At 68.4% G+C, this 52138-nt stretch carries 61 protein-coding genes and 2 tRNA genes (1 of these 63 cut by a window edge); 28 read left to right on the forward strand and 35 right to left on the reverse strand.

From position 1 onward, the window contains the following. Nucleotides 1-139 carry the final stretch of a PRC-barrel domain-containing protein gene (locus ACU5AX_RS12215; RefSeq protein WP_446691137.1) on the forward strand. The gene continues 248 nt to the left of window position 1, outside the view, so 139 of the gene's 387 nt are visible here — the last part of the coding sequence; its start codon lies off the left edge, out of view; it ends in the stop codon at nucleotides 137-139. On the opposite strand, the gene ACU5AX_RS12220 is transcribed toward ACU5AX_RS12215, so the two are convergent. From ACU5AX_RS12220 to uvrB, 3 genes are all read right to left on the reverse strand, one after another. Then, nucleotides 136-456 (reverse strand): HigA family addiction module antitoxin, encoded by a 321-nt coding sequence (locus ACU5AX_RS12220; protein WP_446691138.1) that lies wholly within the window; start codon nucleotides 454-456, stop codon nucleotides 136-138. The genes ACU5AX_RS12215 and ACU5AX_RS12220 overlap by 4 nt on opposite strands. Beyond that, nucleotides 428-709, reverse strand: a complete 282-nt coding sequence (locus ACU5AX_RS12225; protein WP_446691139.1) for a type II toxin-antitoxin system RelE/ParE family toxin — start codon at nucleotides 707-709, stop codon at nucleotides 428-430. Before ACU5AX_RS12225 ends, ACU5AX_RS12220 begins: the two co-directional genes overlap by 29 nt. Before the next feature lie 61 nt (nucleotides 710-770). Then, complete coding sequence (gene uvrB, locus ACU5AX_RS12230; protein WP_446691140.1) at nucleotides 771-2966, reverse strand: excinuclease ABC subunit UvrB; 2196 nt, start codon at nucleotides 2964-2966, stop codon at nucleotides 771-773. 170 nt (nucleotides 2967-3136) lie between these two features. Between uvrB and ACU5AX_RS12235 the strand changes: the two genes are divergently transcribed. Together ACU5AX_RS12235 and ACU5AX_RS12240 are read left to right on the forward strand one after the other, a co-directional pair. Continuing rightward, nucleotides 3137-3958 (forward strand): ferredoxin--NADP reductase, encoded by an 822-nt coding sequence (locus ACU5AX_RS12235; RefSeq protein ID WP_446691141.1) that lies wholly within the window; start codon nucleotides 3137-3139, stop codon nucleotides 3956-3958. 74 nt (nucleotides 3959-4032) lie between these two features. Continuing rightward, complete coding sequence (locus ACU5AX_RS12240; RefSeq protein ID WP_198355153.1) at nucleotides 4033-5346, forward strand: chloride channel protein; 1314 nt, start codon at nucleotides 4033-4035, stop codon at nucleotides 5344-5346. Nucleotides 5347-5471: 125 nt separating this feature from the next. On the opposite strand, the gene ACU5AX_RS12245 is transcribed toward ACU5AX_RS12240, so the two are convergent. Further along, complete coding sequence (locus ACU5AX_RS12245) at nucleotides 5472-6710, reverse strand: MBL fold metallo-hydrolase (protein ID WP_446691142.1); 1239 nt, start codon at nucleotides 6708-6710, stop codon at nucleotides 5472-5474. Between the two features lie 122 nt (nucleotides 6711-6832). Between ACU5AX_RS12245 and ACU5AX_RS12250 the strand changes: the two genes are divergently transcribed. After that, nucleotides 6833-8413, forward strand: coding sequence for an amidase (locus tag ACU5AX_RS12250; protein ID WP_446691143.1), 1581 nt, complete (start codon nucleotides 6833-6835; stop codon nucleotides 8411-8413). A gap of 36 nt (nucleotides 8414-8449) precedes the next feature. Here the strand turns inward: ACU5AX_RS12250 and ACU5AX_RS12255 are convergent, their stop codons facing one another. Then, nucleotides 8450-8851, reverse strand: a complete 402-nt coding sequence (locus ACU5AX_RS12255) for a DUF4345 domain-containing protein (protein ID WP_446691144.1) — start codon at nucleotides 8849-8851, stop codon at nucleotides 8450-8452. Beyond that, nucleotides 8848-9297, reverse strand: a complete 450-nt coding sequence (locus ACU5AX_RS12260; protein WP_446691145.1) for a DUF2721 domain-containing protein — start codon at nucleotides 9295-9297, stop codon at nucleotides 8848-8850. The genes ACU5AX_RS12255 and ACU5AX_RS12260 overlap by 4 nt, the downstream gene beginning before the upstream one ends. A 92-nt stretch (nucleotides 9298-9389) precedes the next feature. On the opposite strand from ACU5AX_RS12260, the gene ACU5AX_RS12265 reads away from it, so the two are divergent. From ACU5AX_RS12265 to ACU5AX_RS12280, 4 genes are all read left to right on the forward strand, one after another. After that, a complete protein-coding gene (locus tag ACU5AX_RS12265; RefSeq protein ID WP_446691146.1) occupies nucleotides 9390-10487 on the forward strand; it encodes a GNAT family N-acetyltransferase in 1098 nt (365 codons plus the stop codon). Nucleotides 10488-10519: 32 nt separating this feature from the next. Then, nucleotides 10520-11065: a 3'-5' exonuclease gene (locus ACU5AX_RS12270; protein WP_446691147.1), complete on the forward strand. Its 546-nt coding sequence runs from the start codon at nucleotides 10520-10522 to the stop codon at nucleotides 11063-11065. Between the two features lie 9 nt (nucleotides 11066-11074). After that, the gene (locus tag ACU5AX_RS12275) at nucleotides 11075-11251 is read left to right on the forward strand and encodes a DUF4169 family protein (RefSeq protein WP_446691148.1); all 177 of its coding nucleotides are present in this window, start codon (nucleotides 11075-11077) and stop codon (nucleotides 11249-11251) included. Between the two features lie 104 nt (nucleotides 11252-11355). Then, nucleotides 11356-12387 (forward strand): hypothetical protein, encoded by a 1032-nt coding sequence (locus tag ACU5AX_RS12280; protein ID WP_446691149.1) that lies wholly within the window; start codon nucleotides 11356-11358, stop codon nucleotides 12385-12387. Nucleotides 12388-12408: 21 nt separating this feature from the next. On the opposite strand, the gene trmB is transcribed toward ACU5AX_RS12280, so the two are convergent. Further along, nucleotides 12409-13089, reverse strand: a complete 681-nt coding sequence (gene trmB, locus ACU5AX_RS12285) for a tRNA (guanosine(46)-N7)-methyltransferase TrmB (protein WP_446691150.1) — start codon at nucleotides 13087-13089, stop codon at nucleotides 12409-12411. Between the two features lie 85 nt (nucleotides 13090-13174). On the opposite strand from trmB, the gene ACU5AX_RS12290 reads away from it, so the two are divergent. Genes ACU5AX_RS12290 through ACU5AX_RS12300 form a run of 3 tightly spaced genes read left to right on the forward strand, consistent with a single transcriptional unit; the run spans nucleotide 13175 to nucleotide 14758 of the window. Continuing rightward, nucleotides 13175-13996, forward strand: a complete 822-nt coding sequence (locus tag ACU5AX_RS12290; RefSeq protein ID WP_446691151.1) for a formate/nitrite transporter family protein — start codon at nucleotides 13175-13177, stop codon at nucleotides 13994-13996. Continuing rightward, nucleotides 13993-14373 carry a hypothetical protein gene (locus ACU5AX_RS12295; RefSeq protein ID WP_446691152.1) on the forward strand — a complete coding sequence of 127 codons (381 nt, stop codon included), beginning with the start codon at nucleotides 13993-13995 and terminating at the stop codon, nucleotides 14371-14373. The genes ACU5AX_RS12290 and ACU5AX_RS12295 overlap by 4 nt, the downstream gene beginning before the upstream one ends. Nucleotides 14374-14392: 19 nt before the next feature. Then, nucleotides 14393-14758 carry a PilZ domain-containing protein gene (locus tag ACU5AX_RS12300; protein WP_446691153.1) on the forward strand — a complete coding sequence of 122 codons (366 nt, stop codon included), beginning with the start codon at nucleotides 14393-14395 and terminating at the stop codon, nucleotides 14756-14758. 114 nt (nucleotides 14759-14872) lie between these two features. Here ACU5AX_RS12300 and metK read toward each other — a convergent pair whose 3' ends face one another. Then, nucleotides 14873-16075: a methionine adenosyltransferase gene (metK, locus tag ACU5AX_RS12305; RefSeq protein WP_446691154.1), complete on the reverse strand. Its 1203-nt coding sequence runs from the start codon at nucleotides 16073-16075 to the stop codon at nucleotides 14873-14875. 40 nt (nucleotides 16076-16115) lie between these two features. Beyond that, nucleotides 16116-17645 (reverse strand): apolipoprotein N-acyltransferase, encoded by a 1530-nt coding sequence (gene lnt / locus ACU5AX_RS12310; protein ID WP_446691155.1) that lies wholly within the window; start codon nucleotides 17643-17645, stop codon nucleotides 16116-16118. A gap of 97 nt (nucleotides 17646-17742) precedes the next feature. On the opposite strand from lnt, the gene ACU5AX_RS12315 reads away from it, so the two are divergent. Together ACU5AX_RS12315 and ACU5AX_RS12320 are read left to right on the forward strand one after the other, a co-directional pair. Continuing rightward, nucleotides 17743-18186 carry a VOC family protein gene (locus ACU5AX_RS12315; RefSeq protein ID WP_446691156.1) on the forward strand — a complete coding sequence of 148 codons (444 nt, stop codon included), beginning with the start codon at nucleotides 17743-17745 and terminating at the stop codon, nucleotides 18184-18186. Continuing rightward, entirely contained in the window at nucleotides 18183-18482 is a 300-nt protein-coding gene (locus ACU5AX_RS12320; protein WP_198355168.1) for a polyhydroxyalkanoic acid system family protein, read from the forward strand. Before ACU5AX_RS12315 ends, ACU5AX_RS12320 begins: the two co-directional genes overlap by 4 nt. A 48-nt stretch (nucleotides 18483-18530) precedes the next feature. Here the strand turns inward: ACU5AX_RS12320 and ACU5AX_RS12325 are convergent, their stop codons facing one another. Together ACU5AX_RS12325 and ACU5AX_RS12330 are read right to left on the reverse strand one after the other, a co-directional pair. Continuing rightward, nucleotides 18531-19085 carry a response regulator transcription factor gene (locus ACU5AX_RS12325; RefSeq protein WP_446691157.1) on the reverse strand — a complete coding sequence of 185 codons (555 nt, stop codon included), beginning with the start codon at nucleotides 19083-19085 and terminating at the stop codon, nucleotides 18531-18533. Then, entirely contained in the window at nucleotides 19082-20350 is a 1269-nt protein-coding gene (locus tag ACU5AX_RS12330; protein ID WP_446691158.1) for an ATP-binding protein, read from the reverse strand. Before ACU5AX_RS12330 ends, ACU5AX_RS12325 begins: the two co-directional genes overlap by 4 nt. A gap of 110 nt (nucleotides 20351-20460) precedes the next feature. On the opposite strand from ACU5AX_RS12330, the gene ACU5AX_RS12335 reads away from it, so the two are divergent. The 3 genes from ACU5AX_RS12335 to ACU5AX_RS12345 are packed head-to-tail and all read left to right on the forward strand — an operon-like array spanning nucleotide 20461 to nucleotide 21810. Continuing rightward, nucleotides 20461-21174, forward strand: coding sequence for a protein-S-isoprenylcysteine O-methyltransferase (locus ACU5AX_RS12335; RefSeq protein ID WP_446691159.1), 714 nt, complete (start codon nucleotides 20461-20463; stop codon nucleotides 21172-21174). After that, entirely contained in the window at nucleotides 21171-21527 is a 357-nt protein-coding gene (locus ACU5AX_RS12340) for a hypothetical protein (RefSeq protein ID WP_446691160.1), read from the forward strand. Before ACU5AX_RS12335 ends, ACU5AX_RS12340 begins: the two co-directional genes overlap by 4 nt. A gap of 16 nt (nucleotides 21528-21543) precedes the next feature. Further along, entirely contained in the window at nucleotides 21544-21810 is a 267-nt protein-coding gene (locus ACU5AX_RS12345) for a hypothetical protein (protein WP_198355172.1), read from the forward strand. Nucleotides 21811-21814: 4 nt separating this feature from the next. On the opposite strand, the gene ACU5AX_RS12350 is transcribed toward ACU5AX_RS12345, so the two are convergent. From ACU5AX_RS12350 to cyoA, 5 genes are read right to left on the reverse strand one after another with little or no spacing between them, the layout of a single operon-like run. Continuing rightward, nucleotides 21815-22504 carry an SURF1 family protein gene (locus ACU5AX_RS12350; protein WP_446691161.1) on the reverse strand — a complete coding sequence of 230 codons (690 nt, stop codon included), beginning with the start codon at nucleotides 22502-22504 and terminating at the stop codon, nucleotides 21815-21817. Between the two features lie 13 nt (nucleotides 22505-22517). Further along, on the reverse strand, nucleotides 22518-22919 hold the full coding sequence (gene cyoD / locus ACU5AX_RS12355) for a cytochrome o ubiquinol oxidase subunit IV (protein WP_198355174.1): 402 nt from the start codon (nucleotides 22917-22919) through the stop codon (nucleotides 22518-22520). Continuing rightward, entirely contained in the window at nucleotides 22916-23566 is a 651-nt protein-coding gene (gene cyoC, locus ACU5AX_RS12360) for a cytochrome o ubiquinol oxidase subunit III (protein ID WP_446691162.1), read from the reverse strand. The genes cyoD and cyoC overlap by 4 nt, the downstream gene beginning before the upstream one ends. Nucleotides 23567-23573: 7 nt before the next feature. Continuing rightward, entirely contained in the window at nucleotides 23574-25574 is a 2001-nt protein-coding gene (cyoB, locus tag ACU5AX_RS12365; protein ID WP_198355176.1) for a cytochrome o ubiquinol oxidase subunit I, read from the reverse strand. Between the two features lie 10 nt (nucleotides 25575-25584). Beyond that, on the reverse strand, nucleotides 25585-26751 hold the full coding sequence (gene cyoA / locus ACU5AX_RS12370) for a ubiquinol oxidase subunit II (RefSeq protein ID WP_446691164.1): 1167 nt from the start codon (nucleotides 26749-26751) through the stop codon (nucleotides 25585-25587). A 172-nt stretch (nucleotides 26752-26923) separates the two neighbouring features. Here cyoA and ACU5AX_RS12375 point away from each other — a divergent pair, with 172 nt between their 5' ends. Next, nucleotides 26924-28252 carry an MFS transporter gene (locus ACU5AX_RS12375; protein ID WP_446691165.1) on the forward strand — a complete coding sequence of 443 codons (1329 nt, stop codon included), beginning with the start codon at nucleotides 26924-26926 and terminating at the stop codon, nucleotides 28250-28252. Nucleotides 28253-28407: 155 nt separating this feature from the next. On the opposite strand, the gene ACU5AX_RS12380 is transcribed toward ACU5AX_RS12375, so the two are convergent. Next, nucleotides 28408-29253, reverse strand: a complete 846-nt coding sequence (locus ACU5AX_RS12380) for an EF-hand domain-containing protein (RefSeq protein ID WP_446691166.1) — start codon at nucleotides 29251-29253, stop codon at nucleotides 28408-28410. Nucleotides 29254-29457: 204 nt separating this feature from the next. Here ACU5AX_RS12380 and ACU5AX_RS12385 point away from each other — a divergent pair, with 204 nt between their 5' ends. Together ACU5AX_RS12385 and ACU5AX_RS12390 are read left to right on the forward strand one after the other, a co-directional pair. Continuing rightward, nucleotides 29458-30171: a response regulator gene (locus ACU5AX_RS12385; RefSeq protein WP_446691167.1), complete on the forward strand. Its 714-nt coding sequence runs from the start codon at nucleotides 29458-29460 to the stop codon at nucleotides 30169-30171. After that, nucleotides 30168-31529, forward strand: a complete 1362-nt coding sequence (locus tag ACU5AX_RS12390) for a sensor histidine kinase (protein ID WP_446691168.1) — start codon at nucleotides 30168-30170, stop codon at nucleotides 31527-31529. The genes ACU5AX_RS12385 and ACU5AX_RS12390 overlap by 4 nt, the downstream gene beginning before the upstream one ends. 52 nt (nucleotides 31530-31581) lie before the next feature. Here the strand turns inward: ACU5AX_RS12390 and ACU5AX_RS12395 are convergent, their stop codons facing one another. Beyond that, the gene (locus tag ACU5AX_RS12395) at nucleotides 31582-31788 is read right to left on the reverse strand and encodes a hypothetical protein (RefSeq protein WP_198355181.1); all 207 of its coding nucleotides are present in this window, start codon (nucleotides 31786-31788) and stop codon (nucleotides 31582-31584) included. Nucleotides 31789-31985: 197 nt separating this feature from the next. Then, complete coding sequence (locus tag ACU5AX_RS12400; protein ID WP_446691169.1) at nucleotides 31986-32459, reverse strand: GreA/GreB family elongation factor; 474 nt, start codon at nucleotides 32457-32459, stop codon at nucleotides 31986-31988. Nucleotides 32460-32575: 116 nt separating this feature from the next. Between ACU5AX_RS12400 and ACU5AX_RS12405 the strand changes: the two genes are divergently transcribed. Continuing rightward, entirely contained in the window at nucleotides 32576-32740 is a 165-nt protein-coding gene (locus ACU5AX_RS12405; protein ID WP_446691170.1) for a hypothetical protein, read from the forward strand. Between the two features lie 22 nt (nucleotides 32741-32762). Here the strand turns inward: ACU5AX_RS12405 and ACU5AX_RS12410 are convergent, their stop codons facing one another. After that, the gene (locus ACU5AX_RS12410) at nucleotides 32763-34052 is read right to left on the reverse strand and encodes an MFS transporter (RefSeq protein ID WP_198355217.1); all 1290 of its coding nucleotides are present in this window, start codon (nucleotides 34050-34052) and stop codon (nucleotides 32763-32765) included. Between the two features lie 178 nt (nucleotides 34053-34230). Between ACU5AX_RS12410 and pgsA the strand changes: the two genes are divergently transcribed. The 3 genes from pgsA to ACU5AX_RS12425 are packed head-to-tail and all read left to right on the forward strand — an operon-like array spanning nucleotide 34231 to nucleotide 35506. Next, nucleotides 34231-34797 carry a CDP-diacylglycerol--glycerol-3-phosphate 3-phosphatidyltransferase gene (gene pgsA, locus ACU5AX_RS12415; RefSeq protein WP_198355184.1) on the forward strand — a complete coding sequence of 189 codons (567 nt, stop codon included), beginning with the start codon at nucleotides 34231-34233 and terminating at the stop codon, nucleotides 34795-34797. Between the two features lie 5 nt (nucleotides 34798-34802). Further along, the gene (gene moaD / locus ACU5AX_RS12420; protein ID WP_446691171.1) at nucleotides 34803-35060 is read left to right on the forward strand and encodes a molybdopterin converting factor subunit 1; all 258 of its coding nucleotides are present in this window, start codon (nucleotides 34803-34805) and stop codon (nucleotides 35058-35060) included. Beyond that, nucleotides 35057-35506: a molybdenum cofactor biosynthesis protein MoaE gene (locus ACU5AX_RS12425; RefSeq protein WP_446691172.1), complete on the forward strand. Its 450-nt coding sequence runs from the start codon at nucleotides 35057-35059 to the stop codon at nucleotides 35504-35506. The genes moaD and ACU5AX_RS12425 overlap by 4 nt, the downstream gene beginning before the upstream one ends. 23 nt (nucleotides 35507-35529) lie before the next feature. Here ACU5AX_RS12425 and ACU5AX_RS12430 read toward each other — a convergent pair whose 3' ends face one another. The 8 genes from ACU5AX_RS12430 to rpsA form a co-directional block, all read right to left on the reverse strand. Then, the gene (locus ACU5AX_RS12430) at nucleotides 35530-36120 is read right to left on the reverse strand and encodes a fasciclin domain-containing protein (protein WP_446691173.1); all 591 of its coding nucleotides are present in this window, start codon (nucleotides 36118-36120) and stop codon (nucleotides 35530-35532) included. 162 nt (nucleotides 36121-36282) lie between these two features. Beyond that, complete coding sequence (locus ACU5AX_RS12435; RefSeq protein WP_446691174.1) at nucleotides 36283-36882, reverse strand: fasciclin domain-containing protein; 600 nt, start codon at nucleotides 36880-36882, stop codon at nucleotides 36283-36285. A gap of 52 nt (nucleotides 36883-36934) precedes the next feature. Continuing rightward, a complete protein-coding gene (locus ACU5AX_RS12440; protein WP_198355189.1) occupies nucleotides 36935-37837 on the reverse strand; it encodes a hydrogen peroxide-inducible genes activator in 903 nt (300 codons plus the stop codon). A gap of 113 nt (nucleotides 37838-37950) precedes the next feature. Continuing rightward, entirely contained in the window at nucleotides 37951-38376 is a 426-nt protein-coding gene (locus tag ACU5AX_RS12445) for a DUF4112 domain-containing protein (protein ID WP_198355190.1), read from the reverse strand. Nucleotides 38377-38382: 6 nt separating this feature from the next. After that, nucleotides 38383-39750 (reverse strand): ABC transporter substrate-binding protein, encoded by a 1368-nt coding sequence (locus tag ACU5AX_RS12450; protein WP_446691175.1) that lies wholly within the window; start codon nucleotides 39748-39750, stop codon nucleotides 38383-38385. Between the two features lie 53 nt (nucleotides 39751-39803). Next, nucleotides 39804-39887, reverse strand: a tRNA-Leu gene (locus tag ACU5AX_RS12455). Nucleotides 39888-39961: 74 nt separating this feature from the next. Further along, nucleotides 39962-40240 carry an integration host factor subunit beta gene (gene ihfB, locus ACU5AX_RS12460; RefSeq protein WP_198354507.1) on the reverse strand — a complete coding sequence of 93 codons (279 nt, stop codon included), beginning with the start codon at nucleotides 40238-40240 and terminating at the stop codon, nucleotides 39962-39964. 135 nt (nucleotides 40241-40375) lie between these two features. Then, on the reverse strand, nucleotides 40376-42085 hold the full coding sequence (rpsA, locus tag ACU5AX_RS12465; protein ID WP_198354508.1) for a 30S ribosomal protein S1: 1710 nt from the start codon (nucleotides 42083-42085) through the stop codon (nucleotides 40376-40378). Between the two features lie 288 nt (nucleotides 42086-42373). Here rpsA and ACU5AX_RS12470 point away from each other — a divergent pair, with 288 nt between their 5' ends. Together ACU5AX_RS12470 and ACU5AX_RS12475 are read left to right on the forward strand one after the other, a co-directional pair. Continuing rightward, the gene (locus tag ACU5AX_RS12470; protein ID WP_446691176.1) at nucleotides 42374-42613 is read left to right on the forward strand and encodes a type II toxin-antitoxin system ParD family antitoxin; all 240 of its coding nucleotides are present in this window, start codon (nucleotides 42374-42376) and stop codon (nucleotides 42611-42613) included. Continuing rightward, the gene (locus ACU5AX_RS12475) at nucleotides 42603-42890 is read left to right on the forward strand and encodes a type II toxin-antitoxin system RelE/ParE family toxin (RefSeq protein WP_446691177.1); all 288 of its coding nucleotides are present in this window, start codon (nucleotides 42603-42605) and stop codon (nucleotides 42888-42890) included. Before ACU5AX_RS12470 ends, ACU5AX_RS12475 begins: the two co-directional genes overlap by 11 nt. Here ACU5AX_RS12475 and cmk read toward each other — a convergent pair. Both cmk and aroA read right to left on the reverse strand, forming a co-directional pair. Next, a complete protein-coding gene (gene cmk, locus ACU5AX_RS12480) occupies nucleotides 42880-43509 on the reverse strand; it encodes a (d)CMP kinase (RefSeq protein WP_446691178.1) in 630 nt (209 codons plus the stop codon). The genes ACU5AX_RS12475 and cmk overlap by 11 nt on opposite strands. Then, a complete protein-coding gene (gene aroA, locus ACU5AX_RS12485) occupies nucleotides 43506-44858 on the reverse strand; it encodes a 3-phosphoshikimate 1-carboxyvinyltransferase (RefSeq protein WP_446691179.1) in 1353 nt (450 codons plus the stop codon). Before aroA ends, cmk begins: the two co-directional genes overlap by 4 nt. A 128-nt stretch (nucleotides 44859-44986) precedes the next feature. Here aroA and ACU5AX_RS12490 point away from each other — a divergent pair, with 128 nt between their 5' ends. Continuing rightward, on the forward strand, nucleotides 44987-45313 hold the full coding sequence (locus ACU5AX_RS12490; RefSeq protein ID WP_198354513.1) for a TIGR02300 family protein: 327 nt from the start codon (nucleotides 44987-44989) through the stop codon (nucleotides 45311-45313). A 127-nt stretch (nucleotides 45314-45440) separates the two neighbouring features. Next, a tRNA-Ala gene (locus ACU5AX_RS12495) sits at nucleotides 45441-45516 on the forward strand. A 200-nt stretch (nucleotides 45517-45716) separates the two neighbouring features. Here the strand turns inward: ACU5AX_RS12495 and ACU5AX_RS12500 are convergent. The 4 genes from ACU5AX_RS12500 to ACU5AX_RS12515 form a co-directional block, all read right to left on the reverse strand. Continuing rightward, nucleotides 45717-47987, reverse strand: coding sequence for an MHYT domain-containing protein (locus ACU5AX_RS12500; protein WP_446691180.1), 2271 nt, complete (start codon nucleotides 47985-47987; stop codon nucleotides 45717-45719). 124 nt (nucleotides 47988-48111) lie between these two features. Then, a complete protein-coding gene (locus tag ACU5AX_RS12505; RefSeq protein ID WP_446691181.1) occupies nucleotides 48112-48702 on the reverse strand; it encodes an NADPH-dependent FMN reductase in 591 nt (196 codons plus the stop codon). A 58-nt stretch (nucleotides 48703-48760) separates the two neighbouring features. Next, nucleotides 48761-49588: an alpha/beta fold hydrolase gene (locus tag ACU5AX_RS12510; protein ID WP_446691182.1), complete on the reverse strand. Its 828-nt coding sequence runs from the start codon at nucleotides 49586-49588 to the stop codon at nucleotides 48761-48763. A 46-nt stretch (nucleotides 49589-49634) separates the two neighbouring features. Then, nucleotides 49635-50333 (reverse strand): pirin family protein, encoded by a 699-nt coding sequence (locus ACU5AX_RS12515; RefSeq protein ID WP_446691183.1) that lies wholly within the window; start codon nucleotides 50331-50333, stop codon nucleotides 49635-49637. Between the two features lie 108 nt (nucleotides 50334-50441). Between ACU5AX_RS12515 and ACU5AX_RS12520 the strand changes: the two genes are divergently transcribed. Beyond that, the gene (locus tag ACU5AX_RS12520) at nucleotides 50442-51359 is read left to right on the forward strand and encodes a LysR family transcriptional regulator (protein ID WP_446691184.1); all 918 of its coding nucleotides are present in this window, start codon (nucleotides 50442-50444) and stop codon (nucleotides 51357-51359) included. A gap of 4 nt (nucleotides 51360-51363) precedes the next feature. Here ACU5AX_RS12520 and ACU5AX_RS12525 read toward each other — a convergent pair whose 3' ends face one another. Continuing rightward, on the reverse strand, nucleotides 51364-52071 hold the full coding sequence (locus tag ACU5AX_RS12525) for a FadR/GntR family transcriptional regulator (protein ID WP_446691185.1): 708 nt from the start codon (nucleotides 52069-52071) through the stop codon (nucleotides 51364-51366). Nucleotides 52072-52138: the final 67 nt, after the last annotated feature.

Here is a 52138-nt window from a genome sequence, read left to right on the forward strand (position 1 = left end):
GTACGTGATCACCATCGACCGGCGCATCCTGGAGGGAGGGCCGAGCTGGGCGAACAACGCGCCGGTGTTCGACCAGGCTTATGCCGACCGCGTCGCCAGCTATTACGGCGTACGCGCCGAGGATCTGAGCGCGGGCTAAGCCGCGCGGGGCACGATCCGGTCGAGCGCGTCGTTCAAGGCGCGCTTGGCCTCGACGATCTCGTACCGGTCCTGCAGCCGCAGGAAGAAACCCTCCGACAGGCCGAAATAACGGGCGAGACGGAGGTCGAGTTCGGCATCCATGGGCTGCACGCCGTCGATGACCGATTGGATATGTGCGATGTCCGCCTCGATTGCCTGCGCAAGCTGGTGGACGCTGAGTTCTTCCGGTTCCAGAAATTCGCTGACCAGCAGCTGACCGGCATGCTCGTTGGCGAGCCATTCCGGATCAGTGGTAATCCGTGATTTCGACGTCATGGGCGTCACCGTCCTTCCATACGAAACATATGCGCCACTGCATATTGATGGCAATCGCATGCTGACCGGCGCGATCGTCCCGTAAGGCGTGCAGCCGATTGCCCTTGAGATTGCCGACCTCGTCAAGGCTTCGCGCGGAGTCGAGCAACGTCAGGCGGCGCATCGCCCGTTGTTGAATGTCTGGCGGGAGTTTGCGACTACGATCGCGGTTCCAGATGCGGTCGGTTTCGGGATCGGCGAAGCTGCGGATCATGCACGGCGCGTCCGCCGCTAATCTAGACGATCTGGCGGTCGCGCGGGCAGAGAGGTGGCGATCAACGCGACCGCCGTCCCCCCATCCGCATCTTCTGCTGCTTGCCGTAGCGAGTCTTGCGCGTACCCGGCTTGCCTTCGTTGCTGCGGCCCATGATCGGCGCCTTCTGCTGCTCCACCGGCAGGCCGAGTTCCTCCTGTTCCAGGCTGCGGATCTCGTCGCGCAGGCGGCCGGCCTCCTCGAACTCGAGATCGGACGCGGCCTTGCGCATCTTCTTCTCCAGCTCCTCGATGTACGCGCGCAGATTGTGACCGACCATATGCGGCCGCTCGTCGTCGATCGGCACGGTGACCTGATCGCCCTGGCTGACATGGGCGATGATGTCGCCGATGTTGCGGCGGATCGTCTGCGGCGTGATGCCGTGTTCGAGATTGTACGCCTGCTGCTTCTCGCGGCGACGCGACGTCTCGTTCATCGCCCGCTCCATCGAGCCGGTGATGCGGTCGGCGTAGAGGATGACGCGGCCGTCGACGTTGCGCGCGGCGCGGCCGATCGTCTGGATCAGCGAGGTCTCGGAGCGCAGAAAGCCTTCCTTGTCGGCGTCGAGGATCGCGACCAGCCCGCATTCGGGAATGTCGAGGCCCTCGCGCAGCAGGTTGATGCCGATCAGCACGTCATAGACGCCGAGCCGAAGGTCGCGGATCAGTTCGATACGCTCCAGCGTCTCGACATCCGAGTGCATGTAGCGGACCTTGATCCCCGCCTCGTGCATATATTCGGTGAGGTCCTCGGACATGCGCTTGGTCAGCGTGGTGACGAGGCTGCGATAGCCCTTCGCCGTGGTCGCCTTGCACTCCTGGATCAGGTCCTGGACCTGCTCCTCGACCGGCTTGATCTCGACCGGCGGGTCGATCAGCCCGGTCGGGCGGATCACCTGTTCGGCGAAGACGCCGCCGGTCTGCTCCATCTCCCAGCCGCCCGGCGTCGCCGAGACGCTGACCGTCTGCGGGCGCATCGCATCCCATTCGTTGAACCGTAAGGGCCGGTTGTCGATGCATGAGGGCAGGCGGAAGCCATATTCGGCGAGCGTGATCTTGCGGCGATGGTCGCCCCGCGCCATCGCGCCGATCTGCGGCACCGTCTGGTGGCTCTCGTCGACGAACAGCAGCGAATTTTCCGGCAGATATTCGAACAAGGTGGGCGGCGGCTCGCCGGGCAGGCGGCCGGTCAGGAAGCGGCTGTAATTCTCAATCCCCGCGCAACTGCCCGTCGCCGCGATCATCTCAAGATCGAAATTGGTGCGCTGCTCGAGCCGCTGCGCCTCGAGCAACTTGCCCTCGGCGACCAGTTCCTTGAGCCGTTCGGCAAGCTCGTGCTTGATCGCCTCGGTCGCCTGCTTGAGCGTCGGGCCCGGCGTCACATAATGGCTGTTGGCGTAGATACGGACCGAGTTGAGATTGGCGATCTTCTTGCCGGTCAGGGGATCGAACTCGACGATCTCCTCGATATCGTCGCCGAAGAAGCTGATCCGCCAGGCGGTATCCTCATAGTGCGAGGGGAAGACCTCCAGCGTATCGCCCTTCACGCGGAAGTTGCCGCGCGCAAAGGCGGCGTCGTTGCGCTTGTACTGGAGCGCGACGAGCTTGCGCACGATCTCGCGCTGGTCGGCGGTCTGACCCTTCTTGAGGTCGAAGATCATCGCCGAATAGGTTTCGACCGAGCCGATACCGTACAGGCACGACACCGAGGCGACGATGATCACGTCGTCGCGTTCGAGCAGCGACCGGGTCGCCGAATGGCGCATCCGGTCGATCGATTCGTTGGTCGACGATTCCTTCTCGATATAGGTGTCGGAGCGCGGGACGTAGGCTTCCGGCTGGTAGTAATCGTAATAGCTGACGAAATATTCGACCGCGTTGTGCGGGAAGAAGCTTTTGAACTCCCCGTAGAGCTGCGCGGCGAGAATCTTGTTGGGGGCGAGGATCAGCGCCGGACGCTGCAGTTCCTCGATGACCTTGGCCATGGTGAAGGTCTTGCCCGAGCCGGTGACGCCGAGCAGCACCTGGTCCTTCTCGCCGGCGCGCGCGGTGTCGGTGAGCTCGCGGATCGCGGTCGGCTGGTCGCCCGACGGCTGATATTCGCTGACCAGTTCGAAACGCTTGCCGCCCTCCACCTTGTCGGGACGCGCGGGACGGTGGGGGACGAAGCTCTCACCGGTTTCCGGCTCGGCGAGGCTGGTGCGGATCTGAATGGCCATAGGTGAGAGGATATGGGGGCGGGGTTTGGCGGTGGCAACGGATCGGGAACATCCATCTGCTCCTGCACGCGCAGGAGCACTGGGGAGGCTGCAAGTTTCGCTCCGGTTGACCCGTCCGGCCCGCACCCATATTGCGACCGCTTCGCGAACGATCCGAAGCTTTGCCCGCAATGACCGATACCCGTGCCCCCGTGCTGATTCCCGAGACCAAGGCGTTCCTCAACGTCAAGGTGCTGTGGGTGCGTCACTGGAACGACCGCTTGTTCTCCTTCGCGGTCGAGCGGCCGGCCTCGTTCCGGTTCCGCTCCGGCGAGTTCGTGATGATCGGCCTGCCCGGCGACGATGAAAACGCCAAGCCGATCATGCGTGCCTATTCGGTCGCCAGCCCGCATTATGCCGAGGAGCTGGAGTTCCTGTCGATCAAGGTCGAGGACGGGCCGCTGACGTCGAAGCTCCAGCTGATCCAGCCGGGCGACGAAGTCTATATGGGCAAGAAGCCGACCGGCACTTTGGTCACCGACGCCCTGGTCGGCGGCAAACGGCTGTTCTTCTTCTCAACCGGTACCGGTCTGGCGCCGTTCCTCAGCCTGGCGCGCGATCCCGACGTCTACGGCATGTTCGATCAGGTGATCCTGGTTCATTCGGTGCGGCAGGTCAGCGACCTTGCCTATCATGACGAGTTGCAGGCGCGGCTGGCCGACGATCCGTTGGTATCGGAGGAAGCGGCGACGCAATTCCACTATATCCCGACCGTGACGCGCGAGCCGTTCCGCACCACCGGGCGGATCGGCGACCTGATCGAAAGCGCCGCCCTGTTCGGCGATCCGGTCCAGGGACCCAAGAGGCTCGATCCGGAGAACGACCGGATCATGCTGTGCGGATCGATGGCGATGATCCGCGAGACGGCGGCGATGCTGGATGGGATCGGGTTCGAGGAAGGATCGAACGCCAAGCCCGGCACCTATGTGATCGAGCGCGCCTTCGTCGACTAAAGCCAGTCCCCTCCCGTAAGCGCCAGGGGAGAGAAAGCTTTTATCTTCCTCCCCTTTACCCTAACCCCCACCGCATGACCGGCGAGCCCCCACCGCCGCGTCGCCCGCGGGGGTGGACGCTCCGACGCTTCCGTGCGCTGCTGCGTTCGCGCGGGCCGACCAGCCTCCGCTTCCGGCGCCGCATCGCCGTCCTGACCGGCGCGATCGCGATCGGCATCGTCGCGGTGCTGTTCGCCGAACTGTCGGACGCGATGGGGCTGACCTTCGCGGCCTTCGCCCGGCGCTGGCACTGGCTGCCGCTGCTGACCACGCCGTTGGGCTTCATGGCGCTGGTCTGGCTGACCCGCCGCTTCGTGCCGCTGGCGCGCGGATCGGGCATTCCGCAGGTGATGGCGGCGCGTCACGATCCGCAGGGGGCGACGCGCGGGCTGATCTCCGTGCCGACGGTGATCGGCAAGGTCGCGCTGACCATCGGCGCGATCCTGTGCGGCGCCAGCGTCGGCCGTGAGGGGCCGACGGTGCAGATCGCGGCGGCCGTGATGGGCGTGACCCACCGCTTCCTGCGCGTACCGCTGAACGCGGCGGTGATCGTCGCGGGCGGCGCGGCGGGAGTCGCGGCGGCGTTCAACACGCCGCTCGCCGGGGTGCTGTTCGCGATCGAGGAACTCGCCGCCGCCTATGAGCAGAAAGTGACGCTGCTGGTCCTGTCGCTGATCGTCGTCGCGGGCATGACCGCGCAGGCGCTGATGGGCGACTATATCTATTTCGGCGCGATCGGCGCGCATATCTCGCTGCAGGCGGCGGTGATCGTCGTGCCTGTCGCCGGGCTGGCGGGCGGCGCGTTCGGCGGCCTGTTCTCGCGCACCATGCTCGGCTTCGCCAACGGGCGGCATCGGATCACCGGGCTGGCCAAGGCGAACCCGATCCTGTTCGCCGGGGGCTGCGGGCTGGTCGTCGCCGTGCTCGGCATCGCCACCGTCGGCCTGACCTGGGGCACCGGCTATAGCGCGGCGCGGGCGATGATCGTCGGCGTCGATGCGCCCCTGTGGTTCGGGCCGGCCAAGGCACTGGCGACGCTGGCGACCGCGGTGGCGGGGATGCCGGGCGGCATCTTCGCGCCGAGCCTGGCGGTCGGGGCCGGCGTCGGCAATCTGCTGCGCTTCGTCTTTCCCGGCGACCCGGCGGGCGCGGTGGTGATCCTGGGCATGACCGCCTATTTCGCCGGCGTGGTGCGTGCGCCGCTGACCGCGGTGATCATCCTGTCGGAGACGACGGCGAGCCGCGGCCTGCTGCTGCCGATGTTCGCGGCGGCGTTCATCGCCGATTGGGCGAGCCAGGCGGTGTGCCGGGAGAAGCTGTACCACGGGCTGGCGGCGACGTTTCGGTAGAGGTTAGGGGCGCCCGCTTCGCCATTCCCACGCAGGTGGGAATCCCGACACGCTGACGCTTTTGACCCTCGCGAAGGCCTGCGCGTCTGGATCCCCGCCTACGCGGGGATGACGAGAGGGGTGGTTTAGGGCAGCGTCTTGACCGCCGGATCGTCCATGCAACGCAGCATCGCCTCACGGGTCAGCGGCCGGGTCGGCGCCGGCACGGCATAGCTTGGCACTTCGAACGACTCGCCGATGCCTGCCGCAGCGAATCCGGTACCGCCGGTGCAGCGCATCGCTTCCGCCAGCATCTTCGGCGGGGTGTCATAGCCTTCATAGGACAGGCGAAAGGTGCCCCAATGGATCGCCATGCTGTGGGCCGCGCCCAATCGCTGGTGGATCAGTGCCGCCTCCGCCGGACCGATATGGCTGCCCGACGACATTTGGCCGGGCACGAAGCGGAAGGCGCCGATCGGGATCATGGCGAAGCGGATCGGACCGTAGCCCGCGGCCTCGCGCGGCCAGTGGCCGTCGCCGAAGCCGGTGTCGCCGGCGAAGAAGATGTTGCCGCCTTCACCCGGCAGGCGGATCACGAAGCTCGACCACAAGGCCCGGTTGCGATCGGTGAACCAGCGGCTACCCCAATGGTGGTTGCGGGTGACGATGATCTGCGCCCGGTCGCCGCGGCACCAGGGGCTCTCGCCGCAGCGCGGCGCGACCGGCGTGACGGTCAGGCCGCTGGCGGTCAGCGTTGCCGCCTGGCCCCAATCGAGCGCGGTCGCCCTCGCACCGACCTGACCGATGACGCTGTCGTTGCCGAGGCTGGTGACGATCTGCGGCCGGTCGCGCTGCCACAGCCGCTGCAGCGTCGCTTGGTCGAGATGGTCGTAATGGTTGTGGCTGACCAGTACGAGGTCGATCCGCGGCAGGTCCTCGAAGCGGATGCCGGGCGCGGTGACGCGCTTCGGGCCGAAGCCGAGTGGCCCGGCACGGTCGCTCCACACCGGATCGGTGAGGATGTTGAGCCCGCCGGTCTGGATCAGCACCGTGGCATGACCGACCCAGGTGACCAGCATGCGGTCGCCATCGACCCGCGCCGGCGGCCGCGCCTGGGTGACGGCGACGCTCTTCGGCCAGGCGGGGCGGCCGTCACTGCCGGTCAGCTGGCGCCAAAAGAAGCCGGCGCGGCCGCCGCCCGCGGGCAGCCGCATCGTGTCGGCGTCGCCGTCGGGATTGCGGAAGCGTTCGCCGTCATAATGGTCGCTGGCCGGCCCGCGATAATAGATGCGGTCGAGGAACCGCGGCACAATCGTCACCGCCAGCCCAATCGTGACGATCAGCAGGACGAGGACGGCACCGATGATCTTGAGCGCTGTGGCCACGCGGAAATCCGGAAGAAGGGACGCCGGGTAACGCAGGTGAAGGGTCATGGTTCATGCCGCAAGCCCGCTTGCGTCGGCCATTTCCGGCGATAGCATCGCAATCTGTTTCAAGAGGGGATTCCATGCGCCGGATTTTATTGGCCTTTTCGCTTCTCGGCCTAGCCGTGCCGACGGTCGCCGCGGCCGCCGACGTCAAGGTCGAGGAAGCGTCGATCGACCAGTTGCAGGCGCTGATGCGACAGGGGCAGACGTCGAGCGTCGCGCTGACCCGCGCCTATCTCGCGCGGATCGCGGCGATGGACCGCAAGGGGCCGACGCTGCGCAGCGTCATCACGCTCAACCCCGACGCGCTCGCCCAGGCCAAGGCATTGGACGCGGAGCGCAAGGCGGGGCGGGTGCGCGGGCCGCTGCATGGCGTGCCGATCCTGATCAAGGACAATATCGAGACGGCGGACCGGATGCCGACCACCGCCGGCAGTCTAGCGCTGAAGGACAATGTCACCGGCCGCGACGCGCCGGTCGTCGCGGAGCTGCGCCGTGCCGGTGCGGTGATCCTCGGCAAGACCAATCTGTCCGAGTGGGCCAACATTCGCTCCACCCATGCGATGAGTGGCTGGAGCGCGATCGGCGGGCTGGTGAAGAACCCCTATGCGCTCGATCGCACCGCCTGCGGGTCGTCGTCCGGCTCGGGCGCGGCGGTGGCGGCGAGCTTCGCCGCGGCGGCAGTCGGCACGGAGACAGATGGGTCGGTGGTCTGCCCCTCGTCGCTCAACGGCGTCGTCGGGCTGAAGCCGTCGATCGGCATGGTCAGCCGCACCCGCGTCGTGCCGATCAGCCACAGCCAGGACACGCCGGGACCAATGGGGCGCAGCGTCCGTGACGTCGCCACGCTGTTCTCCGCGATGGTCGCCGCCGATCCGGAGGATGCCGTGACCAAGGGTGCGGTGACGCGCGACTATGCCGCCGGCCTGTCGGTCAGCGCGCTGTCGGGCACGACGGTCGGCGTGATCCGGCCGGAGGGCATGGCGGCGGACCTCGCCGCCGCCTACGACCGCGCGCTCAGCGTGCTGCGCGCGGCGGGAGCCCGGCTGGTCGAGGTCACGCCGCCCAAGCTCGACGGCATCGGCGACGCCGAATTCACCGTGCTGAAGACCGAGCTGAAGGCGGACCTCAACGCCTATCTGGCGACGACGCCGGCGGCGGTGACCGCGCGGACGCTGGACCAGCTGATCGCCTTCGACCGGAATCACGCTGCCACGGAGATGCCCTTCTTCCAGCAGGAAATCTTCGAGATGGCGGCGCAGACCAAGGGGCTCGACGACCCGGACTACAAGGCGGCGCGGGCGAAATCGCTGCGCCTCGCCGGGGCGGGTGGCATCGACACGATGCTGAAGGCGGCGGGGGCGACCGTGCTGGTCGAGCCGACCTATGCCGGCGCCTGGCTCAGCGATCCTGTCTATGGCGACCAGTATAATGGCCCGTCGGCGTCCGAACTGCCGGCGATCGCCGGCTACCCGCATCTGACCGTGCCGATGGGGCTGGTGAAGGGCCTGCCGGTCGGCCTGTCGTTCATCGCGACGCGCGGCGAGGACGCGCGGGTGCTGGGCGCCGGCTATGCCTACGAACAACGCGCCAAGGCGCGGGTGGCGCCGCGCTATCTGCCGCAGGCGGATGTCGGTCCGGGGCTGGACGGGACGCGCTGACGGCGCAGCGTGCCGCCAGGGTGGCGCGGCGGGCCGCTACCGGGCCTGCCGCCGCGCCACCCGCGCCTGCCACAGCATCAGCAGCGGCACCACGCCGAGCTCCATCGCCAGCCCGAAACGGTGTCCGACCGATGGCGCGCCGACACTGGCGAACGACACCAGCCGCGACAGACCGCCCGCCACGATCAGCGCGCCAAGCAAGCGGAACCGCCGACCTTGGTTGGCGAGATCGGGGATGCAGGTCGCAAAGGCGATGCCGACGCCGAGGAAGATGCCCGAGACATAGCGGAAATGGCTGTCGAGATCGCGCGGGACCACCGGCGGATGGCCGAGGAAAGCAGGGCCGTGCAGCACGCCCTCGCCACCGATCAGCAGCGGCACGCAACAGGCGATCGCGACCACCGCCTGCAACAGCCGCAGTTCGAGCCGCGCGCTCACAACAGGATCTCCTTGCGGACGTGGATCGCGCGCAGCGACACGCGCACTTCCCACATGAAGGCGATCAGGCACAGGATCAGCAGCGTCACCGCTACGATGAACGCCAGGGCGATCCACGTGCCGATATGCAGCTTGGCCAGATTGGCGACGAACAGCATCGCGATCACGATGCACGCCATCACCGCGCTCGCCACCGCCAGGAACAGCGCGCCGTTGATGATCGACATGCGCTCGTCGAGCAGTCGCAATTCCCATTTGTGCCGCTGAGCCGCGTCTTCGGGGGCATGGACCAGCGCCTCCTCTAGCGCGCGGGCGCGGTCGATCACGCGGGCCAGCCGTCCGGCGAGGACGTTGAGCACCTGGCCGATCGCGGCGAGCATGAACACCGGCGCGAGGGACAGCTGGATCGTCTGCGCGATGGTCGTGACGGCGGGCAAGGTCGGCATAGCGACATTCTAGGGCGGTATACGGTTCGGTGAAAGCGCCGAGTGGTGGCCCTTCCGGTTGCACCGGTTGGTAACCCTCTGCTTCTACAGCGATGCACGTGACCAAGCCGATGCGCCTTGCCGATTTCCAGCAGCTGCCGCCGGCCGCGCGCGCGCAGATCGGCGACGGCCTGTCGGTGGCGATCGACCGGGTCGCGGAGGCGGGATCGGCCAGCCACGCCTTCCTGCGCTACGGCTGGTACGCCGCGGCGTTGGCGGCTTATGGCGGCGCCGCGCGCACCTTGGTGGTCGAGGAGGATGGCGCGCCGGTCCTCGCGCTGCCGTTCGTCGGACTGGGACCGGCGATGCTGCGGCTCGCCGCGGTGCCTGGCTGTTACTGGCCGTTCCGCAGCTTTCCGATCGCGCTGGGCGCGGGCGAGGGGGCGTTGGGGGCGGCGCTCGACGCGCTCGCCGGCACGATCAACGGCCTGCGGATCGGGCCGGTCTATGACGACGATGCGACGGCGATGCCGCTGATCGCCGCGGCGCGCATGCGCGGGTGGACGACGATCGACCGCTTCGTCGCGGACAGCTGGTTGCTCGACATGGCCGCCGTGCAGGCCGAAGGCACCTGGCCGCGCAATTCGACGCTGCGCAAGAACCGCTTCCACGAGAAGCACCTTGCCGAACATGGCGTGCCCGACTGGCATTTCCTGCACGGTGCCGATTGGCCCGCCGCCTTCGACCGGCTGGCGGCGGTGGAGGAGGCGAGTTGGATCGCGACCCGCACCGACGGCAGCGACGCCAAGTTCACCACCACCGGCCATGGCGCCTTCTGGCGTGCGGCGGCGGCCGACCCGGTGCTCGCCGGCATGTTGCGCGCCGCGCTGCTGACGATCGACGGGCGGCCGGCGGCCTTTTCCTTCGATCTGGATGCCGGCGACCTGAAATATGCGATCGCCAACAGCTACGATCCGGCCTTCGCCAAACATTCGCCGGGCAAGCTGCTCTATTACCGCAATCTGGTCGAGGCGATCGGGCGGGGCGTGACGCGCGTCGATTGGGGTGCCGGCGACAGCGGCTACAAACAGGTGATCGGCGCCGATTGCGGCCCGGCGATCCGCGACTGGCTGCTGCTGCCGCCGCGCCTGCCGGCGCTGGCCGGGCGATTGCTGCGCGGCCTCTGGCAACGGTCGGGGCAGCATCGCTGAGCCCGTGACACGCGCCGATGCGTTGTCCGGAAATGCGCGTCTTCCTCGACTTCGAAGCCTCCTCGCTCGCCAAGACCAGCTATCCGATCGAGGTCGCCTGGGTGTTCGAGGATGGCCGCGGCGAAGCCTATCTGATCCGGCCCGCCGAGGGCTGGACGGACTGGGATGCCGAAGCCGAGGCGATCCATCATATCCCCCGCGAGGCCCTGGTCCGCGACGGCACGCCGCACGATGTCGTCGCGGCGCGGATGATCGACACGCTATGTGGCCACGATTTGTTCGCCAGCGCGCCGTCGTGGGACGGAAAATGGCTGAGCGTGCTGCTGCGCGCGGCGAAACGGCCGCGGCACAGCCTGCGCCTGCGCGACACGGACGAGGCGCAGCGCGAGGCGGCGGCCGCGATCCTGCGCGAGGTGGTGCCGGTCGACCGCGTCGCGCTGCTGGTCGAGGAGGCGCGGGCGCGGGCCGGGGTGGCGGAACGCGGCACGCCGGCGCACCGCGCGCTCGCCGACGCCCGCGACGAACTGGCGCGGTGGCAGCGGGTCTGCGCCATGGCGCGGACGCTCGCGGCAGGCTAGGCGACGGCGATGGCCGAGATCGTCAACCTGAACCGCGCCCGCAAGGCTCGTGACCGCGCCGCCGCCCGCCAGACTGCGGAGGCCAACCGCGCCAAGTTCGGCCGCACCAAGGCGGAGAAGCAGGCGGACGCCACGGAACGCGCGCGTAGCGACCGGATGCTCGACGGGGCCCAGCTGGAGGAGTGAGGCGGCGCGCCTTGGGCGTCGATCGCCGGTCATGTCGGGCAAGGTATATGGCGCTTGCCGGCCAGAGCACGATCGCCCATCCTCTGCGGCGAGGGGAGACGTCGATGAAGTGGCTGCTGGCGAGTTTGGCCGTTGCGAGTGGGGCGCCGCTTGCGGCGCGGGATCTTCCGGTTCCGCCGGGCAAGGGCTGGCAGCATGCCGAAACCGGCCTGATCCTGACCGCACAGCTCGCGGGATTGTCGCGGACGGCGCTGACCGATGCGACCGCCAGCGAGCATGATGTCGCCGCCCAATTCGAATCGCCGGACAAGGACCTGGTCGCGACGGTCTATATCTTCCACCCGGCGATCGCCGATGCCGGCCTGTGGTTCGACCGGTCGCGGGTCGCCCTCGAACATCGCGACATATTCCGGAACGCCGCGCCGGTGACGGCCGACCCCGTCGGCGTCTCGGTGACGGGACACGCCCCGCCGACGGGGCTGGAACAGGTTTATGCGCTGCCCGGCGGCGCGTTTCGCAGCACCGCCCTCGCCGTGGTGCCGGTCGGGAAATGGATCGTCAGCGTCCGGATGAGTGCGCACATCGGCAATGCGCAGATGCTGGGCAGTCGGCTGTCGGATCTGGTCAAGGCGATCCGGTGGCCCGCCGCCGCCAGCGCGGCGGGCGTCGTCGCGGCGACGCCGATCAAGGCGTGCCCGACACCTTTGAGCTTCAATAAGGCGAAGGTGGTGAAGCCCAACGGATCGGACCTGCTGATGTCGCTGGTCGGCAGCAGCATCGTCGCCAAGCAGAAGGCCGACAAGACCGCGCCGCCGGCGACGCCTGTCAGCTGGTGCCGGGATGGGGACGGCAGCACCGAATATGGCGTCTACCGCGCCAACGGCGAGACAGTCGGTTACACCCTGGCCCTGTATGATGCCGGTCGCAGCGTCACCGTCTTCCCGTCACTGATGGGCCAGATCGACAAGACCGGGACCTATTCCGTCACGCTCGCCGATGTCGACGGCAGCACGTCCGTCTTCCCCTCGTTCAGCGCGATGCCCGCCCCCAAACAGGTCTGGGACGTCGTCGCGGCCGGCCAGCGTTCCGGCACGATGAAGGGCAATACGATGACCGTCGATCCCAAGGCGCTGTAAGGGCGCACGGACCGAGGCGCGCTACTGTCGGATATACCTTAAATACCAGACCTCGTGCCCCTGGCGGCGCGCCTTGCGCTCGTAGCGGGTTTCCGGCCAGTCGGCGGGGCGGGTGAGGAAGTCCTGTGGCCCCTCGGCGGTCCAGACGAAGTCGCGGCGCTGGTTCATCACCATCATCGACCAGCGGCAATAGGTCGGGTCGTCCGTGCCGAGGCGGAATTCCGCGCCGGGCTTCAGCTTGGCGGCGATGACGTCGAGCGGGCCGTGGTTGACCATCCGCCGCTTGGCGTGGCGCGCCTTGGGCCAAGGATCGGGGTGGAGCAGATAGACGCGGCCCAGGCTGGCGTCGGGCAGCCGTTCCAGCACCTCGAGCGCGTCGCCCATGTGCAGGCGGACGTTGCCGAGGCCGCGGTCACGGATGTGGCCGAGCGCGCCGACGACGCCATTGAGGAAGGGTTCGCAGCCGATGAAGCCGGTGCCGGGCCGCGCCTCCGCCTGGCCGGCGAGATGCTCGCCCGCGCCGAAGCCGATCTCCACCTCCAGCGGACGGTCGTCGCCGAACAGCGTTGCGGCGTCGAGCGCGCCGTCTTCGGGGACGCTGACGCGCGGCAACAGTTCCTCGACGAGCGCGGCCTGGCCCTGGCGGAGCTTGTGGCCCTGGCGGCGGCCGTAGAGACGGCGGATGGTGACGGGATCGTTCATGGGAGCGGGGCCTTAACCGCTTCGCGTCGCGGCGCAAAGCACCGCGCCCGGCGGAGCAAAGCGTGGCGCCGCCCGTTGGCCGCTTATGGCCGATTCCCCTCCCGCCGACCGCGCTGACCACGATGACGATCTGAAAGCGGCCGACGCACGCGAACTGCACCGCACCGTGCGCGAGGCGGGCGAGGACGAGATGCGGCGGCCCGCCCGTTCGCTGTTCTGGTCGGGGCTCGCGGCGGGGATCGCGATCAGTACCTCCCTTCTGGCGGAGGCGGCGCTGCATCGCGCCTTGCCCGATACGCCATGGCGGGAGCTGGTTGCCGCGCTCGGCTATCCGATCGGCTTCCTGATCGTCATCTTGGGCCGCATGCAGCTGTTCACCGAAAGCACCATCACCGCGATGCTGCCGCTGGTCACCCGGCCATCGGGGCGGGCGGCGATGGCGACGCTGCGCCTGTGGGGGATCGTGCTGTTCGCCAATCTGATCGGTACCGCGATCGCCGGTTATGCGATCGCGCACGGCATCATTGGCGATGCCACGCTGCGCGAGGCGGCGCTGGCCGTGTCGAACAAGATCACCGAATTGTCGGCCGGCCGGACGATCGTCAACGCCATTCCCGCCGGCTTCCTGATTGCGATCGTCGCCTGGGTGCTGCCCAATGCGCGCGAGCAGAGCTTCTGGGTGATCCTCGCTTTCACCTATGCGCTGACCATCGCCGGCTTCAGCCATTCGGTAGTCGGCTCGGCGGAGGCCTTCACCCTGATGTTCGCCGGGCGGATCGATCTTGCGCAGACGCTGGGCGGGTTGATCGCGCCGGCGGTGCTGGGCAATCTGATCGGCGGCGCGGGGATCTTCGCGTTGCTGGCGCATGCGCAGGTGCGCGGCGAGATGACGGAGACACCATCGTGAGCCATCCCCCCAAGGCCGAAGCCCATCCGATCGCCGCCGTCTGGCACGAGGCCGCGCGCGAGCCGCTGATGCTGGTCGCTGCCGCCGGCGCGGTGGCGGCGGGGCTGGCGCTGCGCAATCCAAGGCTGACGCGCGGTGGCACGCGTATGCTGGCGAGCCAGATCGTGGTCGCGGTGGGAGCAGTGGCCGCGCGCCGGCTGGGCGGTCCCGACACGCGGCACGGCTTGCCCTCGTGGATCACCGCTGCGATGATCGAGCGGGCGACGGCGGCGGCCGTCGCGGCGCTGCACAAGCCGCACGGCGCGGCCGAGCATGCGAGCGAAACCTCCGGATTAGCTGCCAAAATTCATAGTTCGGTAACTACGCAGCCGGCATAGCGGCGGCAACGAGGTTGTGATGGATCAGTCGCTAGAATCCCCCCGGCAGAAGCGCAGCAGCGTCATCGTACGCGCCTATCTGCATGTCCCAGGGCTGCCGCGCCCGATGCTGCAACGTGTCCGCAATCTGTCGCTGACCGGGGCCTGTGTCGAGCATCACGGCGAATTGAAGGCCGACATGCCGATCATCGTCGACATGGGGCTGCTCGAAGGGCTGCCCGCGATGGTGATGTGGGTCACCGATCGGCTGGCCGGCCTTAATTTCGCCCAGCCGATCGATCTGGAAGCGGCGCGCAAGCCGCGCTCGGCGGCGGCGTCGGGTACGCCCGCGTCGAACGTGCAGGTCGGCTGGATGGATGAAATGCGGCACGCCTACCGACGGTAGCCGGCCGATTCCAGGCGGACAGGGCTAGGAAAACGAGAAGACCGCCGCGTTAGTACCGCGGCGGTCTTTTGCATGGCGTCCGTGGCCCCGACTTTTGCCGGGGCCCGGTCGGTATCAGGCCGCGACCGCGTCCTTGAGCTGGTCGACCAGATCGGTCTTTTCCCAGGTGAACAGCTGGCCGTCCGGCTCACGGCCGAAGTGGCCGTAGGCGGCGGTCTTGGAATAGATCGGTGCGTTGAGCTTGAGATGCTCGCGGATGCCCTTGGGGGTCAGGCGGACGAGCTGCGGCAGCACCTGCTCCAGCTTCGCCTCGTCGACCGTCCCGGTGCCGTGCGTGTCGACATAGACGCTGAGCGGCTCGGCGATGCCGATCGCGTAGGAGAGCTGGATCGTGCAGCGCTTGGCGAGGCCGGCGGCGACGACGTTCTTGGCGAGGTAGCGCGCGACATAGGCGGCCGAGCGGTCGACCTTGGTCGGGTCCTTGCCGCTGAATGCGCCACCGCCGTGGGGGGCGGCACCGCCGTAGGTGTCGACGATGATCTTGCGGCCGGTCAGGCCGGCGTCGCCGTCCGGGCCGCCGATCTCGAACAGGCCGGTCGGATTGACGTAGATCTTCTCGTCTTCGGGCAGCCAGCCGTCGGGCAGGATCTCGGCGAACACGCCCTTGACGTAGTCGCGCAGCTTCGCTTGACCCTCGGGGTTGGAATGGTCGGCGTTGTGCTGGGTCGAGACGACCAGCGCGGTCGCCTTGACCGGCACGCCGTTCTCATATTGCAGCGTCACCTGGCTCTTGGCGTCCGGCTCCAGGAAGGGGGCGGCGCCCGAGTGGCGGTCGGCCGCCATCTTCTCGAGGATCTTGTGGCTGTAATAGAGCGTCGCGGGCATCAGGCCGGGCGTCTCGTCGGTCGCATAGCCGAACATGATGCCCTGATCGCCGGCGCCTTCGTCCTTGTTGCCGCTTTCATCGACCCCCATCGCGATATGCGCCGACTGGGCATGCAAATTGTTCGAGAAGTCGAACGTCTGCCAGTGGAAGCCCGACTGTTCGTAACCGATACGCTTCACCGTGTCGCGCACCGCGGCCTCGATCTCGTCGAGCGCGCCGGGCGCCCATTGGTCGTTCTCGAACACGCCCTTGCAGCGGATTTCGCCGGCCAGCACGACCTTGTTGGTGGTGGTCAGCGTCTCGCAGGCGATGCGCGCCTCCGGATCCTTGGACAGGAACAGGTCGACGATCGCATCGCTGATCTGGTCGGCGACCTTGTCGGGATGACCTTCGGATACGGACTCGGAGGTGAAGATATAGGAACTGCGCATCACTGCCTCATAACGATATAAAGATGCCTTTATATGACCACTATAGCGTAGGGCGGCGAATGGCAATCGCGAGCGCGGCGAACACCGCCGCCGTGAGCAGGGCCGCCCAATTGCCGATGCGGCTGAATGGCGTCGGCGGCAGCGGCGGCGGCATCGCGACCTCGATCGCGCCTGCGCGCTCATGCGGAACCGTCGCCAGCAGGCGGCCGTCGGCAGCGATGACGGCGGAGATGCCGGTCGGTGTCGAGCGGACGATCGGCAGCCCTTCCTCGATCGCGCGCATTCGCGCCTGCGCCAGATGCTGCGGCGGGCCCCAGCGGCCAAACCAGGCATCGGTCGACGGATTGAAGATCAGCCGAGGTCGATGGGCCTCGTCGACGACCCGGCCGGAGAAGATGATCTCGTAGCAGATCTGGAAGCCGATCGCGCCGAAGCCGGGCAGGGCCAGGGTACGCGGGCCGGGGCCGCTGTCGAAATCGAAGTCGCCGGGGACGAGCCGGGCGAGGCCGAGCGGCTTGAGCAGCCAGGGCATCGGCAGATATTCGCCATAGGGGACGAGATGCGCCTTGTCGTAGCGGCCGACGATCCGTGCCCGGGAGTCGACGGCGAACACCGAATTGGACGCGCCCGCGACGTCGCCGGCCCTGTCGAAGCGCAGCGGCGTATGGCCGGTCAGCAGAATGTCGCGCGGGCCGAGCAGGCGGGCCAGCCGCCAGCGGTTGAACAGCGGGCTCTGCCCGTCATAGATCCAGCCGGGATAGCCGCTTTCCAGATAGTCGCGCATCACGCCCTCCGGCCACAGCACCAGGCGTGGGCGCGGGCCCGGGCGGCCGGACCAACGGGTAAGCGCAGCGAGCATCGCCTCCTGATCGTCCTCGCCGCGCGCATTCTGGCCGATATTGGGCTGGACGACATGGAGCAGCGGCGCACCCGGCGCGGCGTCCGGCGCGCGCGACAGCGGGGCGAGGATCGCAGCCACCGCCAGCGCAGAGAACATGAGAGCCGGCAGGGTCCACCGCCGCTGCGGCACCAGCAGCAGCGACGCGGCGGCCAGCGCGGTGACGCCGGACAGCCCATAGGTGCCGATCAAGGCGGAAAGACGCGCGACCCCGATCACCGGCAGCCAGACGACGCCGACCGAGTCCCAGGCATAGCCGGTGAACAAAATGGAGCGGAGATATTCGGTCGCGATCCACGCCGCGGCGAAGATCAGTGCGAAGGCGGCGTCCGGTCGGTTCCGGCGACTCAGCCGCCATGTCGCCATCGCCGCCGCCATTGGAAAGATCGCGAGATAGAGCGCAAGGCCGACCGCGGCGAAATAGCCCAGCACCGGCGGCATCTTGTCCTGAAAGTCGAAGGCGTGCTGGAACCAGTTGTTGTTGACGGTGAAATGGCCAAGGCCCCAGCACCAGCCGAGCCATGCGGCACGGCGCATCGTCGGCGCGCGATGGATCAGCCAGGCGAGGCCGGCAAGCCCGCCCAGCATCAGCGGCCAAAGTTGCAGCGGCGCGAAACCGGTGGCGGCAAGCGCGCCGAACAGCAGAGCGAGAAGGGCGGGGCGGCGGGTCATCGCCCGCGCGCCTAGCAAATCCGGGTCGGGGCGGGGAGGGGTTCGTCGTGCGCGGGCAGGCTATCCGGTGCCGCGGAGAATAGGCTATGCAACCCTTATGACGCTTCGCCCCTTCCATCTCGCCTTCCCCGTCCACGATCTCGCCGCGGCGCGCACCTTTTACGGCGGGCTGCTCGGCTGCCGGGAGGGGCGGTCGAGCGACCAGTGGATCGACTTCGACCTCTACGGCCATCAGATCGTCGCGCATCTCGATCCGGCGGCGCAGCCGGTCACCGTCGCCAATCCGGTCGACGGTCATCATGTGCCGGTACCCCATTTCGGCGTGGTGCTGACCATGGCCGACTGGCGGGGCCTCGCCGATCGTCTGCAGGCTGCCGGCGTCCGCTTCGGCATCCCGCCGCACGTCCGCTTTCCCGGCCAGGTCGGTGAACAGGCGACGATGTTCTTCACCGATCCTTCGGGCAACGCGCTCGAGTTCAAGGCGTTTGCCGACGATGCGATGCTGTTCGCGACCGAACAGAACGAGAAGGAACCGGCATGAGCCAGATCGACGTCAACATCCCCCACCAGCTCGGCAAGGACGCCGCCAGGGCGCGGCTGGACGGCGGCATTGGCAAGATCGGCAAGGTGATTCCCGGCGGTTCGATCACCGAACAGCGTTGGGATGGCGACACGCTGCATTTCAAGGTGGAGGCGATGGGACAGGCGCTGGCGACCCGTGCGACGGTCGCCGCCGACAATGTTCATATGGTCGTCGACGTACCGATGTTCCTGGCGATGTTCTCGGGCAAGATCCGCGAGGTGCTGCAGCAGGAAGCGCCGAAGCTGCTGCGCTAAACGCCGTTCCGTCATTCGGGCGCAGGAGGGAATGACGGCGTTGCTGGCTCAGCCCATGTGTCGCTTGTCGAGCTTCCGCGCCAGCGTCCGCCGGTGCATGCCCAGCCGCCGGGCCGCCTCGGAGATGTTGAAGTCGGCATCCGCCAGCGTCTGGTGGATATGCTCCCATTCCAGCGTCTTGATCGAGGTCGGCGGTGCCGAAATGTCGACATCTGCATCGCCGTCCTCACGCGCGAAGGCGGCCTCGATGTCATCGGTGTTGGCGGGCTTGGTCAGATAGTTGGTCGCGCCCAATTTGATCGCCTCGACCGCGGTGGCAATACTGGCGAAGCCGGTCAGCACGACGATCTTCATCGCCGAATCGAGCGTGTGCAGCGCGGCGACGCAGGCGAGCCCGGACGCGCCGCCCAGGCGCAGGTCGACCACCGCATGGCTGGGTCGAAAGTCGCGCGCCGCCGCTTCCAGTCCGTCGGGGCCGGCGAGCATCTCCACCCGATAGCCGCGCCGTTCGAAGCTGCGCGCCAATGTGCGAGCGAAGCTGGCATCGTCCTCGACGACGAGCAGGCGCCGGTCCGTCGCCGTATCCGTCGCGATGTCGGTCATGCGTCCTCCTCCAGCGCCAGGCTGGCCAGTGGCAGCGTCAGCCGCGTCTCCGCGCCGCCGCCGGGCAAGTTGCGCGCCTCCAGCGTCCCGCCCAGCGTGCGCAGCACGTTGGTGGCGAGGAACAGGCCGAGGCCAGCGCCCTGGCGTGGCTTGCTGCTGTTGTAGGGGCGGCCCAGGCTTTCGAGCACCTGGTCCGGATAGCCGATGCCGTCGTCCTGCACCGCCAGCACCAGCGCGTCGTCGGCGGTGCGCGCGACGAGCGCGATCGAGTTCGCCGATGCCTCCGCCGCATTGTCGAGCAGGGCGGTCAGCGCTTGGCCGAGCGCGCGGTCGGCGACGATCGGCCGGTCGGCGCCAAGCCGGTCCTCGAACGTCACTTTGCCTGGCCAAGTGGTGACGATCGCGGTCAGGAAGCGGCGCAGCGTCGTCCGCGCCGGCGCCTCGCCGGTGACCTCGCCCGCGGCGAACAGGATGCCGGAGACGATCGCCTTGCAGCGCTTCACCTCCGCCTGCATCTCGTCGACCTCGGTGGCGAGGCGCGGATCGGCGCGGATCGCGGCCTCCGTCTTCCAGTCGCCGAGCAGGACGGAGATGGACGACAGCGGCGTTCCCAGTTCGTGCGCGGCGCCGCTGGCGAGTAGGCCCATGCGAACGATCTGTTCTTCCTCCGCCGCGCGCTGGCGCATCTCCGCCAGGTGGGCGTCTCGGCTGCGCAGATTGGCGGCGATGCGGGTGACGAACAGCACCAGCAGCACCGCGGCGAGCACGAAGGCGAGCCAGCTGCCGAAGATATAGACCGGCGACAGGCTGGTCGCCAACGCCGCGGGCAGCAGCAGCGGCCGGTGCTCGACGGCGAGCAGCGCGAAGGCGGCACCGGTCACGCCGACCAGCGCCCAGCTCGACCAGGCGTCGAGCAGCACGGCGCCCATCACCACCTGCAAGAGATAGAGCGAGACGAACGGATTGGTCGCGCCACCGCTGAGGTAGAGCTGCACGGTCAGTGCGGTGACGTCGACGAGCAGGCTGCCGAACAATTCGGCATGCGTCACCGGCCAGCGATGCAGGCGCAGCAACGTGACGAGATTGAGGAAGACGAGGCCCCCAAGCACGGACACCATCGGCAGCAACGGCAGCCGGATCGCGAACACCGCGTGGACGATGACGATCGCGGCAAGCTGACCGCCGACCGCGAGCCAGCGCAGCAGCACCAGCTGGCGCATGTTGCGCGCGGCGGCATCGGCGCGGGCGGGCGGGGCGACGGGCATGGCACCGCTATAGCCGCTGCGATCGGCGAAGGCACGACGCATCGCGATTGCCGCGCACTTGTTTAGATGCTATAGACTCGCAATAGCATAAGCTGACGGGAGGTCTTTCGATGGTCGATCACGCGGAGCGGGGCCATGTGCCGGGCAGCGGTCGCCGGCCGATGATGAGCGGGATCGGGACGGTCGCGATGTTGGCCGCCTGTGCAGTGCTCATCGGCCTCGCCTTTTTACGCTGGCGGGACATCGGCTTGGGCGGGCTGCTCTGGCTCGTGCTGTTCGTCACGATGACCGCGATCCGCCTGCCGCACGCTGCACGCAATCGCGCCAATGCCGTGGTCCAAGCGCACAGCGATGCCACCGAGCGCGCGCTGCTGCTCGGCATGTTCGCGACGATGATGGTCCTGCCGCTGCTCCATCTGGCGACCGGGCTGTTCGCCTTCTCGGATTATCGGCTGCCCGGCGCGGCGACGGCCGCTGGCGCGATCATGCTGCTGCCGACGCTGTGGCTGTTCTGGCGCAGCCACGCCGACCTGGGGCGCAATTGGAGCCCGGGACTGGAGGTGCACGCGGAACACCGCCTGGTCACCGAAGGTGTCTACGCGCGCTGGCGGCATCCGATGTATGTCGCCATCTGGCTGGCGGTGCTCATCCAGCCGTTGCTGATCCACAATGTCGTCGCCGGCTCGCTCGCCATCCCCGCCTTCGCGGCGATGTGGACGCTTCGCGTGCCGCGCGAGGAGGCGATGATGCGGGCGCGGTTCGGCACCCAGTATGACATCTATGCGGCGAGGGTCGGCCGGTTGTGGCCGGCGACACGACCATGACGGTGCCGGCGGCGGTCATCGCGCAGGCCGCGCGCTGCTGGCGTGCCGCACGCGACGCGCGATTGCCGGTCCAGCAACGCCTGCACGCGCTGCTTGCGCCGCTCGGCTTCGACATGCTCGCGCCGGTGATCGACAGCGCGATGACGCTGGGCGAGGGCTGCCTTGGTAGGCCCCTGTGCCGGGCCTGTCCCTTCGGCGCGGGCGGCGACGAGGCGCTGATCTGCGGCCTGCTCGCCGACCCGAGCCGGCTTGATCGTCTGCCGCGGTGCATGGCGTCACGCCGAAGAGCCGAAACGGACCAAATGTTCGCCGGAGCGCTCGCCTCCGCTATAGTGATGATGGAACTGGCATGAGCGGAAAGGCGCGACGATGAGCGGTGAAGCGACCCGGCCGGAGGATGTCCTGGCGGACGGCGACGATTATCTCGACGTGGACGGTTTGACGCTGCGCAAGGGCACGGTGGCGGCGTTCGTCCGCAATGCGCAGCGCTGGTCCGATCCCGAGATCGACCCTGCCGCGCGGGAGCTGTTGTCGGAAGCGATCGCGGCGGCGGTGCCAGCCCTGCAGGCGCTCGATCTGTTCGCCGTGTTCGAGATCCGCGACGAGGAGCTGCGCGAATTCGTCGCCAATTGCTGAGGCGTCAGCGCCGCGCCCGCCAGGTCATGAGCGCGATCAGCGCGGCGAGGCCGAACCAGGTGAAGGCGTAGAGCAGGTGGTTGTTGGGGAAGCGCACCACCGTCAGGCCGCCGCGCGGCCAGCCATGGGTCGGCTGACTGGCATCGATGAAATAGGGGGCGGTAACGCCGAGGCCGCGTCGTGCGGCGATCGCCGCGACATCCCGGGAATACCAGCGATCGGCCGCCGGATCGTTGTGGCGCAGAAAGGCGCCGCGCGGTTCGGTCAGGCGTAGCAGGCCGACGACGCGCTGCGGCCCGGCCGGCGTCGCGACGCGGCCGCGCAGGTCCTGCGGCACGAAGCCGCGGTTGACCAGCAGCGTGAAGCCCGAATCGGTGGCGAGTGGCGTGATGACCCAGAAGCCGCCGCCGAGGTCGGTCACCGCCTGGACATAGGTGTCCGCGCCAGGGCGGTAGCGGCCGGTCGCGACGACGGGGCGATAGGCATCGCTCTTGCCGATCGTCGGCCAGCGGTCGGGACCGGGCGCGGCGACCGGGGGCAGGGCCAGCTGTCGTTCGGTCTGCGCGATCAGCGCCAGCTTCCACTGGCGGCGTTCGAGCTGCCACACGCCGAGCGCGATCAGCAGCAGCACCGCCACCGCCGCCACGATCGTGACGGCGGCGCGGTGTCGGCGGCGGGGCGGGGATGTCGTCATCGCCGCCGCCCCGTCACATGCCGTCCATCGCTCCCTGGCCGGGCATCATGTTGAGGTTCATGTGATACATGACCCACAGCGAGCCGGCGAGGCAGATGCCGACGATGACGACGGTGAAGATCAGCGCCATCAGCGTCCAGCCGTTCTCCGACTTGGCGTTCATGTGCAGGAAGTAGATCATGTGGACGACGATCTGCACCAGCGCGAACGCCATGCAGAGGCCGGCGGTGACGCGCGGATCGGCGATCACACCGCTCATCACCAGCCCGAACGGGATGGCGGTAAGCACGACCGACAGAAAGAAGCCGATCAGATAGTCGCGGCGCGAGCCGTGCGGCGCGTCGCCGTGGTGGCCGTGGCCATGATCGTGGCCATGGCCGTGCGCATGGTCGGCGGCGTGATGGTCGGCGCTCATCGCAGCACTCCCAGCAGATAGACGAAGGTGAAGACGCCGATCCAGATGACGTCGAGGAAGTGCCAGAACAGCGACAGGCACTGCAGGCGGCGCTGGTTGGCGGGGATCAGGCCCTTGCGGCCGACCTGCACCATCAGCGTCACCAGCCAGATCAGACCGAAGGTGACGTGCAGACCGTGCGTCGACACCAGGGTGAAGAAGGACGACAGAAAGGCACTGCGCTGCGGCGTCGCGCCCTCGGCGATCAGATTGCCGAATTCGTACAGCTCGATGCCGACGAACGACGCACCGAACAGGCCGGTGATCGCCAGCCAGCCCTGCACCGCGCGGACCTTGCCGTCGTTCATCGCCAGCATCGCAAAGCCGTAGGTGATCGACGACAGCAGCAGCATCGACGTATTGAGCGCGACGAGCGGCAGTTCGAAGATCTCGTGCGGCTGCGGCCCGCCCGCATAGCTGCCGCCGTAGACGCCATAGGCGGCGAACAGCATGGCGAAGATCAGGCAGTCGCTCATCAGGTAGAGCCAGAAGCCGAGCATCGTGCTGCCGCCGGCCTCGTGGTGATGCTCGTCCGTCTCGTAGAAGATCGGCGCCTGCGCACCGGGCGGGATGGTCGCTTCTTCGACCGTGGGGTTACGGCTGGTCATGACTCCCTCAGGCTCCCGCGGTGGCCAGTGCGCGGGTGCGCGCGTCTTCCGCCGCGGTCACCTCGTCGACGGGGATGTAATAGTCGCGGTCGTAGATGAACGTGTGGCCGATCGCGACGGCAAGGATGCCGACGAAGCACAGGATGGCGAGCCACCAGATGTACCAGATCATCGCCAGGCCGAAGACCATCGACAGGCCGGCGAGGATCACGCCGGAGCCGGTGTTGCTGGGCATGTGGATCGGGCGGAAGCCGTCCACCGGCCGCGCGGCGTTGCGGCTCTTCATGTCGTACCAGGCGTCGAGATCGTGGACGACCGGCGTGAACGCGAAATTATAGGCGGGGGGCGGCGACGAGGTCGCCCATTCCAGGCTGCGCGCGTTCCACGGATCGCCGGTGGTGTCGGCGAGCTCGTAGCGCTTCTGATAGCTGACGAACAGCTGGATCAGGAAGGCGGCGATGCCGACCGCGATGATCAGCGCACCGATGGCGGCGACGATGAACCAGATCTGCAACGACGGGTCCTCGAAGTGGCGCAGCCGGCGGGTCACGCCCATCAGGCCGAGCACGTAGAGCGGCATGAAGGCGACGTAGAAGCCGACCACCCAGCACCAGAAGCTGATCGTGCCCCAGAACTTGTCGAGCTTGTAGCCGAACGCCTTCGGGAACCAGAAGTTGATCCCGGCGAACATGCCGAACAGCACCCCGCCGATGATCACGTTATGGAAGTGCGCGATCAGGAACAGCGAGTTGTGCAGCACGAAGTCCGCGGGCGGCACGGCGAGCAGCACGCCGGTCATGCCGCCGATCACGAAGGTGATCATGAACGCGACTGTCCACATCATCGGCAGTTCGAAGCGGATCCGCCCCTTGTACATGGTGAACAGCCAGTTGAATATCTTCGCGCCCGTCGGGATCGAGATGATCATCGTGGTGATGCCGAAGAACGAATTGACGCTCGCCCCCGACCCCATGGTGAAGAAATGGTGCAGCCAGACGAGATAGGCGAGCACGGTGATCACGAGCAAAGCGTAGACCATCGACGTATAGCCGAACAGGCGCTTGCCGCAGAAGGCGCTGGTGACTTCGCTGAACACGCCGAACGCCGGCAGGATCAGGATGTACACTTCCGGGTGGCCCCAGATCCAGATCATGTTGACGTACATCATGGGGTTGCCGCCCATGGTGTTGGTGAAGAAGTGCGTGCCGACGTAGCGATCCAGGCTGAGCAGCGCGAGCACCGCGGTCAGGATCGGGAAGGCGGCGACGATCAGCGTGTTGGTGGCCAGCGCCGACCAGGTGAAGATCGGCATCTTCATCAGCGTCATGCCCGGCGCGCGCATCTTGACGATGGTGGTGAGCAGGTTGACGCCCGACAGCAACGTGCCGACGCCCGCGATCTGCAGGCCCCAGACGTAATAGTCGACGCCGACGTCGGGGCTGTAGTCGAGGCCCGACAGCGGTGCCATCGCCAGCCAGCCGGTGCGCGCGAATTCGCCGACGAACAGGCTGGCCATGACGATCATCGCGCCCGCGACGGTCATCCAGAAGCTGAAGTTGTTGAGGAACGGAAAGCTGACGTCGCGCGCGCCGATCTGCAGCGGCACGACATAGTTCATCAGGCCGGTGACGAACGGCATCGCCACGAAGAAGATCATGATGACGCCGTGCGCGGTGAACACCTGGTCGTAATGGTGCGCGGGCAGGAAGCCTTCATTGGCGCCGAAGGCCATCGCCTGCTGCGCGCGCATCATCAGCGCGTCGGCGAAACCGCGCAGCAGCATGATGATGCCGAGCACCATGTACATGATGCCGATCTTCTTGTGGTCGACGCTGGTGAACCATTCCTTCCACAGATAGCCCCACACCTTGAAGTAGGTGAGCGCGCCGAGCACCGCCGCGCCGCCGATGGCGACGACGATGAACGTGCCGACCAGGATCGGCTCGTGATAGGGGATGGCGTCGAGCGTCAGTCGCCCGAAGATGGTCTTCATCAGGGTATCGGACATGGATACGGTCCTACGAACGGGCGACGGTGGCGCGCCCGGCGACGAGCGCCGGCAGCGGGTCGACCGAGGTCATGTTGCGGTTGGCATCGGAGCCGGGCTGGGCGGCGCCGGGCGCCTCGCCACGCGGGGTCGCGCGGCTGGGGGCGGCGCCCTTTTCCTGCGGTTGCTTCAGGATCGCGCCCTTCGCCTGGCTGCCGCGCTGGTCGGGCGTGTCGTTGGTCGCGGCGCCATGGCCGCCACCGTCGCGCATGTCCTTGGCCATGGTGTGCTGCATGCAGGGCAGGCCGGGCTTGACGCACTGGCCGACGATCCGGTCGAACAGCTGCGGTTGCACCGCGGCGAAGCGCATCGCGGGGACGCGCTCGCTCGGCCGCTCGACGCGCAGATAGGTGGCGAGGTCGAGCTTGCCCTGCGCGCCCTTGGCGGCGGCGGCCCAGCGGTCGAAGCCCGCGGCATCGGTGCCGGTGACGCTGAAGCGCATGTCGGAGAAACCGGCGCCCGAGTAATTGGCCGACAACCCTTCGTAGCGGCCGGGCTTGTTGAGCACGGCGTGCAGCTTCGTCTCCATGCCCGGCATGGTGTAGATCATGCCGGCGAGGGTGGGGACGTAGAAGGTGTTCATCACCGACGACGAGGTCAGGCGGAAACGCACCTGGCGGTCGACCGGCAGGACCAGTTCGTTGATCGTCGCGACGCCCTGTTCGGGATAGATGAACAGCCATTTCCAGTCGAGCGCAACGACCTGGATCTCCAGCGGCTTGTCGTTGCCGGCCAGCGGCTTGCCCGGCGCGATCCGCGACAGCGGCCGATAGGGGTCGAGCGTATGCGTGCTGATCCAGGTCAGCGCGCCGAGCGCGATGACGATCAGCAGCGGCGCCGACCAGATGACGAGTTCGAGCCCCGTCGAATGGTCCCAGTCGGGCGCATATTCCGCCTCCTTATTCGCCGCACGGTATTTCCACGCGAACAGGATGGTCAGCGCGATCACCGGCACGATGATCAGCAGCATCAGGAAGGTCGACCAGAGGACCAGGTCCGCCTGCTGCCGGGCGACGTCGCCTGCCGGGTTCATCACCACCCAGTCGCAGCCGCCGAGCAGGGCGGGCGCGAGCGACACCGCGGCGAGCGTGCGCAACCGGGTGCGGGCACGGGATGGGGAGAGCGTGGGAATGCGCATGGACGCGCAGCTAGGCTTGGTTGCTGCACCGCAAAATAGGACATTTTGTCCTATCCCATGGTCCGCGATCGGGCGATACAGGGGCGCGTTATCGTGCCGGGACCGACCGTCCGCCCGGCGCGTTGTCGCCCGGAGGCCGGTGGCCTTCCGCAAGAAGTCAGGAACGTAGATCATGGCCGTGGCAACCGCCTCTTCCGCCCCGCTCGAGCGCGACGCACGCGCCGTCAACACCCATGGCGACCAACAGGTCCGTCCGGGTGAAATCGCGATCGGCGTCATCATCGGCCGCACCTCCGAATTCTTCGACTTCTTCGTCTACGCCATCGCTTCGGTGCTGGTCTTCCCGCAGGTCGTCTTTCCCTATGTCGACCGGCTGACCGGCACGCTCTGGTCGTTCGCGCTCTTCCCGCTCGCCTGGGTGGTGCGGCCGATCGGCACGCAGATCTTCATGAAGATCGACCGCCGCCATGGCCGCGGCACCAAGCTGACCATCGCGCTGCTGCTGCTCGGCACCTCGACCGTGTCGCTCGCCTTCCTGCCCGGCTACAACGAGGCGGGGAATTGGGCGGCGATCCTGCTCGCGCTGTTCCGCATCGGCCAGGGGCTGGCGCTGGGCGGCGCCTGGGACGGGCTCGCTTCGCTGCTCGCGCTCAACGCGCCGGAAAAGCAGCGCGGCTGGTATGCGATGGTGCCGCAGCTCGGCGCGCCGCTCGGCCTGATCGTGGCGAGCGGCCTGTTCGCCTTCTTCCTCAGCAACATGCAGCCGGTCGACTTCCTCGCCTGGGGCTGGCGCTATCCGTTCTTCGTCGCCTTCGCCCTCAACGTCGTGGCGCTGTTCGCGCGGCTGCGCATCGTCGTGACGCCGGAATATACCGAACTGTTCAAGAGCCGCGAACTGACCCCGTCGCCGGTCAGCGCGACGATCAAGGCGCAGTGGCGCAACATCATCATCGGCGCCTTCGCGCCGCTCGCCAGCTTCGCGCTGTTCCACATGGTGACGGTGTTCCCGCTGTCGTGGATCAACCTCTACACCGACCAGAACATCGCCCGCTTCCTGGGCATCGAGATGATCGGCGCGGTCTTCGGCCTTGCCTCCACCGTCGCCTCGGGCATGCTCGCCGACCGTATCGGCCGGCGCTCGGTGCTCGGCTATACCGCGGCGGCGATCGCGGCGTTCAGCGGCTTCGCACCGCAGCTGCTGCGCGGCGGCGACGCCGGCGAATTGGTGTTCATGATCGGCGGCTTCATCCTGCTCGGCCTGTCGTTCGGTCAGTCGTCGGGCGCGGTGACCAGCAATTTTCCCAAGCGCGCGCGCTATACCGGCGCGGCGCTGACCTCGGACCTCGCCTGGCTGTTCGGCGCCGGCTTCGCGCCGCTCGCCGCGCTGGTGCTGGCGAGCAAGTTCGGCCTGATCGCGGCGGGCGGCTATCTGCTGTCGGGCGCGCTCGGCACGCTGATCGCGCTCGGGCTCAACAAGGAACTGGCGCGCCGGCTGGATTGATCGGCACGAAGCCAGGGACCCTAGAATCCTCCCCGCTCGCGGGGAGGTGGCAGCGTGCAATCGCTGACGGAGGGGGGCGCCACGCCGCGTACCGCTCGCGGACATCCCCCTCCACCGCCTGCGGCGGTCCCCCTCCCCGCAAGCGGGGAGGATTTTCAGTTCATCGGGTCGCCGGACGCGCTGCGGCCACCCATGCCGCCGTCGATACCGCCACTCATTCCACCGGTCATGCCGCCGCCCATCGGCCGTCGTCCGGCGCCGCGGCCGCGACGTTCGCCGCCATCGCGATTGCCCGACGAGCGGACCTCGGCCCTGACCCTTACGTGCGGCAGCTCGTCCCAGGTCAGCTTGCCGTCATGGTTCTTGTCGAGCGAATCGAAACGCTGTTCGGCCGCGCGCCCGAATTCCATCGGGTCGACGCCGCGGTTGAAGTTGCGGTCCGCGGCGGTGACCGGCTCGGGCAGGTCGAAATAGCTGAACCGCGCCGCGCCGAGCGTGCCCGCATCGTAGAGCACGCCGCGCGTTCCCTGCGTGCTCGCGCCGCCTTCGCCGTCCTGCACGCGCGCGATGATGCCGCTGCCGACCGCATTGCCGGAGCGCACTTCCGGCGCCAGCGTGTTCTCGTAATAGTCGATGTCGTCGGGATCGATCTCACCGTCGCGCTTGCGGTCGAGAATGGTGAAGAAGCGCCCCGCATCCGACTTGAACTCGGCCAGCGTCAGCGCGCCGTCGTGGTTGGTGTCGACGCTATCGAACCAGGCGCGCTCCGGATCCGGCGCGGCCTCGGTGCCGCGGAACGGCTGCCCCATCGGGCTGATGAAGATGCGGCGCGGGCCGCGCGATGGCTGGGCACGGGCGGTCACCGTGATCGGCGGCTCGGCCTGTGATGGTGTGGACGCTGGCGGAGCGGAGGGCGCGGCGGGCGGCGCGGTCTGCGCCGCGGCGATCGCACCGGGCATGGCGGTGGTGACGAGCAGGACAAGACAGGCAATGCGGCGCATGATGGGTTTCCCGGAACCGATGTGACGGTCAATCACCCGTGTATTGCGGCAGAATGTCAGGCGAGGCGAGAGGGGACGTGCGGGGGCACGTGGGGGGGACGTGCGGCACGCCTGCCGCACCACCGCCCGGCGGGATGTCGCTTGCCTGCGCCATCTGATATTCGGCAGCAACATTCGCCTGTCATCCCACCGCCGGACATGACCATGCAGCAATCCATCGAACAGCCCGCCTCGATCCTGGTCGTCGACGACGACCGCGAGATCCGCGCTCTGCTGACCCAGAGCCTCGGCGCGCGAGGCTATCGCGTGCAGGCGGCGGCGAATACGCGCGAAATGGACGCGGTGCTGGAGCGTGACCGGATCGACGCGGTGCTGCTCGACGTGATGATGCCCGGCGAGGAGGGCATCTCCGCCTGTCGCCGCATCGCGCGGGACGACGGGCCGGCGGTCATCTTTCTCAGCGCCTTGGGCGAGGAACGGGACCGGATCGTCGGGCTGGAACTCGGCGCAAGCCATTATCTGCCCAAGCCGTGCAGCGCGCGCGAGGTGTTGGCGACGGTGCGCGCGGCACTGCGGGCGCGGCGGCAGATGCAGGCAGGCGAGCGGCTGCGGCTCGGCTTCGACGGCTGGACGATGGATCTGGTGGCGCATGAGATCTTCGATCCGGCCGGCGTGCTGGTCGGGCTGACCGACGGCGAATTCGCGCTGCTGCGCGCCTTCGTCGAGCGGCCGCGGCGCGTGCTGTCGCGCGAGATGCTGCTGGAGGCGGCGCGTGGTCCCAACAGCGACGCCTTCGATCGGGCGATCGACGTCCAGATCAGCCGCGTCCGCCGCAAGCTGCGCAGCGGCGGCGACGAGATGATCCGCACGATCCGCAACGAAGGCTATCTGTTCGTCCCCGCCGTGACCCGGCTGTGAGCGAGGGATCAGGGCAGGCAGAGGAGATTCCCGGCATCGTTCCCGGCCGACGGCTGGGCCTGTCGCTGTTCTGGCGAATCTTCCTGGTGATGCTGGCGAGCGTCGCCAGCGTGCAACTGGTCAACGTCGCGCTGCTCGTCTTTGTCAGCCCGCCCACCCCGCGGATCTTCTCGGTGGCGCAGGTCGCCAGCGCGCTCCGCACCGGGCATGACGCGACCGGCGAGATCAAGCTGGCGCGCGTGGCCGACGTCCCGGACGACAATGACTGGCGCACCGACCGGCTGGAACAGGCGATCGCCGATCACCTGCGCATCCCGCCGGATCGGGTGCGCATCCACTTCGGCGGTCCGGCGACGGCGTTCCGGCCGTTCCCGCCGGTCGTTTTCGGACCGCATCACCGGCCGCCGCCGGACGCCCGCAGCCAGATCCTGTTCGGCGGCTTCACCGTCGGGGTACAGCGATCCGGCGGCGATTGGGTGGTGGCGCGGGCGACGCGGACCGGGCTGGAAGGGTGGCGCTGGCGGGCGCTGCTGTGGCTGCTCGCGGCGCTGGTCGCGGTCGCCCCCTTCGCCTGGTTCCTCGCCAGCCGCTCGACCCGGCCGCTCCGCATCTTCACCGCCGCCGCCGAGCGGCTGGGCCGGGATCCACGCGCCGCGCCGGTGCCGGTCGACGGGCCGACCGAGGTCGCCGATGCCGCGGTGGCGTTCAACCGCATGCAGACGCGGCTCAACCGCTATGTCGAGGATCGTACCACCGTGATCGCGGCGATCGCGCACGACCTGCGTACCCCGCTGATGCGACTCGCCCTGCGGCTGGAGCAGGCGCCCGAGCCGATCCGCGCCGCCAGCGAGGCCGATATCCACGACATGCACGCGATGATCGCCGCCGGCCTCGCCTTCTTCCGCGATTCGACCCAATCGGTCGAGCGGCGCCCGCTCGATCTGCGTTCGCTGACCGAGAGCATCGTCGACGATCTCGCCGATCGCGGCGCGGCGGTGACGCTGGCCGATGGCGCGCCGCTGGTGCTGACCGGCGATGCCACCGGGATCAAGACGATCATCGGCAATCTGGTCGGCAATGCGCTCAAATATGCGGGCGATGCGGCGCTGACGCTGAGCCGTGACGGCGACCATGCGCAGATCGCCGTGCGGGATCACGGCCCGGGAATCGACCCCGACGATCTCGATCGGGTGTTCGAACCCTTCTTCCGCGGTGAGCGGTCGCGCAACCGCGACACCGGCGGCATCGGTCTCGGACTGGCGAGCGTGCGTGGCGTCGCACGGGCGCATGGCGGCGATGCGGACATCGCCAACCATCCCGATGGCGGCGTCATCGCGACGGTCTGGCTGCCGATCTGAGCGACGCGACCGACGATCCGCCTGGCGGCGCGGCGGACCTGCCTGGCTGCAGCTAGTGACGCGACGGGCCGGGTGGCGCCGTCGTCCCCAGTTCGTCGGCGATGATCCAGCGCCGGCTGATCGCCAGCCGCATCAGCATCAGGCCGCAGCAGCGGCAGCGCGCGCGGGCGACGTCGCCCGTCTCGCGGATCACGCTGCCGGGCCGGTGGCGGCTCGCCGTGCAGCGCGGCACGCGAGCGGAGGGGGAGAGCGTTGCCATGGCGCATCATGGCCGACCCGATTTGCAGGCGCATGTCCGCCGCCGTGGCTGCCGGACATACCCCAGACACACGGGGCGGCTAGGACGGCGGCGTCGGTGCTGTTCTCTCCCAATCAAGCATCACCGGCCTATCGGGTGCTCCCCGGCGCCCGGACCCGGGCTGCGGTGGCTTTCAGCCGTCGCAGCCCGGATAATCCTCAGGCCGCGGGCGCATCGATCGCCGCCACCGCCAGCACCCGAATCGCGCCGTCGCGACCGTTGAACGGCAATTCGTCGCCTGATTCCGCCCCGATCAGCGCCCGAGCGAGCGGCGCGCCGAAGGCGATACGGTCCAGCTTGGGATCCGCCTCGTCATCGCCGACGATCGCGACTCGGCGTTCCCGCCCCGCCACCATCGCCGTCACCAGCGTGCCGAACCCGATCGTCCCGTCGCCGGGCGCCGGCGTCCATTCCGCAGTCGCCCGCCGCGTCTGCCAATAGCGCAGGTCGCGGCGCAGCGTCTCCGCCTCGGCCTCCGGCGCGGTCGCCAGCGCCTGTTCGATCTCGGCGATCCGCTCGGCGATCAGCGCCAGCCCGGCACGCGTCACCCGATTGGGCCCCGCGGGCAGGGGAATCTCGAACTTCGGTTCGAGATGCTCGTCATCGCTTTCGCGGCGGAATGCCACGCTCATGCCGGTCGCCTTTCACGTCCTATAAGAAAAGGGGATTCTGTACCGGGCCGGGACGGTCCGAACTTAACCACCTTTGTCGCTGGTCGAAATCGTAAACAGGGCGTTAACACCTCGCTATGAAACGACGTCTAGTCATCACCAACGAAGCGGCCCGCCATCCTTTCCGCCAGATGCTGCCGCCCCCCGTGGCGCTCGCCGCACGCAACGACGATCAGGACTGGAAGCTGTTCCTGCTCAGCTTCGCCGCCTTCTTCATCTGTTTCTACACGCTGTTGATCTGACGGAGGGCGAAGCCGCCTGCGCTCAGTCGCAGGCGCGATGCAGTCGCTGCGCGATCCAAGCGGACACCAGGCACATCGCTGCCACCAGCAGCAGCATGTCGGTCGGCCCGACGCCGAACGCGGTGATGATCAGGACGGCCACCGATCCGATCGTCATCGCCCCGGAATTGACGACATTGTTCGCTGCCACGGTACGCGCGGTCTGGTCCTTTTCCACCGTCGTGGTCAGGAAGGCGTAGAGCGGTACCACGAACATCCCGCCCGTCGTGGCGATCGCCAGCAGGCTCAGCATGATCGCGATCGCGCGGGGCTGGGCGATGAATTCGCCCCAGGAATAGAGCGTGCCGACCGGCGCCGCCGGCCATTCCCGGCACAGGACCGAGAAGAGCACGACGAAGCCGCCCATCGCGATCACCGACACGGGCGAATAGCGCGCGCTGATCCGGCCGCGCAGCATTGTGTTGATGATCACCGAGCCGATCGCGACGCCGACAGAAAAGACCGCGATGGCACCGCTGGCGACGCGCTCGTCCGCGGTCAGCACGTTCTTCACCAGCGGCGGAAAGACGACGATCAGCACCGCGCCGATGGTCCAGAAGAAGCTGATTGCGCAGATCGCCAGGAACAGCCGCGGGATGTGCAGCGTCGCCCTGATCAGTCGCCAGGACGAGGTGAAGGGATTGTAGTTGAGCACCAGCCGCGGTCCTTCGCGCGGCGCCGGCGGGATCTGCCGCGCGACCAGCCAGCCCAGCGCGGCGACGGCGAGCACGGTGATCGCCGCACCCTCGATCGGGATCCAGCCCGCGGTCACGGTGCCGAGCAGGATGGCGAGATAGGTGCCCGCCTCGACCAGGCCGGTGCCGCCCAGCACGTCGTGCGGCGGCAGATGCTGCGGCAGGATCGCATATTTGATCGGGCCGAAGAAGGTCGAATGGACGCCCAGGCACAGCACCGCACCCAACATCAGACCGATGCCGACCCCCGGCAGGCCGGCGCGCGCCACCATCAGCCCCGACGCGCCGAGCAGCATGATCAGGATTTCCGCCGTCTTGACGATGCGGATGATCCGCGCCTTGTCGTGACTGTCGGCGAGCTGGCCGGCCAGAGCGGACAGCAGGAAGAACGGCAGGATCGCCAGCCCGGTCGCGAGCGCGTTGAAATTCGCCTCCATCTTCGGGTCGTTAAAGATCGCATAGGTGGCGAACAGCACCATCGACGTCTTGAACAGATTGTCGTTGAACGCGCCGAGGAACTGCGTCGTGAACAAGGGCAGGAAGCGGCGTTGCTTCAGCAACCCCAAGGCATTCAGCATGACGAAACGTGGCTTTCGCTCGATGTGTAGCGCACCGGCATAGCCGAGCCGCACCGGCACGCCAACCGGCCTGCGTCGCGGCACCCCAGCGGGCCGGCGGCGACGGGGTGCCGCGACGGCACGACTTTCTGCCACGCTCTGCCTTACGCTGGCGCGCGCGGCAGCGTAGGGAGGAATCATGCTGACGTTGCCCAACCTCCTGACGCTGTCGCGGATCGTCGCGGTGCCGCTGCTCGTCGCGCTGCTGTGGTGGCCGCGCTGGGAGGCGGGCTTCGGCATCGCCTTCGGCCTGTATTGCCTGATGGGCATCACCGATTATTTCGACGGCTATCTGGCCCGCGCACAGGGTGCCGTGTCGCGGCTGGGCGTCTTCCTCGACCCGATCGCCGACAAGATCATGGTCGCCGCGGTGATCCTGATGCTGGTCGGCACGCGTCACGACGACGCCGCGCTGATCACCGGCGTCCATCTGATCGCCGCGCTGGTGATCCTGCTGCGCGAGATCGCGGTGTCGGGCCTGCGCGAATTCCTCGCCGGGCTGCAGGTGTCGCTGCCGGTGTCGAAACTGGCCAAGTGGAAGACGACGCTGCAACTCGTCGCGCTCGGCGCGCTGATCCTCGCCGGCGCGCTGCCGGGACAGCCCTGGGTCAAGATCGTCGGTCTGGGCAGCCTGTGGGGCGCTGCGGTGCTGACGCTGGTGACGGGCTGGGATTATCTGCGCGTCGGCCTGAAGCACATGGACTGACCGGCATGGTGATCGAAATGCTCTATTTCGCCTGGGTGCGCGAACGGATGGGCCGTGCTGCCGAGACGGTGACCCCGCCGGCGACGGTCGCGACGGTGGCGCAACTGGTCGACTGGCTCGCCGCGCGCGATGCCGACAGCGGCACGGCGCTCGCCGACCGCGCCCGGCTGCGCGCCGCGGTCGACCAGGCGTTCGTGGCGATGGACGCGCCGATCGCCGGCGCGCGCGAGGTGGCGCTGTTCCCGCCGGTGACCGGCGGATGATCCGGGTCGTCGTCCATGCCGCGCCGATCGCGATCGACGCCGAACTGGCGCGGGTCGAGGCGGCACCCGGCGCCGGCGCGATCGCGACCTTCACCGGGCTGGTGCGTGCCGACGACGGCGTCGGTACGCTGGAACTGGAACATTATCCCGGCGCGACCGAAGCGGCGCTGACCCGGCTGGCCGAGGCGGCGACGGCGCGCTGGTCGCTGGGCGCGGCGACGATCGTCCACCGCGTCGGACCGATGGCGCCGGGCGAGCGGATCGTCTTCGTCGCGACCGCCGCGCCGCACCGCGCCGCCGCGCTGGAGGCCTGCACCTTCCTGATCGACCGGCTGAAGACCGACGCGCCGTTCTGGAAGCGCGAGACGCGCGACGGCGAAAGCCGCTGGGTCGAGGCCCGCGATACCGACGATGCCGCCGCCGCGCGCTGGCGCGACGGGGCATAAAGTCGACGCGGCGCGTCGATCGGTCAGCTCAGCTTGGGTACGCTCACCCCGTTGGTGACGTGAACGATGCCATTGGCCTCCTTGACGTCCGGCTGGCTGACGTAGCTCTTGTTGCCGGTCGGGTCGGTGAGCACCAAATTGCCGTTGTCGATCGTCGCGGTCAGCGGCTGTCCCGACAGCGTCGGCAGCGACGCCGAACCGTTGCCCGCCGCGATCAGCGCCTTGATCTGTTCGGCCGTATAGGCGCCCTGCACGACATGGGTCTTCAGGATGGTGGCGAGGCTCGCCGCATTCTCAGGCTTCATCAGCGTGTCGACGGTGCCGGGGGCCAGTCGGGCGAAGGCGTCGTCGCTTGGCGCGAAGACGGTGAACGGGCCGGCTCCGGCCAGCGTCGGAGCGACCGCGGAAGCGGACACCAGCCGCGCCAGCGTGGCATGATGGTCGAGCGTCGGCAGCGCCTGCGCGATCGTCGCGGTCGGCGCTTCCGGCGGCAAGGCGACCCGCCCGACCGACAGCTGCGGCGGCTTCTCCTTCTTCTTGGCGTCTGCGGCCGTACCGGCGCAGAGCAGGGCGGTCAGCGTGAGGGCGGTGGCAAGCTGGGAGTGGCGGGTCATGGGACATCTCCAACGTCGGCGAACGTCATGAAGCTGTCATATGCTGCACTGCAATGTAAAGACCTTGGTATACGCTGGTGGAGGCATCTGACCCCGTTCGTCGCACATACGCAACGCTCCAACGAGCTGTTTTGTAAGGACAATACACGCGAAGCGCCGTATTCATTTCGTTAGTGTCGGCACCAGCACGCCGTTGATGACATGGATGACGCCGTTCGCCTGGCGACGGTCGGCCGTCTCGATATAGGCGCGGCTGCCGCTGCTGCTGGTTAGCATCACGACATCGCCGTCCAGCGTCGCGACGATCGGCTGCCCGGCCAGGCTGGTCAGCGTCGCCCGGCCCCCTCCGGCCCGGATGCGCGCGACCAGATCGGCCTCGCTCACCGCACCGGCGACGAGATGGTCGCGCAGCAGCAGCAGCAACGTCGCGCGATTCTCCGGCGCGAGCAGCGCGGCCGGCACGTCTCCCGCCAGCCGGGCATAAGCGGCGTCGGTCGGCGCGAAGAGCGTATAGGGGCCGGCACCGTCGAGCAGGGCGGTCGCGTCCGCGACCGCCGCCTCGCGCGCAAGCTGCGTCAGACCCGGAACCCGGGCGATCGACGTGCCGATCGTCGCCTCCGGCCGGAAACGCGTCGCATCGACCGAAACCGGGGCGATCGCCTCCGGAACGGCGGGCGGCGGGGCGGCGGCGGGCGGCACGCATCCCGGCAGGGCGGCGAGCAGGACGACCAGCCACGCCCGGCGGGGAAGAGCGACATTCACCCGGCTGCTACGTTCGAGCCGCCTGGCGGTTGCACGCCGATGGGTGTGAGGCTCAGCGGACCTTGGCCAGCGTCTCCGCCAGCAGCTGGAAATCGCGCTCCCGCGGCGAGGCACGGCGCCAGACCAGCGCGATCCGCCGCACCGCATTGTCCGCCGCAAGCGGCCGCGCGATGATGTTGGTGTGATCGAGGATGCCGGCCTCGATCGCCATTTCCGGCAACATCGTCATGCCCAGGCCGTTGTCGACCATCTGCACGATCGTGTGCAGCGAGGTGCCGAGCATCGTCGCCTCGGCGCGCAACTCCGGCCGGTTGCAGGCGGCGAGGGCGTGGTCCTTCAGGCAATGCCCGTCTTCGAGCAGCAACAGCCGGTCCTCGTCGATCGCCGCCGCCGGAATGGACGCGGGATCGTCGGGCAGGTCACCCTGATGATAGGCGACGAACAGCCGGTCGTCGAACAGCGTCTGCGACGCCACCTCGCCACAAGCGAAGGGCAGGGCGAGCAGCACGCAGTCGGTGCGGCCGTTGTGCAGCCCCTCGCACGCCGCGCCGCTCGGCTCCTCGCGCAGGAACAGCTTCAGGTCGGGATAGTCGGCGCGCAACCGCGGCAGGATGCGCGGCAGCATGAAGGGCGCGATGGTCGGGATGACGCTCATCCGCATCTCGCCGGACAGCGGCCGGCCGGCGGCACGCGCCATGTCGCCCAGCTCCTCGGCCTCGCGCAGCACGCGGCGGGCCTTGTCGGCGATCCGTTCGCCGAGCGGCGTGAAGCGCACCACCCGCCGCGTCCGTTCGACCAGCACCACGCCGATCAGCGTTTCCAGCTCGCGCAGCCCCGCCGACAGCGTCGATTGCGTCACATAGCAAGCGTCGGCCGCACGCCCGAAATGGCCATGGTCGCGCAGCGCGACGAGATATTGCAATTGTTTGAGCGTCGGCAGGTAGGTCGCGGCCATGAATTGCCCTTGATGGCGAGAGTGCGCGAATAGACGCGATGGCCCTGCGCCTCAACGTGGATATGCCGGGCGGGCGGCGATGGCCCGCCGCCACGCACCTGTCGGGCCGGGACCTAGGCTTGCAGCGTCACCGTGCCGGGAAAATGCCGGTCGAGGTGCCGCCGGATCAACCGCAGGTTGCGCGTATTCGAGCGGAAGAAGAAATCGGGCACTGCGCCGATCCACGGGATCATGCCCAGCGCCCAGTCGACGCCGACATTGCCGAACATCCGCGCCATCTGCATCTTCGACATGCCGAGGTTGCGCGCTTCCCAGACCAGATACGACCCGAGAATCGCCGCGACGCTGGTGCCGATCACGGGCACGAGGTCGAGCAAGACGTCGAGGCCGACGCGGCGCTGCGTGCCCGGGATGACGAACAGTCCCTCCATCAGGCGCTCCATCGCCTCGATCCGCTTGCGGACCGACGCCGGATCACGCCCGACGGGAAGGGCGCTCAGGACCTGCTGGGGATCGATGCTGCGGACTCGGTCTTGCATGCCCGATCATCTGGTGTCGTCGCGCAGCCGGTTCAACGGGTGCCAGGCGCGGCTGTTCGGCCGCCACTGGCGCAGCCGCATCGCGACCAGCGACCAGCGCAGCGGCCGGGCGAGCGGGATGAAGGCCGCGTCATTGGCCAGCGCGACATCCGCCGCCGCGATCAGCCGCGCCCGCTCGGCCAGCGTCGGCGCGTCGCGTGCGGCGAGGATCGCCGCCTCCGCATCGGGACTACATGGCCGGCACGCCTGGGCCAGATACCAGCGCGCACTGTCATAGGGTGCGACCAGATCGACCAGCCGCAGATCGGCTGCCTCGTCCGGCCCGACCCGGCGGGCCGTGATACCGATCTCGGTCAGCGAGGCGGCGATGCCGGCGTAGAGCAAGGTGCCGCCGGGCCCGGTCGGCACCGCCACGGCGAGCGTCACCGGGCCATCGGCATAAGCGGCGACGCGGGTTCGCCCCGCCTCGCGCCGCTGGTCGAGGGTGAGTAGCGACCAACTCGGAAGGGCCGGCGGCGCGGCCGAATCGAGCTGTTCCGGCAACAGCCGGTCGGCCGTGTCCCAGCCCCCCATCACCGCGGCCGTCGCCGCACCCCGATCGATCGCGCCGCTCAGCGCCGACCGATTGGCCGCATCCGCCAGAAAGCCGGTGCGGCGCTCGATCGACAGTCCGAATAGGCCGGCGGCCGGATCGATGCGGATATTGGCCGGTGCGATGCCGCCGATCCCGACCAGGGGCCAGTCGGTGAAGGTGCCGCCGGCGACCAGATCCGAGTCATGTGCGGCAAAGCGGACGATTGCGCGTGCCGCCCGTTCGCCGATTAGCCGGACATTCTCTTCGGGACCGGGGGTGCGCTGGTCGTCTGGATCGGCCCGGCCGGGATCGAGCGCCGGGCGGAGTAGCGGGCTGGCCGAGCCCCGCGCGATGCGCAGCGGCCCCGTGCCGCCGGCGCGGGCCCGCCACAGCGCGAGTTCGGGCTGGGCGAACACCTTGAGCAGGTCAGGCCGTGGCCGGCGCAGCCGTACCTCGATCACCTGCGGCGTCATCACGACGATCTCATCGACGGCGGTCAGGAAGCGGGCGAGGGGGTTGCGCGATCCGGGGCGCAACTGGCGACGGAGTAGGGCGACGACCTGTTCGGCGGTGACCGTGCTGCCGTCGGCCCATTGCGCAGGGCGGAGGCGGAAGATGTAGCTGGTGCCGTCGTCGATGACGATCCAGCGTTCGGCCAGGCCGGGCTCGATCTGGCCGGTCGCGTCGAACCGCACCAGCCCCTGCGCGGTCGCGTCGAGCAGCAGGCGCGTCGGCGTATCGAGCGAGACCCGCGCCGGGTCCGCGGCGCGCGGTGCCGGGCCGATCGCGCTGACGATCACCGCCCCCGAATCCGGCCGCTGGTTGCAACCCGCCAGCGCGAGCAGCGCGGCGATGGTGCGGACGGCGGGACTCGAACCCGCACTCCATAGGAAGCCGATTTTAAGTCGGCAGCGTCTACCGGTTTCGCCACGTCCGCGCACCCGGCGATCCGAAGCGCAGCCAGCGGCGGGCGTCAACCCGCCGCCGGCAGGAAAACGCGCTGTCGTCCGCTCAGACGTTGAGCCGCGCGCGCATTTCCTTGCCGGGCTTGAAATAGGGGACGCGCTTGGCGTCGACCTCGACCAATTCGCCGGTGCGCGGGTTACGGCCCTGGCGGGCATCGCGGGCGCGGGTCGAGAAGGCGCCGAAGCCGCGCAGCTCGACGCGGCCGTTCGCCGCGAGGCGGCGGATGATTTCCTCGAAAAAGGCGGTGACGATCGCCTCGATGTCCTGTGCGGACAGCGTCGGATTCTCGTCGGACAGTTTCTGGATCAATTCGGATCGGATCATGGCTCTGCTCCCCCCCGGGACTTGGCAAGGGCCGCTTGATACGCATCAATGGCCGCCAAGCATAGGTCCGAAACGGTGGGCTGCCGTCAAAATGAGTAGGGCCGGGACACTTTCGCGTCCCGGCCCCATCATGGCTTACTTCTTGTCGGCCTCGTTGCGCGCCTTCAGCGCCTCGCCGAGGATGTTGCCGAGCGTGGCGCCCGAGTCGGACGAGCCGTACTGGGCGACCGCCTGCTTCTCTTCGGCGATCTGCATCGCCTTGACCGAGAAGGTCGGCTTCTTCGACCGGTCGAAGCCGGTGACCATCGCGTCGAACTTCTGGCCGACCTGGAAACGCTCCGGACGCTGCTCGTCGCGGTCGCGGCCGAGGTCGGTGCGCTTGATGAAGCCGGTCGCGCCATCGTCACCCGCCTGCACCTCGAGGCCCGCGTCGCGGACTTCGAGAACGGTGACGGTGATGACCTGGTTCTTGCCCAGGCGATCGCCCGCGCCCGCCGCGACGGGGCCGCCGCGCTCGAGCTGCTTCATGCCGAGGCTGATGCGCTCCTTCTCCGGATCGATGTCGAGCACCACCGCCTGGACGGTCTCGCCCTTGCGGTGCAGCGCCAGCGCGTCCTCACCCGACACGCCCCAGGCGATGTCGGACATGTGGACCATGCCGTCGACGTCATTGTCCAGGCCGATGAACAGACCGAATTCGGTCGCGTTCTTGACCTCGCCCTCGACGGTCGAGCCGATCGGATGAGCGGCGGCGAACGCTTCCCACGGATTGTTCTGCGCCTGCTTCAGGCCGAGGCTGATGCGACGCTTGTCCTCGTCGACCTCGAGCACGACGACATCGACTTCCTGCGAGGTCGAGACGATCTTGCCCGGATGGACGTTCTTCTTGGTCCATGACATTTCCGACACGTGGACCAGGCCCTCGATGCCGGCTTCCAACTCGACGAACGCACCATATTCGGTGATGTTGGTGACGCGGCCCGACAGCTTGGCGCCGACCGGATACTTGGCGCTTGCGCCATCCCACGGATCCGACTCGAGCTGCTTCATGCCGAGGCTGATGCGCTGCGTGTCCTTGTTGATGCGGATGATCTGCACCTTCACCGTGTCGCCGATGTTGATCATCTCCGACGGGTGGTTGACGCGCTTGTAGCTGAGGTCGGTGACGTGCAGCAGGCCGTCGATGCCGCCCAGGTCGACGAACGCACCGTAGTCGGTGATGTTCTTGACGACGCCGTCGATGATCTGGCCCTCGTGCAGCGACTGGATCAGGCCCGAACGCTGCTCGGCGCGGGTCTCTTCCAGCACCGCGCGGCGGCTGACGACAATGTTGCCGCGCTTGCGGTCCATCTTGAGGATCTGGAACGGCTGCGGGATGTCCATCAGCGGCGTGACGTCGCGCACCGGACGGATGTCGACCTGGCTGCCCGGCAGGAACGCCACGGCGCCCGACAGGTCGACGGTGAAGCCGCCCTTGACGCGGCCGAAGATCACGCCCTCGACGCGGTTGCCCTGGCTGAATTCCAGCTCCAGCTTGTCCCAGGCGGCCTCGCGGCGGGCGCGGTCGCGGCTGAGCATCGCTTCGCCGTGCATGTTCTCGACGCGGTCGACATAGACTTCGACTTCGTCACCGACCTTGAGGTCGGCCTTCTGGCCCGGCGCGGCGAATTCGCGCAGCGGCACGCGGCCTTCGGACTTCAGACCGACGTCGATGACGGCCATGTCGTTTTCGATCGCGGTGACGGTGCCGTGCACCACGCGGCCTTCGAAGCTGTCGGCGCCGCCGAACATGTCATCGAGCATCGCCGCGAAATCGTCGCGGCTCGGAAGGGCTTGGGTAGCCATAAGGTTAGAGTGTCCTGTGGTTATGTGTTTCCGGCCAAGCGGTTGGCTCCGCTGGTCTTGGCTGAAAACGCCGCGGCGACCCCATGCCGGTCGCGGCATCCGGTCGTACGCATGGGCCGCGGGAGGTGGATAATCGCCGATATGCGAAAAGGCGCGAGGGCTGGGCCACACGCGCCGACACCTTCCGCGGACCACAGGTCCGGCGGACCGCGCAGCGGTACACGGGCGGCGCACGAAACGCAAGTTGACAATCCTTGCCATAATGCGAACCATGGCGGCATGGCTACCATGAACATCTCGCTGCCCGACGCCATGAAGGAATGGGTCGAGGCGCAGGCCGAAACCGGCCGCTACGCCAATTCCAGCGACGTCGTCCGCGACCTGATCCGCCGCGAACAGATACGCGCGGAAAAGATCGCCGCGATGCAGGCGATGGTCGACGAGGCGCGGGCCAGCGGCCTTTCCACGCTCACGCCGGATGAGCGGCGTGCGGAGGCGCGCAGGCGGGCCGGCGTCGATGTCTTATAGGATCACGCCGGAAGCCGACGAGGATTATTACGCGATCTATCGCTATGGAGTAGAGCGATTTGGCCGCGCGCAGGCCGAGGCCTATGCCGATCGACTCGACCAGGGCTTCGACTTCGTCGCTGACAACCCGGGAGCCGCGCGACTGCGTCATGAACTTCAGCCACCGGTGCGTGCTTGGCCGGTGGGCGCACATCTCATCGTCTATCAGGTTGAAGCGGACGGCAGCGTCACGATCCTCCGCATCCCCCACGCCCGCAGCGACTGGGTCAACGACTAACCCTGCGCGCGTCCTCGACGATCGCGATCGCCTTCTGCACGCTGGCCTCGATCGACAGGAAGCTGGTGTCCAGCGTCACCGCATCCACCGCCTGAACCAGTGGCGCCGCCGACCGACCGCTATCGCGCGCGTCGCGGGCGCGGATGTCGGCGAGCACCCTGTCGAAGCTGACGCTCGAACCGTGGCTCCGCAATTCCGCATGGCGGCGCTGCGCGCGCACCTGCGGCGTCGCCTTGACGAACAGCTTGGCGGTCGCGTCGGGGGCGATCACTGTGCCGATGTCGCGCCCGTCGAGCACCGCGCCGCCGTCTTGGTGCGCGAACCGTTTCTGCCGCTGCAGCAGCGCCGCGCGCAACAGCGGATGCGCCGAGACGACGGAGGCGAGTTGGCCGATCTCGTCGGTGCGCAGCGCCGGGTCGGCAAGCGTCAGCTCGTCGAAGCCGCAGGCGGCGACCGCATCGGCCTCCTTCTCCGCATCCAGCTCCAGCCGCCGTACCGTCAGCGCCACTGCCCGGTACAGCAGCCCGGTGTCGAGGTGCGGCAGGTTGTAATGCCGCGCCAGCGCCTTGGCGATCGTGCCCTTGCCGCTCGCCGCGGGTCCGTCGACCGCGATGATCATGCCGCGACCCACTGCGGCTGCGCCCCCAACCGGGTCGCGGTATCGACAAAGGCGGGATAGCTGGTCGCGATCGGCGCGGCGTCGTCGATCACGATCGGGCGTGCACTGTTCATGCCGGCGACCGCCATGCTCATCGCGATGCGGTGATCGAGCAGCGAGGCGACGCGCGCCGAGCCGGTGCCGGGCAGCGGGTCGCCGTCACGCCCTTCGATCGACAGCCCGTCCTCATGTTCGGTGACGGCGACGCCGGCGAGACCGAGCGCCGCTGCCATTGCGGCGATGCGGTCCGACTCCTTGACGCGCAATTCGTGCGCGCCGCGTGCCACCGTCGTGCCCCTGGCGAAGGCGGCGGCGACGAACAGGATCGGATATTCGTCGATCATGCTCGGTGCCAGCTCTGCCGGCACCTCGATCGCCGACAACGGCGCGTGGCGGACGCGCAGGTCGGCGACCGCCTCGCCGCCCACGTCACGGGTGTCGACCGCCTCGATCGACGCACCCATCATGCGGAGCGCGGTGACCAGGCCGGTGCGCGTCGGGTTCATCAGCACGTTGCGGATCGTCACGTCCGATCCCGGCACGATCGAGGCGGCGACCATCCAGAAGCCGGCGGAGGAGGGATCGCCCGGCACGTCGATGTCCTGCGGTTTCAGCTCGGCCTCGCCGGTGATCGCGATCAGCCGCCCTTCCGGCGTCTCCTCGACGGTCAGTTCGGCGCCGAAGCCGCGCAGCATCCGCTCGCTGTGGTCGCGGGTCGGCACCGGTTCGATCACCCGCGTGATCCCCGGCGTGTTGAGCCCGGCGAGCAGCACCGCCGACTTCACCTGCGCCGAGGCGACGGGCAACGTATAGGTGATCGGCACCGCCGGGCAGAGCCCGCGCATGGTGAGCGGCAAACGATCCCCCGGACTGGTGGTGAAGTCCGCCCCCATCCGCGCCAGCGGTTCGGTGACCCGCGCCATCGGCCGCTTCGACAGGCTGGCGTCGCCGACGAACGTCGCGGTGATCGGATGGCTGGCGACCAGCCCCATCAGCAGCCGCGTCGAGGTGCCCGAATTGCCCATGTCGAGCGCGGTCTGTGGTTGCAGCAGGCCGCCGACGCCGACGCCGTGCACGGTCCACGTCCCGTTGTCGCCGCGCACGATGTCCGCCCCCAAGGCGCGCATCGCGGCGGCGGTGGCGAGCACGTCCTCGCCCTCCAGCAGCCCGCGGATGCGGCTTTGCCCCACGGCGAGGCCGGCGAACATCAGCGACCGGTGGCTGATCGATTTGTCGCCGGGCACGGTGACGGTGCCGGTCAGCGGGCCGGCGGCGGCGATGGACAATGGGCGGGCAGGGGCATGGGACATGGCTGGCCGCGGGCTTTGACAGTCCCCTTGCGCTATGGCAAGGCGCGCGCCACGTTACGGGCAACGGAACGGACGGGGGGTAACCTCCGGCCGCGACCATCCATTTTTCCGAAAGGCACACTGGCGGCATGATCAAGCCGGAATGGGGTACGAAGCGTACGTGCCCGAAATGCGCCACGCGCTTCTACGATCTCGAAAAGGACGATCCCGTCACCTGCATCAACTGCGGTACGCAGTGGGTGCCGGAGCCGATCCTGAAGTCGAAGCAGCCGCTGCCGTTCGAGCAGGCCAAGCCGGAAGGCAAGGAGGCGGATTCCGATCTGGAAGGCGGCGACGACGATCTGGAGACGCTGGCGGACGACGAGGACGAAGAGCCCTCGGCGGACGATGAGGTCGATCTGGGCGGCGACGACGATCTCGGCGTCGAGACCAGCAACGAAGACGACGAACATTGATCGACGGGGCGGGCGCCGCTGCTGCGGTGCCCGTCCGACGATCTGACGAAAAAAGGTGTGGCAGGGGCGAAAATCACCGCTTGCCATGCCCCGGCGCCCCCGCTAGTGGGGCGCCTCCCGAACGAATGGGGCCGTAGCTCAGCTGGGAGAGCGTCGCAATGGCATTGCGAAGGTCAGGGGTTCGATCCCCCTCGGCTCCACCATTCGTTCGATGAAAGCCCCGCCGATGCGGGGCTTTTTCGTGTCCGGCGGCCAGATCGGACGTGTCCCCCCGGCTGCTGCTCACCACTCCGCCAAAAGCCGGATATGGCGCAGCCTTGTGGGTCCATGGCCTGCTCGCGCCGGACCGTGACGGGGGTGGACAGGCGCGGCGGTATTGCACCGCCTTTCCGGCCTGGCTCGATCAGCCGATAGATCGACGGCGAATGAGTGCGTTGGCTGATCCGACGATCGCCGCGAGCGCATCGGCCAGCGAGGCACGATCGAAAGGCTTGGACAGGATCGGGAAGCGGCCGGCGTCGGCGCCGAGCTCGGCAAAGCCGCTGACGATCAGGATCGGCAGATCGGGTGCCTGCTGACAAATACGGCTGGCAAGCTGCACACCCGTCATCTGCGGCATCAGCTGGTCGGTGATCACGAGGTCGACCGCTGCGTTGTCGGCGAGCGCCGCCAGCGCCGCCTCGCCCGACGCCGCCAGCCGGACGCGATGGCCGAGGTCCTCCAGCATCGCCGCGGTGTTGGCGAGCACCAGCGAATCGTCGTCAACCACCAGCACCTCAAGCGGCGGTACATTCCTGGCATCGTCGCGGACGGGCACGACCGGGGCCGTCCGCACGGGCTTCGTCGCGGGCAGGTACAGGGCGACCGTGGTGCCGCGGCCCGGCGCGCTCCGGATTGCCAAACGGCCGCCCGATTGTTCGGCAAGGCCGTGCACCATCGACAAGCCGAGGCCGGTGCCTTTGCCGACGCCTTTGGTGGTGAAGAACGGGTCGGTGGCCTTGGCCAGCGTTGCAGCGTCCATACCTTCGCCCTGGTCGACCATGGTTAGCCGAACATAGTCGCCGGCCGCGAGGCCGTGCGGATCGTCGGCAGCAACCGTCTCCGCCACCGCGCCGATCGCCAGCATGCCGCCCTCCGGCATCGCGTCGCGCGCGTTCACCGCAAGGTTGAGCAGCGCCAGCTCCAGTTGATGGGCGTCGGCATGGACCGGGGGCAGACCGGCGGGAAACCGCGTCTCCACCTGTACCCTGGGGCCCAGCGAACGCTGCAGCAGGTCGGTCATGCCGCGCACCAGCTCGGCAAGATCGACCGCCTCGGGCTTCAGATCCTGCTTACGGGCAAAGGCAAGCAGCCGCTGGGTCAGCGAGGCGCCGCGCTGGGCACCTTCCATCGCGCTGGCGACCAACCGGGCGAGCCGCGGATCGTCGGGCAGGCGGCGGCGCAACAGGTCGAGGTTGCCCATGATCACCGCGAGCAGATTGTTGAAGTCATGCGCGACGCCGCCGGTCAGCTGGCCGAGCGCCTCGATCTTCTGCGCCTGGCGCAAGGCGTCTTCGGCGCGCTTGCGCTCGGTGACGTCGGTCAGGCCGCCGACGGCATGGAGGAAATTGCGCGCCTCGTCGCACTCGACGCGCATCGCCGATACCACGTCGAGGATTGCGCCGCTGCGGGTGACGACGCGATAGTCGCGCGGGTCGAGCGTGCCGGCCTCGAGCAATTGCGGCCAATCCTGCTCGCGGAATTGATGGGCGGACTCGTCGGTCAGGAAGTCGCTGAACGGGGTACCCACCACCTCGGCGCGTTGGTAGCCGAGCAGCGCCAGCCAGGCATTGGAAACCTGTTCGATCCGTCCGTCGCGATCGAGCGAATGCAGCGGCAGCGGCGTGCCGCGGTAAAGCGCGCGGAAGCGCTCCTCGCTCGCGCGGAGCGCCGCCGCCTCGCGCTGCGCGGCCAGTGCAAAGCGGCGATCGAACATCGCCGCGAGCAGCGACAGGAACAGGATCAGGAAGCTCGCCGCAAGCACGCCGATCGCCAGCGCCGTTTGGCTGGCGCTGGTACCCTGTCCGGCCTGTGGCGTCGCATGCAGGGTGAAGGTCGCCGCGCGCATGCCGGCGAAATGCATGCCCGCCACCGCGATGCCCATCACGATCGCGGCGCCGGCCTTTTCCACCTGTCGGCTGGTGCGGGCCGCCAGCCACAGCGCCACGGTGGCCGCTCCGATCGCGATCAGCACCGACACGGCAATCCACGACGGGTCGTAGCGGATCGATCCCGCCATGCGCATCGCGGCCATGCCGAGATAGTGCATTGTCACCACGCCGAGGCCCATGAACAGCCCGGCGGTGGCGCAGCGCCGGAGCGAGCGCTGGCCGCGCGTCACCACCGAGAACGCCGCCCCGGTCACCAGGATCGGCAGCAGCAGCGACACCAGCGTCAGGCCGACGTCATAGTCGACCGCCATGCCCGGCATCGAGAAGGCGAGCATGGCGACGAAATGCATCGCCCAGATCCCGCCGCCCATCGCCACCGCGGCGGTGCCGAGCCAGACGATACGCATCCAGCCGGCCGAGGCGCGGACGCGGCCTGCCAAGTCGAGCGCGGTGAAGGAGGCGATGATTGCGATGATGATCGACATCGCGACCAGCAGGCTGTCATACTGTCCCGCAGCGGCCATCGATCGCCCCAAAGCCTCCCTGATGCGGCGGTGATCCGCTCGCCGCCGCACGCCGGGCCGAAACGGCCGGTTCATCCGGTAAAGGTGGTATTCGCGGCGCCGTCAATGATCCGGGTCAAAGTTTTCAATAAGGCGGCGGGCGCCGTCCGCGTTGGCTGCGCGCCGCCTCGGTCCACCAGCCAAGATCGTCGGCGAAGCGGGGAAAAGCGCGCTCCAGCGCCGCGCCGCCGTCGCCGGTCGGCTGCGCGTCCGCGTCCAGCGCATGGCCGATGCCGCCGACGGCGAGCGAGCTCGACACCACGACCATGCCCATTTCCGACAGGATGCCGTGCCAGGCGAGGCCGGCGCGCGCGCCGGCGAAGCGGCCGGCGGAATAACTGGCGATCGCGGCGGGCCGCCAATACCATTCCTCCAGGAAATGATCGGTCAGGTTCTTGAGGCCAGGCTGGACGCTCCAATTGTATTCGCCGGCGACGAAGACGAAGGCGTCGGCACGGCGGATCTTGCCGGCCAGTTCCGCCAGCGCGGGCGGCGCCTCGCCGGCGGGATATTCCTTGTACATGCGGTCGAGCATCGGCAGGTCGAGCGCCTTGGCGTCGATCAGCTCGGCCTCGGCGCCGCGCGCGCGGAACTGGCGGACCAGATAGTCGGCAAGGCGGATGCCCTGCCGGTCCGAGCGGTACGAGCCGTAGAAGATCAGGACCGAATCGGGCATCGGGTCAGCTCCGCAAGGGAACGGGCGCGACGGAGAGGCCGCCGCGCCCGAGGGGGGATCAGCCGCGGATGAACGCGAGCAGGTCGGCGTTGATCCGGTCGGCGTGCGTCGTCGGCATGCCGTGTGGCAGGCCGGGATAGCTCTTCAGCGTAGCGCCTTCGACCAGCTCGGCGGACAATTTGCCGGTGGTCGGGAAGGGCACGACCTGGTCGTCTTCGCCGTGCATCACCAGCGTCGGTACGCGGATCGCCTTCAGATCGTCCGTGAAGTCGGTCTCGCTGAACGCCTTGATGCCGCGGACATGGGCGAGGATGCTGCCCATCATGCCCTGCCGCCACCAATTGCGGCGTACGCCCTCCTTCACCTCGGCGCCGTCGCGATTGTAGCCGAAGAAGGGCAGGGTGAAGTCCCAGAAGAATTGCGCGCGATCGGTCGCGGTCTGGTGGCGGACGTCGTCGAACACCGCGATCGGCACGCCGTCGGGATTGGTGGGCGTCTGCACCATGATCGGCGCCACCGCGCTGACCAGCACCGCCTTGGCGACGCGGCCCGGCTTGGCCTGCGCGACGTAGCGCGCCACCTCGCCGCCGCCGGTCGAATGGCCGACGTGGATCGCTTGCCTGTGATCGAGCGCATCGGTCAGCGCGACGACGTCGGCGACATAGCTGTCCATGTCATGCCCATCGGCCGACTGGCTCGACCGGCCGTGGCCGCGCCGGTCATGCGCGACGACGCGATAGCCCTGCTCCAGGAAGAACATCATCTGCGCGTCCCAGTCGTCGGAACTGAGCGGCCAGCCGTGGTGGAAATGGATGACCTGGGCGTCGCGGGGGCCCCAGTCCTTGTAGAAGATCTCGGTGCCGTCGGCGGTGGTGATGAAGGGCATGGTGGGTCTCCGTCGGTCGGGTGGGTACGCGGTACGGAACTGGGGATCAGGCGGCGTCGACCAGGACGATCTCCGCATCCTCGATCGCGGTGACGCGCAGCACGGTCTCGTCGGCGATCGCCGCGCCGTCGCGGGCGGCAATGCGCACGCCGTTGACCTCGACCGCGCCGGTCGCGGGGACCAGATAGGCATGGTGGCCGGCGCCGAGTTCGTATTCCGCGGTTTCGCCCGCCTTGATCGTCGCGCCGAGCACGCGGGCGTCGGTGCGGATCGGCAGCGCGTCGCTGTCGCCCTCCACCCCGCTCGCCAGCGTCACGAACTTGCCCGAGCGCTCGCCGCGCGGGAAGGGCTTGGCGCCCCAGCTCGGCCGGCCGCCGCGCGCCTTGGGCTCGATCCAGATCTGGAAGATGCGGGTGCTGCCCGGCTCCAGATTGTATTCCGAATGGCGCACGCCCGAACCGGCGCTCATCACCTGCACGTCGCCCGCCTCGGTACGGCCGGTGTTGCCCAGGCTGTCCTGATGCGTGATCGCGCCGTCGCGGACATAGGTGATGATCTCCATGTCGGCATGCGGGTGCGGCGGGAAGCCGGTGCCGGCGGCGATCGTGTCGTCGTTCCACACCCGGATCGGGCCCCAGCCCATCCGCTTCGGGTCGTAGTAATTGGCGAACGAGAAATGATGCTTGGCGTCGAGCCAGCCGTGGTTGGCGCCGCCGAGGCTGGCGAAGGGGCGATGGTCGATCATGTCCGGTCTCCGTGGTCAGGAGCAGCGCCGTTCCGCTGCGTTGCCAGCAAGATGCGATCGATGCGCGCTTGACGAAACAGAAAGGATGGCATTGGATCGTTGCCGAAAATGACACGTCGCCTGCCCGATCTCGAAGCCATGGCGATCTTCGCCAAGGTCGCCACGCTCGGCTCCTTTGCCGCCGCCGCGCAGGATCTCGGTCTGTCCAACCCGACCGTATCCAAGGCGATCAGCCGCCTTGAACAGCGGCTCGGCGTCGCCGTGTTCGCGCGCACCTCGCGCCGGCTGTCGCTGACCGACGGCGGCCGCGCCCTGCTCGACCGAGCCGTACGTATTCTGTCGGAAGGCGAGGCGGCGGAGGACGATGCCGCCGAACAGGCGACCAGCCCGCGCGGCCGGGTGCGGATCAGCGCGCCGCTGTCGTTCGGCATCGGCCATATGGCGGCGACTTTGCCCGGCTTCATGGCGCGTTATCCTGACGTCACCCTCGACCTCGCGCTCAGCGACCGTCAGGTCGACCTGATCGCCGACGGCTTCGACCTCGCGCTGCGCATCGGTCGGCTGGAGGATTCATCGCTGATCGCGCGGCGGCTGTGCACCGTGCGCCTGCTGCTCGTCGCCGCGCCCGCCTATCTCGCCGCGCACGGCCGCCCGACCCACCCAGGCGAGCTGCTGCGCCACCGCGTGCTCGGCTATTCGGGCGGCGCCAGCCCCGGCCTCTGGCGCTTCACCCACCCACAGTTCGGCGAGGAGACGGTGCAGCCGCCGGTTCGGCTGTGGAGCGACAATGCCGACCTGCTCACGCCGGCGCTGCTGGCGGGGCAGGGGCTGGCGGTGCAGCCCGAATTCCTGGTCTGGCAGGAATTGCGCGACGGCCGGCTGGAGACGGTCATGGCCGATTGGGCGCCGCCGGTGCTCGGCCTGCACCTGGTCATGCCGCCGTCGCCGCTGCGCCCGCTACGTGTCCAGGCGGTGATCGATCATCTCGCCGCCGCGCTTGCCGACGCACCCTGGGCGCGGCCCTGATCGATCAGCCCTGCAGCGCGATCTCGGTATCGATCTGCGCCTGGCGCAGCAGGTCCAGCGTCGCCTCGCGCGCGCCCGCCGGATCGGCATTGGCGATCGCCTCGAACAGGATGCGGTGCTGCGGCATCGGGTCGCGCGGCTGGCGGCTCGCCTTGTATTTGAAGATCGTCGTCCAGCGCACCGCGGAGGTGATGCTGACCGACAGGCCGACCAGCAATTCGTTGTCGGTCGCCTCCAGGATCGCGGCATGGAACAGCTGGTCCGCCATCTGCCCCTCCGGCGTGGCGAGGCCGTGGGCGGCCATCTGTTCGAGCGCATGGCCCATGCGCGACAATTGCCGTGCATCGCGCCGCGTCGCCGCCATCTCCGCCGCCGCCGGTTCGACGATCATGCGCAGTTCGAACAGCGCCCGCACGAAATCGAGCGGCGGCGAGCCCTCGAACATCCAGGCGAGCAGATCGGGATCGAGCATCGCCCACAGCGCCCGGCCGCGCACCCGCGTCCCCGCCTTGGGACGGCTCTCGACCAGGCCCTTGGCGGCGAGCATCCTCAGCGCCTCGCGCACGACGCTGCGCGACACGCCGTTCTGCTCGGCCAGTTCGACCTCACCGGGCAGCACAGCGCCGGGGGCATAGGCGCCGGTCGCGATGGCAACGCCCAGCCGGTGGGCAAGCAATGTGTGGGCGGGTCGCCGCCGGCTTCGGTCCTGCATTTCGGCGTCTCCCCTGGCCGACGATCCTAGGCAGGGAAGTACAGGCGCATCAAGCATTTCGTGCTGT

It is taken from the genome of Sphingomonas benefaciens, assembly GCF_052907485.1.

What these genes read in the sequence shown, in the direction of transcription:
- ACU5AX_RS12220 (WP_446691138.1), bottom strand. Translation starts at nt 456, where the DNA reads ATGACGTCGAAATCACGGATTACCACTGATCCGGAATGGCTCGCCAAC.
- ACU5AX_RS12225 (WP_446691139.1), bottom strand. Translation starts at nt 709, where the DNA reads ATGATCCGCAGCTTCGCCGATCCCGAAACCGACCGCATCTGGAACCGC.
- uvrB (WP_446691140.1), bottom strand. Translation starts at nt 2,966, where the DNA reads ATGGCCATTCAGATCCGCACCAGCCTCGCCGAGCCGGAAACCGGTGAG.
- ACU5AX_RS12235 (WP_446691141.1), top strand. Translation starts at nt 3,137, where the DNA reads ATGACCGATACCCGTGCCCCCGTGCTGATTCCCGAGACCAAGGCGTTC.
- ACU5AX_RS12240 (WP_198355153.1), top strand. Translation starts at nt 4,033, where the DNA reads ATGACCGGCGAGCCCCCACCGCCGCGTCGCCCGCGGGGGTGGACGCTC.
- ACU5AX_RS12250 (WP_446691143.1), top strand. Translation starts at nt 6,833, where the DNA reads ATGCGCCGGATTTTATTGGCCTTTTCGCTTCTCGGCCTAGCCGTGCCG.
- ACU5AX_RS12260 (WP_446691145.1), bottom strand. Translation starts at nt 9,297, where the DNA reads ATGCCGACCTTGCCCGCCGTCACGACCATCGCGCAGACGATCCAGCTG.
- ACU5AX_RS12265 (WP_446691146.1), top strand. Translation starts at nt 9,390, where the DNA reads ATGCACGTGACCAAGCCGATGCGCCTTGCCGATTTCCAGCAGCTGCCG.
- ACU5AX_RS12270 (WP_446691147.1), top strand. Translation starts at nt 10,520, where the DNA reads ATGCGCGTCTTCCTCGACTTCGAAGCCTCCTCGCTCGCCAAGACCAGC.
- ACU5AX_RS12275 (WP_446691148.1), top strand. Translation starts at nt 11,075, where the DNA reads ATGGCCGAGATCGTCAACCTGAACCGCGCCCGCAAGGCTCGTGACCGC.
- ACU5AX_RS12280 (WP_446691149.1), top strand. Translation starts at nt 11,356, where the DNA reads ATGAAGTGGCTGCTGGCGAGTTTGGCCGTTGCGAGTGGGGCGCCGCTT.
- trmB (WP_446691150.1), bottom strand. Translation starts at nt 13,089, where the DNA reads ATGAACGATCCCGTCACCATCCGCCGTCTCTACGGCCGCCGCCAGGGC.
- ACU5AX_RS12290 (WP_446691151.1), top strand. Translation starts at nt 13,175, where the DNA reads ATGGCCGATTCCCCTCCCGCCGACCGCGCTGACCACGATGACGATCTG.
- ACU5AX_RS12300 (WP_446691153.1), top strand. Translation starts at nt 14,393, where the DNA reads ATGGATCAGTCGCTAGAATCCCCCCGGCAGAAGCGCAGCAGCGTCATC.
- metK (WP_446691154.1), bottom strand. Translation starts at nt 16,075, where the DNA reads ATGCGCAGTTCCTATATCTTCACCTCCGAGTCCGTATCCGAAGGTCAT.
- lnt (WP_446691155.1), bottom strand. Translation starts at nt 17,645, where the DNA reads ATGACCCGCCGCCCCGCCCTTCTCGCTCTGCTGTTCGGCGCGCTTGCC.
- ACU5AX_RS12315 (WP_446691156.1), top strand. Translation starts at nt 17,743, where the DNA reads ATGACGCTTCGCCCCTTCCATCTCGCCTTCCCCGTCCACGATCTCGCC.
- ACU5AX_RS12320 (WP_198355168.1), top strand. Translation starts at nt 18,183, where the DNA reads ATGAGCCAGATCGACGTCAACATCCCCCACCAGCTCGGCAAGGACGCC.
- ACU5AX_RS12325 (WP_446691157.1), bottom strand. Translation starts at nt 19,085, where the DNA reads ATGACCGACATCGCGACGGATACGGCGACGGACCGGCGCCTGCTCGTC.
- ACU5AX_RS12330 (WP_446691158.1), bottom strand. Translation starts at nt 20,350, where the DNA reads ATGCCCGTCGCCCCGCCCGCCCGCGCCGATGCCGCCGCGCGCAACATG.
- ACU5AX_RS12335 (WP_446691159.1), top strand. Translation starts at nt 20,461, where the DNA reads ATGGTCGATCACGCGGAGCGGGGCCATGTGCCGGGCAGCGGTCGCCGG.
- ACU5AX_RS12340 (WP_446691160.1), top strand. Translation starts at nt 21,171, where the DNA reads ATGACGGTGCCGGCGGCGGTCATCGCGCAGGCCGCGCGCTGCTGGCGT.
- ACU5AX_RS12345 (WP_198355172.1), top strand. Translation starts at nt 21,544, where the DNA reads ATGAGCGGTGAAGCGACCCGGCCGGAGGATGTCCTGGCGGACGGCGAC.
- ACU5AX_RS12350 (WP_446691161.1), bottom strand. Translation starts at nt 22,504, where the DNA reads ATGACGACATCCCCGCCCCGCCGCCGACACCGCGCCGCCGTCACGATC.
- cyoD (WP_198355174.1), bottom strand. Translation starts at nt 22,919, where the DNA reads ATGAGCGCCGACCATCACGCCGCCGACCATGCGCACGGCCATGGCCAC.
- cyoC (WP_446691162.1), bottom strand. Translation starts at nt 23,566, where the DNA reads ATGACCAGCCGTAACCCCACGGTCGAAGAAGCGACCATCCCGCCCGGT.
- cyoB (WP_198355176.1), bottom strand. Translation starts at nt 25,574, where the DNA reads ATGTCCGATACCCTGATGAAGACCATCTTCGGGCGACTGACGCTCGAC.
- cyoA (WP_446691164.1), bottom strand. Translation starts at nt 26,751, where the DNA reads ATGCGCATTCCCACGCTCTCCCCATCCCGTGCCCGCACCCGGTTGCGC.
- ACU5AX_RS12375 (WP_446691165.1), top strand. Translation starts at nt 26,924, where the DNA reads ATGGCCGTGGCAACCGCCTCTTCCGCCCCGCTCGAGCGCGACGCACGC.
- ACU5AX_RS12380 (WP_446691166.1), bottom strand. Translation starts at nt 29,253, where the DNA reads ATGCGCCGCATTGCCTGTCTTGTCCTGCTCGTCACCACCGCCATGCCC.
- ACU5AX_RS12385 (WP_446691167.1), top strand. Translation starts at nt 29,458, where the DNA reads ATGCAGCAATCCATCGAACAGCCCGCCTCGATCCTGGTCGTCGACGAC.
- ACU5AX_RS12395 (WP_198355181.1), bottom strand. Translation starts at nt 31,788, where the DNA reads ATGGCAACGCTCTCCCCCTCCGCTCGCGTGCCGCGCTGCACGGCGAGC.
- ACU5AX_RS12400 (WP_446691169.1), bottom strand. Translation starts at nt 32,459, where the DNA reads ATGAGCGTGGCATTCCGCCGCGAAAGCGATGACGAGCATCTCGAACCG.
- ACU5AX_RS12405 (WP_446691170.1), top strand. Translation starts at nt 32,576, where the DNA reads ATGAAACGACGTCTAGTCATCACCAACGAAGCGGCCCGCCATCCTTTC.
- ACU5AX_RS12410 (WP_198355217.1), bottom strand. Translation starts at nt 34,052, where the DNA reads ATGCTGAATGCCTTGGGGTTGCTGAAGCAACGCCGCTTCCTGCCCTTG.
- pgsA (WP_198355184.1), top strand. Translation starts at nt 34,231, where the DNA reads ATGCTGACGTTGCCCAACCTCCTGACGCTGTCGCGGATCGTCGCGGTG.
- moaD (WP_446691171.1), top strand. Translation starts at nt 34,803, where the DNA reads ATGGTGATCGAAATGCTCTATTTCGCCTGGGTGCGCGAACGGATGGGC.
- ACU5AX_RS12425 (WP_446691172.1), top strand. Translation starts at nt 35,057, where the DNA reads ATGATCCGGGTCGTCGTCCATGCCGCGCCGATCGCGATCGACGCCGAA.
- ACU5AX_RS12430 (WP_446691173.1), bottom strand. Translation starts at nt 36,120, where the DNA reads ATGACCCGCCACTCCCAGCTTGCCACCGCCCTCACGCTGACCGCCCTG.
- ACU5AX_RS12440 (WP_198355189.1), bottom strand. Translation starts at nt 37,837, where the DNA reads ATGGCCGCGACCTACCTGCCGACGCTCAAACAATTGCAATATCTCGTC.
- ACU5AX_RS12445 (WP_198355190.1), bottom strand. Translation starts at nt 38,376, where the DNA reads ATGCAAGACCGAGTCCGCAGCATCGATCCCCAGCAGGTCCTGAGCGCC.
- ihfB (WP_198354507.1), bottom strand. Translation starts at nt 40,240, where the DNA reads ATGATCCGATCCGAATTGATCCAGAAACTGTCCGACGAGAATCCGACG.
- rpsA (WP_198354508.1), bottom strand. Translation starts at nt 42,085, where the DNA reads ATGGCTACCCAAGCCCTTCCGAGCCGCGACGATTTCGCGGCGATGCTC.
- ACU5AX_RS12470 (WP_446691176.1), top strand. Translation starts at nt 42,374, where the DNA reads ATGAACATCTCGCTGCCCGACGCCATGAAGGAATGGGTCGAGGCGCAG.
- ACU5AX_RS12475 (WP_446691177.1), top strand. Translation starts at nt 42,603, where the DNA reads ATGTCTTATAGGATCACGCCGGAAGCCGACGAGGATTATTACGCGATC.
- cmk (WP_446691178.1), bottom strand. Translation starts at nt 43,509, where the DNA reads ATGATCATCGCGGTCGACGGACCCGCGGCGAGCGGCAAGGGCACGATC.
- aroA (WP_446691179.1), bottom strand. Translation starts at nt 44,858, where the DNA reads ATGTCCCATGCCCCTGCCCGCCCATTGTCCATCGCCGCCGCCGGCCCG.
- ACU5AX_RS12490 (WP_198354513.1), top strand. Translation starts at nt 44,987, where the DNA reads ATGATCAAGCCGGAATGGGGTACGAAGCGTACGTGCCCGAAATGCGCC.
- ACU5AX_RS12500 (WP_446691180.1), bottom strand. Translation starts at nt 47,987, where the DNA reads ATGGCCGCTGCGGGACAGTATGACAGCCTGCTGGTCGCGATGTCGATC.
- ACU5AX_RS12505 (WP_446691181.1), bottom strand. Translation starts at nt 48,702, where the DNA reads ATGCCCGATTCGGTCCTGATCTTCTACGGCTCGTACCGCTCGGACCGG.
- ACU5AX_RS12510 (WP_446691182.1), bottom strand. Translation starts at nt 49,588, where the DNA reads ATGCCCTTCATCACCACCGCCGACGGCACCGAGATCTTCTACAAGGAC.
- ACU5AX_RS12515 (WP_446691183.1), bottom strand. Translation starts at nt 50,333, where the DNA reads ATGATCGACCATCGCCCCTTCGCCAGCCTCGGCGGCGCCAACCACGGC.
- ACU5AX_RS12520 (WP_446691184.1), top strand. Translation starts at nt 50,442, where the DNA reads ATGACACGTCGCCTGCCCGATCTCGAAGCCATGGCGATCTTCGCCAAG.
- ACU5AX_RS12525 (WP_446691185.1), bottom strand. Translation starts at nt 52,071, where the DNA reads ATGCAGGACCGAAGCCGGCGGCGACCCGCCCACACATTGCTTGCCCAC.